This is a genomic window from uncultured Tateyamaria sp. (assembly GCF_947503415.1).
GTDB lineage: Bacteria > Pseudomonadota > Alphaproteobacteria > Rhodobacterales > Rhodobacteraceae > Tateyamaria.
This window is the reverse complement of sequence record NZ_CANNDS010000002.1, coordinates 779,572-837,242: the sequence shown is the minus strand read 5'-3', so window position 1 is coordinate 837,242 and position 57,671 is coordinate 779,572. Positions and strand designations below refer to the sequence as shown.

Annotated in this window: 49 protein-coding genes and 1 pseudogene (3 of these 50 cut by a window edge); 43 read left to right on the top strand and 7 right to left on the bottom strand. The window is 58.4% G+C overall.

Going from position 1 to position 57,671, the window contains the following annotated elements:
• From Q1A32_RS15290 to Q1A32_RS15265, 6 genes are all read left to right on the top strand, one after another.
• Positions 1-274, top strand: the 3' portion of a protein-coding gene (locus Q1A32_RS15290; RefSeq protein WP_299654938.1) for an aldehyde dehydrogenase family protein. 1,109 nt of this gene lie to the left of the window's left edge; 274 of the gene's 1,383 nt are visible here — the last part of the coding sequence; its start codon lies off the left edge, out of view; its stop codon occupies positions 272-274.
• Positions 265-1,410, top strand: coding sequence for an iron-containing alcohol dehydrogenase (locus Q1A32_RS15285; RefSeq protein WP_299654935.1), 1,146 nt, complete (start codon positions 265-267; stop codon positions 1,408-1,410). The genes Q1A32_RS15290 and Q1A32_RS15285 overlap by 10 nt, the downstream gene beginning before the upstream one ends.
• Before the next feature lie 93 nt (positions 1,411-1,503).
• The gene (locus tag Q1A32_RS15280; protein ID WP_299654932.1) at positions 1,504-2,565 is read left to right on the top strand and encodes an extracellular solute-binding protein; all 1,062 of its coding nucleotides are present in this window, start codon (positions 1,504-1,506) and stop codon (positions 2,563-2,565) included.
• A 59-nt stretch (positions 2,566-2,624) separates the two neighbouring features.
• Entirely contained in the window at positions 2,625-3,728 is a 1,104-nt protein-coding gene (locus Q1A32_RS15275) for an ABC transporter ATP-binding protein (protein ID WP_299654929.1), read from the top strand.
• Between the two features lie 2 nt (positions 3,729-3,730).
• The gene (locus tag Q1A32_RS15270) at positions 3,731-4,597 is read left to right on the top strand and encodes an ABC transporter permease (protein ID WP_299654926.1); all 867 of its coding nucleotides are present in this window, start codon (positions 3,731-3,733) and stop codon (positions 4,595-4,597) included.
• Positions 4,594-5,448, top strand: a complete 855-nt coding sequence (locus tag Q1A32_RS15265) for an ABC transporter permease (protein WP_299654923.1) — start codon at positions 4,594-4,596, stop codon at positions 5,446-5,448. The genes Q1A32_RS15270 and Q1A32_RS15265 overlap by 4 nt, the downstream gene beginning before the upstream one ends.
• A 275-nt stretch (positions 5,449-5,723) precedes the next feature.
• Here the strand turns inward: Q1A32_RS15265 and Q1A32_RS15260 are convergent, their stop codons facing one another.
• On the bottom strand, positions 5,724-6,620 hold the full coding sequence (locus Q1A32_RS15260) for a LysR family transcriptional regulator (RefSeq protein ID WP_299654920.1): 897 nt from the start codon (positions 6,618-6,620) through the stop codon (positions 5,724-5,726).
• Between the two features lie 93 nt (positions 6,621-6,713).
• Here Q1A32_RS15260 and Q1A32_RS15255 point away from each other — a divergent pair, with 93 nt between their 5' ends.
• The 4 genes from Q1A32_RS15255 to Q1A32_RS15240 all read left to right on the top strand — a co-directional run bounded on the left by Q1A32_RS15255 (position 6,714) and on the right by Q1A32_RS15240 (position 9,920).
• The gene (locus Q1A32_RS15255) at positions 6,714-7,877 is read left to right on the top strand and encodes a muconate/chloromuconate family cycloisomerase (RefSeq protein ID WP_299654917.1); all 1,164 of its coding nucleotides are present in this window, start codon (positions 6,714-6,716) and stop codon (positions 7,875-7,877) included.
• A gap of 12 nt (positions 7,878-7,889) precedes the next feature.
• Positions 7,890-8,174, top strand: a complete 285-nt coding sequence (gene catC / locus Q1A32_RS15250; protein WP_299654914.1) for a muconolactone Delta-isomerase — start codon at positions 7,890-7,892, stop codon at positions 8,172-8,174.
• 17 nt (positions 8,175-8,191) lie between these two features.
• Complete coding sequence (catA, locus tag Q1A32_RS15245) at positions 8,192-9,127, top strand: catechol 1,2-dioxygenase (protein WP_299654911.1); 936 nt, start codon at positions 8,192-8,194, stop codon at positions 9,125-9,127.
• Between the two features lie 613 nt (positions 9,128-9,740).
• Positions 9,741-9,920: an alpha/beta fold hydrolase gene (locus Q1A32_RS15240; RefSeq protein WP_299654908.1), complete on the top strand. Its 180-nt coding sequence runs from the start codon at positions 9,741-9,743 to the stop codon at positions 9,918-9,920.
• 611 nt (positions 9,921-10,531) lie between these two features.
• On the opposite strand, the gene Q1A32_RS15235 is transcribed toward Q1A32_RS15240, so the two are convergent.
• Entirely contained in the window at positions 10,532-11,080 is a 549-nt protein-coding gene (locus Q1A32_RS15235) for a YHS domain-containing (seleno)protein (protein WP_299654905.1), read from the bottom strand.
• A 202-nt stretch (positions 11,081-11,282) separates the two neighbouring features.
• Between Q1A32_RS15235 and Q1A32_RS15230 the strand changes: the two genes are divergently transcribed.
• Both Q1A32_RS15230 and Q1A32_RS15225 read left to right on the top strand, forming a co-directional pair.
• A complete protein-coding gene (locus Q1A32_RS15230; RefSeq protein ID WP_299654902.1) occupies positions 11,283-12,167 on the top strand; it encodes a LysR family transcriptional regulator in 885 nt (294 codons plus the stop codon).
• Positions 12,168-12,364: 197 nt separating this feature from the next.
• Positions 12,365-13,210 carry a M15 family metallopeptidase gene (locus Q1A32_RS15225; protein ID WP_299654899.1) on the top strand — a complete coding sequence of 282 codons (846 nt, stop codon included), beginning with the start codon at positions 12,365-12,367 and terminating at the stop codon, positions 13,208-13,210.
• 63 nt (positions 13,211-13,273) lie between these two features.
• Here the strand turns inward: Q1A32_RS15225 and Q1A32_RS15220 are convergent, their stop codons facing one another.
• On the bottom strand, positions 13,274-13,933 hold the full coding sequence (locus tag Q1A32_RS15220) for a hypothetical protein (protein WP_299654896.1): 660 nt from the start codon (positions 13,931-13,933) through the stop codon (positions 13,274-13,276).
• A 362-nt stretch (positions 13,934-14,295) separates the two neighbouring features.
• Between Q1A32_RS15220 and Q1A32_RS15215 the strand changes: the two genes are divergently transcribed.
• The 31 genes and pseudogenes from Q1A32_RS15215 to Q1A32_RS15065 all read left to right on the top strand — a co-directional run bounded on the left by Q1A32_RS15215 (position 14,296) and on the right by Q1A32_RS15065 (position 53,941).
• Positions 14,296-14,895 carry an RNA polymerase sigma factor gene (locus Q1A32_RS15215; RefSeq protein ID WP_299654893.1) on the top strand — a complete coding sequence of 200 codons (600 nt, stop codon included), beginning with the start codon at positions 14,296-14,298 and terminating at the stop codon, positions 14,893-14,895.
• Positions 14,882-15,532 (top strand): zf-HC2 domain-containing protein, encoded by a 651-nt coding sequence (locus tag Q1A32_RS15210; protein WP_299654890.1) that lies wholly within the window; start codon positions 14,882-14,884, stop codon positions 15,530-15,532. The genes Q1A32_RS15215 and Q1A32_RS15210 overlap by 14 nt, the downstream gene beginning before the upstream one ends.
• Positions 15,529-16,686 (top strand): S8 family serine peptidase, encoded by a 1,158-nt coding sequence (locus Q1A32_RS15205; protein WP_299654888.1) that lies wholly within the window; start codon positions 15,529-15,531, stop codon positions 16,684-16,686. Before Q1A32_RS15210 ends, Q1A32_RS15205 begins: the two co-directional genes overlap by 4 nt.
• Complete coding sequence (locus Q1A32_RS15200) at positions 16,683-17,690, top strand: peptidoglycan-binding protein (RefSeq protein WP_299654885.1); 1,008 nt, start codon at positions 16,683-16,685, stop codon at positions 17,688-17,690. Before Q1A32_RS15205 ends, Q1A32_RS15200 begins: the two co-directional genes overlap by 4 nt.
• A gap of 53 nt (positions 17,691-17,743) precedes the next feature.
• Positions 17,744-18,616, top strand: a complete 873-nt coding sequence (locus Q1A32_RS15195; protein ID WP_299654882.1) for a DUF3365 domain-containing protein — start codon at positions 17,744-17,746, stop codon at positions 18,614-18,616.
• Entirely contained in the window at positions 18,609-19,952 is a 1,344-nt protein-coding gene (locus tag Q1A32_RS15190; RefSeq protein ID WP_299654879.1) for a serine/threonine-protein kinase, read from the top strand. The genes Q1A32_RS15195 and Q1A32_RS15190 overlap by 8 nt, the downstream gene beginning before the upstream one ends.
• The gene (gene tssA / locus Q1A32_RS15185; RefSeq protein ID WP_299654876.1) at positions 19,945-20,979 is read left to right on the top strand and encodes a type VI secretion system protein TssA; all 1,035 of its coding nucleotides are present in this window, start codon (positions 19,945-19,947) and stop codon (positions 20,977-20,979) included. Before Q1A32_RS15190 ends, tssA begins: the two co-directional genes overlap by 8 nt.
• Positions 20,980-21,031: 52 nt before the next feature.
• On the top strand, positions 21,032-21,538 hold the full coding sequence (gene tssB, locus Q1A32_RS15180) for a type VI secretion system contractile sheath small subunit (RefSeq protein WP_299611613.1): 507 nt from the start codon (positions 21,032-21,034) through the stop codon (positions 21,536-21,538).
• Between the two features lie 3 nt (positions 21,539-21,541).
• Positions 21,542-23,035, top strand: a complete 1,494-nt coding sequence (tssC, locus tag Q1A32_RS15175) for a type VI secretion system contractile sheath large subunit (RefSeq protein ID WP_299654873.1) — start codon at positions 21,542-21,544, stop codon at positions 23,033-23,035.
• A gap of 44 nt (positions 23,036-23,079) precedes the next feature.
• The gene (locus Q1A32_RS15170; protein ID WP_299611615.1) at positions 23,080-23,616 is read left to right on the top strand and encodes a type VI secretion system tube protein Hcp; all 537 of its coding nucleotides are present in this window, start codon (positions 23,080-23,082) and stop codon (positions 23,614-23,616) included.
• 75 nt (positions 23,617-23,691) lie between these two features.
• A complete protein-coding gene (locus tag Q1A32_RS15165) occupies positions 23,692-24,525 on the top strand; it encodes a type VI secretion system accessory protein TagJ (protein WP_299654871.1) in 834 nt (277 codons plus the stop codon).
• On the top strand, positions 24,518-25,015 hold the full coding sequence (gene tssE, locus Q1A32_RS15160; RefSeq protein WP_299614798.1) for a type VI secretion system baseplate subunit TssE: 498 nt from the start codon (positions 24,518-24,520) through the stop codon (positions 25,013-25,015). Before Q1A32_RS15165 ends, tssE begins: the two co-directional genes overlap by 8 nt.
• Before the next feature lie 4 nt (positions 25,016-25,019).
• Positions 25,020-26,894: a type VI secretion system baseplate subunit TssF gene (tssF, locus tag Q1A32_RS15155; RefSeq protein WP_299654869.1), complete on the top strand. Its 1,875-nt coding sequence runs from the start codon at positions 25,020-25,022 to the stop codon at positions 26,892-26,894.
• Positions 26,858-27,874: a type VI secretion system baseplate subunit TssG gene (tssG, locus tag Q1A32_RS15150; RefSeq protein WP_299654867.1), complete on the top strand. Its 1,017-nt coding sequence runs from the start codon at positions 26,858-26,860 to the stop codon at positions 27,872-27,874. Before tssF ends, tssG begins: the two co-directional genes overlap by 37 nt.
• A 24-nt stretch (positions 27,875-27,898) precedes the next feature.
• Positions 27,899-30,544 carry a type VI secretion system ATPase TssH gene (tssH, locus tag Q1A32_RS15145; protein WP_299654865.1) on the top strand — a complete coding sequence of 882 codons (2,646 nt, stop codon included), beginning with the start codon at positions 27,899-27,901 and terminating at the stop codon, positions 30,542-30,544.
• A 103-nt stretch (positions 30,545-30,647) separates the two neighbouring features.
• Positions 30,648-31,115: pseudogene (gene tssB, locus Q1A32_RS15140) on the top strand (type VI secretion system contractile sheath small subunit); the annotation flags it as partial.
• Between the two features lie 51 nt (positions 31,116-31,166).
• Positions 31,167-33,656, top strand: coding sequence for a type VI secretion system contractile sheath large subunit (locus tag Q1A32_RS15135; protein WP_366141240.1), 2,490 nt, complete (start codon positions 31,167-31,169; stop codon positions 33,654-33,656).
• Positions 33,657-33,709: 53 nt separating this feature from the next.
• Positions 33,710-35,710 (top strand): type VI secretion system Vgr family protein, encoded by a 2,001-nt coding sequence (locus Q1A32_RS15130; protein WP_299654863.1) that lies wholly within the window; start codon positions 33,710-33,712, stop codon positions 35,708-35,710.
• An 11-nt stretch (positions 35,711-35,721) separates the two neighbouring features.
• Complete coding sequence (locus tag Q1A32_RS15125) at positions 35,722-36,387, top strand: hypothetical protein (RefSeq protein WP_299654860.1); 666 nt, start codon at positions 35,722-35,724, stop codon at positions 36,385-36,387.
• 2 nt (positions 36,388-36,389) lie between these two features.
• Positions 36,390-36,680, top strand: coding sequence for a PAAR domain-containing protein (locus tag Q1A32_RS15120; protein ID WP_299654857.1), 291 nt, complete (start codon positions 36,390-36,392; stop codon positions 36,678-36,680).
• Positions 36,681-36,685: 5 nt separating this feature from the next.
• Positions 36,686-37,978 (top strand): type VI secretion system-associated FHA domain protein TagH, encoded by a 1,293-nt coding sequence (tagH, locus tag Q1A32_RS15115; protein WP_299654854.1) that lies wholly within the window; start codon positions 36,686-36,688, stop codon positions 37,976-37,978.
• 11 nt (positions 37,979-37,989) lie between these two features.
• Positions 37,990-38,427 (top strand): type VI secretion system lipoprotein TssJ, encoded by a 438-nt coding sequence (tssJ, locus tag Q1A32_RS15110; protein WP_299654851.1) that lies wholly within the window; start codon positions 37,990-37,992, stop codon positions 38,425-38,427.
• Between the two features lie 23 nt (positions 38,428-38,450).
• Positions 38,451-39,785 (top strand): type VI secretion system baseplate subunit TssK, encoded by a 1,335-nt coding sequence (gene tssK, locus Q1A32_RS15105; protein WP_299654848.1) that lies wholly within the window; start codon positions 38,451-38,453, stop codon positions 39,783-39,785.
• Between the two features lie 27 nt (positions 39,786-39,812).
• Positions 39,813-41,189 carry a type VI secretion system protein TssL, long form gene (gene tssL, locus Q1A32_RS15100; protein ID WP_299654845.1) on the top strand — a complete coding sequence of 459 codons (1,377 nt, stop codon included), beginning with the start codon at positions 39,813-39,815 and terminating at the stop codon, positions 41,187-41,189.
• Positions 41,190-41,193: 4 nt separating this feature from the next.
• On the top strand, positions 41,194-44,784 hold the full coding sequence (tssM, locus tag Q1A32_RS15095) for a type VI secretion system membrane subunit TssM (protein WP_299654842.1): 3,591 nt from the start codon (positions 41,194-41,196) through the stop codon (positions 44,782-44,784).
• 14 nt (positions 44,785-44,798) lie between these two features.
• Complete coding sequence (tagF, locus tag Q1A32_RS15090) at positions 44,799-45,404, top strand: type VI secretion system-associated protein TagF (protein ID WP_299654839.1); 606 nt, start codon at positions 44,799-44,801, stop codon at positions 45,402-45,404.
• A 1-nt stretch (position 45,405) separates the two neighbouring features.
• Positions 45,406-46,131 carry a PP2C family serine/threonine-protein phosphatase gene (locus Q1A32_RS15085; protein ID WP_299654836.1) on the top strand — a complete coding sequence of 242 codons (726 nt, stop codon included), beginning with the start codon at positions 45,406-45,408 and terminating at the stop codon, positions 46,129-46,131.
• A gap of 45 nt (positions 46,132-46,176) precedes the next feature.
• The gene (locus tag Q1A32_RS15080; RefSeq protein WP_299654833.1) at positions 46,177-47,181 is read left to right on the top strand and encodes a hypothetical protein; all 1,005 of its coding nucleotides are present in this window, start codon (positions 46,177-46,179) and stop codon (positions 47,179-47,181) included.
• A 699-nt stretch (positions 47,182-47,880) separates the two neighbouring features.
• Positions 47,881-49,446 carry an alpha/beta hydrolase gene (locus Q1A32_RS15075; protein ID WP_299654829.1) on the top strand — a complete coding sequence of 522 codons (1,566 nt, stop codon included), beginning with the start codon at positions 47,881-47,883 and terminating at the stop codon, positions 49,444-49,446.
• Between the two features lie 872 nt (positions 49,447-50,318).
• Entirely contained in the window at positions 50,319-51,995 is a 1,677-nt protein-coding gene (locus tag Q1A32_RS15070) for an ABC transporter ATP-binding protein (protein ID WP_299654826.1), read from the top strand.
• Positions 51,996-52,270: 275 nt separating this feature from the next.
• Positions 52,271-53,941, top strand: coding sequence for an FAD-dependent oxidoreductase (locus Q1A32_RS15065; protein ID WP_299654824.1), 1,671 nt, complete (start codon positions 52,271-52,273; stop codon positions 53,939-53,941).
• A 426-nt stretch (positions 53,942-54,367) separates the two neighbouring features.
• Here Q1A32_RS15065 and Q1A32_RS15060 read toward each other — a convergent pair whose 3' ends face one another.
• On the bottom strand, positions 54,368-54,931 hold the full coding sequence (locus tag Q1A32_RS15060) for a membrane integrity-associated transporter subunit PqiC (protein ID WP_299654821.1): 564 nt from the start codon (positions 54,929-54,931) through the stop codon (positions 54,368-54,370).
• A 3-nt stretch (positions 54,932-54,934) separates the two neighbouring features.
• Positions 54,935-57,040 (bottom strand): intermembrane transport protein PqiB, encoded by a 2,106-nt coding sequence (locus tag Q1A32_RS15055; RefSeq protein ID WP_299654818.1) that lies wholly within the window; start codon positions 57,038-57,040, stop codon positions 54,935-54,937.
• Positions 57,030-57,671 carry the 3' portion of a paraquat-inducible protein A gene (locus Q1A32_RS15050; RefSeq protein ID WP_299654815.1) on the bottom strand. It continues 21 nt past the right edge of the window, so 642 of the gene's 663 nt are visible here — the last part of the coding sequence; its start codon lies beyond the right edge, outside the window — the gene reads right to left on this strand; the stop codon is at positions 57,030-57,032. The genes Q1A32_RS15055 and Q1A32_RS15050 overlap by 11 nt, the downstream gene beginning before the upstream one ends.
• Positions 57,647-57,671, bottom strand: partial view of a paraquat-inducible protein A gene (locus Q1A32_RS15045; RefSeq protein WP_366141234.1) — the end only. It continues 458 nt past the right edge of the window; 25 of the gene's 483 nt are visible here — the last part of the coding sequence; its start codon lies beyond the right edge, outside the window — the gene reads right to left on this strand; its stop codon occupies positions 57,647-57,649. Before Q1A32_RS15045 ends, Q1A32_RS15050 begins: the two co-directional genes overlap by 46 nt.

Genomic DNA, 57,671 nt, shown 5'->3' with positions numbered 1-57,671 from the left:
AGACGACGCGCAGGCCATCGCCTTGATGAACGACAGTGACTTTGGCCTGACTGCATCCGTCTGGACGCAGGACGTAAGCCGCGCCGAGGCAATTGCCGATCAGATCGAAACTGGAACGGTATTCATGAACCGCGCCGACTACCTTGATCCGGGCCTGTGCTGGACGGGTTGCAAAGACACCGGGCGCGGGGGTGGGCTGTCGTCGATCGGCTATCACAACCTGACACGCCCCAAATCCTATCACCTGAAGAAGGCCCGAGTTCCATGTCGCTGACTGCAAATTGGTCTTATCCCACTGCCATCCGTTTCGGCGCTGGACGCATTTCCGAAATTGCGGACGCATGCACAGCGGCGGGCATATCCAAACCACTCCTCATCACCGACCGTGGTCTGGCTGACATGGACATCACCACCAAAACGCTCGACCTGCTGGATGCGGCTGGTCTGGGCCGCGCAATCTTTGCCGACGTGGACCCCAATCCGAACGAGAAGAACGCCGAAGCGGGCGTGCGCGCTTTCAAGGACGGCGGCCACGATGGGGTCGTGGCATTCGGCGGCGGGTCAGGCCTTGATCTCGGTAAGCTTGTTGCGTTTCTGTCTGGTCAAACGCGCCCGCTTTGGGATTTCGAGGACATTGGCGACTGGTGGACCCGCGCCGACGCGGACGCCATCGCGCCCATCGTGGCGGTGCCGACAACAGCAGGCACAGGATCCGAAGTCGGGCGCGCCAGCGTCATCACCAATTCCGAAACCGAAGAGAAGAAAATCATCTTCCACCCCAAGTTCTTGCCTTCAGTCGTGATCTGCGACCCGGAACTGACCATGGGCATGCCCAAGTTCATCACCGCGGGCACCGGTCTGGATGCCTTTGCCCACTGTGTGGAAGCATTCTCCTCTCCGCACTACCACCCCATGTCGCAAGGCATGGCGCTGGAAGGGATGCGGTTGGTCAAGGACTACCTGCCGCGCGCCTACAATGACGGCACCGACCTTGAAGCACGCGCGCATATGATGTCCGCGGCGGCCATGGGTGCCACGGCCTTCCAAAAGGGGCTGGGCGCTATCCACGCGCTGTCCCACCCCATCGGCGCGATCTATCACACGCATCACGGCACGACGAACGCGGTATGCATGCCCGCCGTCTTGCAGTTCAACAAATCCGCCATCTCGGACCGCTTTGACATGGCAGCCAACTACTTGGGCATTGCAGGCGGATTTGACGGGTTCTGTGCCTTTGTCGATGATCTGAACGCGCGCATGGGCATTCCCAAGACGCTGACCGATCTGGGTATTGCAGATCTTGATTTTGACCGGGTGGTCGCAGGCGCGCTGAGCGATCCTAGCACTGGCGGCAACCCTATTGAAATGACCGCCGAAAACACGAGGGAGCTTCTTTTGAAGATTGCCTAGCGGCGCGATTTGCCGCCAGAGGCTCTGACTTAAATTCGTAACAAATCACTGGTCTCATAGCGTCAGTGGACACATTCAACAGGGAGAAAGATCATGAACACAACAATTACCACATCTCTATTTTTCGCAACGGCTCTGACAGCGCCGATTGCCCAAGCCGACACGTTACGCCTGCTTACATGGGGTGGTTACGCACCGGAGGAGGTCATCGCGAAATTCGAGGCCGAGACCGGCCACACCGTCGAAGTCACGACCTCCAACAACGAAGAGATGATCGCCAAGCTGCGCGCTACCAATGGCGGTGGGTTCGATCTGGCGCAGCCAAGCCAGGACCGGATCACCAGCGCGCAGGAAGAGTTCGGGATCTACAAGCCCATCGATATGTCAAAGGTGAACGCCGAGCTGTTCATCCCGTCGATGCTGGATGCCACTGCGGGCAACACGACCTTTGACGGCGAGGTTTACGGCCTGCCGCATGTCTGGGGCACCAGCGGGCTTGTGGTAAACACCGCACAAGCGGGTGATGTGCAGGATTACACCGACCTTTGCGACGCGTCCGTCGCTGGCAAGGTGTCCTATCGCCTCAAGCGTCCAACGCTGATCGGTTTCGCTTATTCCATGGGGCTGGACCCATTTGCTGCCTACAATGACACGGCCAAGTACCAGGACATCCTGAACCAGGTCGAAGCCAAGCTGACCGACTGCAAACCCAACGTGAAAACCTATTGGGGTGGCGGGGACGAGATCAAGAACCTGCTGCGCTCGGGCGAGGTTGTGGCGTCAATGGCATGGGACACCGGTGGCTGGCAGTTGAACGCCGACAATCCCGACATCACTTTTGTCGCGCCCGCATCCGGTGCGTTGGGCTGGATCGACACCTTCGTTCTGCCGGCACGTGGGCGTGCGGATGACGCGGCCTATGACTGGATCAACTTTGTCATGCGGCCCGACATCGCCGCGATGATCACCAACACCGCGGGCAATTTCACCGCCGCCGTGGACGGTGACGCCGGTGTCAGCGCTGATCTGAAAGCGCGTTACCAAGGCAGCTTTGATCAGTCCGCTATCGACAACATCAAGTGGTATCCGCCCGTTCCTGCCGGGCTCGAAACGCTTGAAGGGGCCACGCTGGACCGCATCAATGCGGCGAACTGAGCCCAAAAGCATGATGAAGAGGGCGCCTCGACGCGCCCTTTTCTACTCTGCGAGGGTGTATGACTGACACGAAACCTGACCTTGTATGTCGCGACCTGACAAAGGACTTCGACAGCTTTCGCGCCGTCGATCAAGTCAGTTTCGACGTGTCGAAGGGGTCGTTTTTTTCCATTCTCGGGCCGTCCGGCTGTGGCAAGACCACATTGTTGCGTATGATTGCAGGCTTCCAATCGCCAACCAGCGGTGACTTGCAGATCAAAGGGAAATCGATGATCGGCGTGCCGCCCAACAAGCGTCCCGTCTCGATGGTGTTTCAACACCTCGCGCTGTTTCCGACAATGAACATCGGGGATAATGTCGGGTTTGGACTGCGTCAACGCGGCGTCGCGCGCACTGAGATCGCCCGCCGGGTGGACGAGGTTCTGGACCGTGTTGGTCTGCCGGGCGTGGCTGCACGCCGCATCAATCAGCTTTCAGGGGGGCAAAAACAACGCGTGGCCATCGCGCGGTGCATGGTGCTGGAGCCGGATGTATTGTTGCTGGATGAGCCTCTGGGTGCGTTGGACCTGAAGCTGCGCGAGCACATGAAGGTGGAATTGAAGTCGCTTCAGGCTGCCTTCGACACGACCTTTGTCTACATCACGCACGACCAGTCCGAGGCCCTCGTGATGAGCGACAATATCGCGGTGATGAACCACGGGCGCTTTGAACAGATCGGCCCCCCGCACGAGATTTACCACAAGCCGGATACCGCTTTTGTGGCGGGCTTTGTCGGAGACGCGAACAAAATCGATGCCAAGGTTGCCTCCGTAAACGGTGCAATGGTGACACTGACATCCGCCGGTGCCGAGATGAGCGTCGAAGCACCCGGCTCTGAGCTTATCGCGGGCCAAGAGGCGCAAGTCTTCTTACGGCCCGAAGCGGTGGAACTGACAAAGTCCGATCATGGGGCAGGCGAAGGCGACAATGTCAGCGCGTGCACCGTAGATGCGGTTCTGTTCAATGGCGCGAACAGTTCCGTGATTGTGCGCGACCAAGCGGGGCACTTGTTGAATGTCGCGATGCCGCAGACTGGCAGCTTTTCTGGTTTGCAGGTGGGCGATGCGGTGTTCACCCGCTGGCATCCGAACCAGGCCCGCTGTTATCCGGCGGCAACGGCCTGACGATGCGCTCGGATACATCAAAGCTGGGTTTTTACCTTCTGCTCGCTCCTATTCTGCTGTGGCTCGTTGTACTGATCATCCTGCCGCATATCGGTCTGTTCATGGTGTCGATCAGCGAAAAGATCGGCCCGCGCGAATTTGAAACCGGGTTTGGAAACTACGCCACATTCTTTGGCGAACCTCTTTACTGGCGCACATTTGCCCGCACAGCCATCATGTCGATTTTGGCGACGGCGCTGACACTGATCCTTGGTTTTCCCATCGCTTATTACATCGCCAAGCTGACCCGGGGACGCACGAAAACCACCCTGTTTCTGATGTGCATGATCCCGTTCTGGGTGTCCGAGCTGGTACGCACGTTCGGCTGGATGATCCTGCTGCGCGAAACGGGCGTGATCTCGAATGCGCTGCAATCGCTAGGCCTTGTCAGCGGCCCGGTTGAGCTTCTCTATAATGATGCGGCGATCATGGTGGGGCTGGTCTACACCTCGATCCTGTTCATGGTCGTGCCGTTGGTCACCACGCTGGACAGCCTAGACGATAGCCTGATCGAGGCGGGATACGATCTAGGGGGTACCAGCACGTCGATCATGCGCGAGATTGTCATACCCCACGCCATGCCCGGTATCGTGTCGGGATGCATCGTTGTGTTCATGCTATCACTTGGAAATTATCTCACCCCGATCCTGTTGGGTGGGAAAGACAGCCTGTGGTTCACCGGCATGATCTATACGCAATTCATAACCCGCTTTAATTGGGAGCTGGGATCTGCCTTGGGCTTCTTGCTGCTGGCGCTGTCGTCGGCCATCGTGTTCCTTGGTCTCAAGCTGTCCAAACAGTCCCTGTCAGACACCATGGGGCGCACATGATCCCCACAGTGCCCCAACCTGCGTTCACCAAGTGGTGCTACCGCGCTTATGTGACGGTGTTCTTTGTTTATCTGGCGTTGCCCTTGACTGTGGTTTGCGTCTTTGCCTTCAACAACAGCGTCTTTCCGTCACCGCCGTGGAACGGGTTCACATTTGCATGGTTCTTCGGGACCGAAGCGCCATTCATCGGGGTCTTCAACGAACGGTCCATCCTGCGCGCCATAGGTACTTCGACCTTCGTGGCGCTATGGGTATCCGGACTTGCCGTCGCGGTCGGCACTTGCAACGCGTTCCTTTTTGTACGGCATGACTTCAGGGGCAAGGCGCTGCTTTACATGCTGATGCTTTTGCCGCTGATCATACCGGGCGTCATCCTTGGGATTTCGATACTGGTCTTTTCCAGTGCGATTGCGAATACATTGGAAGACGCGACCGGGCTCTGGTTCGACGGACTGAGGCCCGGCTTGATCCTTGTTATCCTCGGCCAGTTTTCGTTTATCACAACCTTCGCAACCCTCGTCATCTCGGCGCGATTGCAAAAGTTTGACCCCAGCCTCGAAGAAGCGGCGCTCAACCTCGGTGCAACTCGATTGGGGGCGATCCGCCAGATCACCCTTCCTTTTCTCATGCCCGCAATATTGGCATCTGCCATTGTGTCGATCTTGATGAGCTTCGAGAATTTCAACACCACGCTGATGCTTGTGGGGTCGGATTCACCGTTGACGATCACCATGTTTGACAAGCTTAAACAGGGATCCACGCCGGTATTGAACGCGGTTTCATTGTTGTTGATCGTCGTGTCGGCCCTGCTTGGCCTGCTTTCGTTGTTCTTTCCGAAAACCAAGAGTTAGTGCGGATCTCAGTTCTGAGAAACTCGCCTCTGTTGGTTGGGAAGCCTGTCTAGGTGAACAATACTGATGCCCAAGCCTTGTGGTTCTTACGGTTGTGTCCCGCTGCGCGGTAGTGACCATCATGGTGCTGAATAGCGATGTGATGGTTCCAACTGCCGTTTCTTAAAATGTTGAGACCAAAAGCCTTTGCGCGCGTATCTGCTGCATCGAATTCGGCACAAGATCGAGCGGCGGGACCTTGCGTCGGCCAGAAACGCGCGCCAATTTCTTCAATCTTAAGTCGACGACGGTTCTGGCGTCGCTCGAAACAACTGATCAAGCAGTGTTTGCGCCGCGTCTGGGACCACACCCTCCCTGTATGTGGCGATGATCGGTGAGACGGCGCAGGCGTCTTGTATCGGGCGAAATACGATGTCGTTGCGCGCCGTCTGTTCAACGCTTATTGGCACAATGGCCAATCCCATACCGCTTGCCGTCAGACCCAATGCCGTTTGCAGGTCTTTGACTTCAACCCTTACAGACGGCTGTTTCCCGACCTGTTCGAAAATGCCCAGAACCTGGTCCGCGAAACTGGGTCGGGGGCGCTGTGGATACAGAATGAGATCGTGTTCTGCGCACTGCGCCAAGCTGACGCTCAGGCGGTTGGACAACGGGTGGTGCGTTGGACACGCCACGACCAAGGGTTCCTCGATGACAGTGGCACGCACCAGACCGGGCGCGTCGCTGAAGTTCAGGCGCCCAAGGCCGATGTCTATTCGTCGGTCGCGCAGGGCGTCGCGTTGCTCCAGTGTTGTCAGCTCACGCAGACCGATCTCGACATCCGGGTGCGCCTGCACAACCGCCTTTATGGCCGATGGCAACGGACCATTCAGGATCGAACCGACGAAGCCAATGCCGAGGTAGCTTCTTTTTCCCGCCGCGATGCGCGCCACACCAGCCTCAATTTCAGTGACGCGACGCAATACCTGACGGGCCTGTTCCTCGACAAAGTGCCCGGCAGAGGTCAGCTGCAGCGGACGCGTGCGCACAAACAACGGTGTGCCAAGCCGCGCCTCCAGCGTGGCCAATCTGCGGCTAAGCGGTGGTTGCGCCATGTTCAGCTTGTCGGCCGCCTTGGTGAAGCTGAGCGTGTCGGCCAAGGCCACAACGCATTCGAGATCGCGAAACTCCATACTATACCTATATGGCATACTATATGACGAAACCAGTCTTGGACCGTCTCTTTTCCGTTTCGCATACTCATTGCGAACAAAAGGTCCTATCCCATGCGTATCAAGAATTTCGAAACATTCCTGATCGATCTGCCTGCGATCCGCCCCCATCGTCTTGCCAATCAGGTGGTGACAACACAGACGCTCGTGATCCTTCGATTGACCACGTCTGACGGCGTTGTGGGTGTAGGCGAAGCGACCACCATCGGTGGTCTGTCCTATGGTGTCGAAGCGCCTGAAGCGATCAAAGCCGCGCTCGATGTTTACATCCGACCCTTGATTGTTGGTCTTGATTTGCCGCCTGCCGTTTTGCGCAAAAAGGTGGCGCTGCAGATCATGGGCAATAGTCTTGCCAAATCCGCGCTGGACACGGCCGTTTTGGATATCGAAAGCAAAATACTGAACGTTCCAGCGCACCTACTACTTGGTGGTGCCATACGTGACCGACTGGAAGTGATTTGGGGCTTGGCGACTGGCAACGCGGCGCGGGATATTGAAGAGGCGGAAGAAATGCTGGCCTCTGGTCGTCATCGCCACTTCAAGATCAAGGTGGGCGCTGCATCCGTACATGATGACGTAGCGCGTGTGGCGAAGATCGCTTCAGCCTTGGGGGATCGCGCCAGCTTGCGTATTGACGCAAACCGCTCATGGACCGAGATTGAGGCGCGCGACGCCATTGTACGGCTTGCGGATGCAGGCGTTTCACTCGTCGAGCAACCAGTGGACACGGACCCGGACGGCAGCGCTTTACGCCGTTTGACTGCATGGTCACCGATCCCGATCATGGCGGATGAAAGCGTCGCGAGCGCCAAGGAAGCCCTGGCTCTGACCCGACACAAGGCCTGCGATCTGTTCGCCCTCAAGATAGGCAAGTTCGGTGGTCCGTCGCAGGTTCGGGACGTAGCAGCCATCGCTTCTGCCGGGGGCATCGGTGTTTACGGTGGTACGCTGCTGGAAGGCACAATTGGCACGTTGGCGGCGGCGCATGCATTTGCCGCGCTGCCAGACCCGTTCCCGTTTCATACGGAGCTCTTTGGACCATTGCTGCTGAAGGATGACATCACGACGGCAAGCCCGGCTTACGAGGGCTTTGACCTTGTGCTACCGACTGACGCCGGCTTGGGCGTGACGATTGATGGCGACAAGTTGGATTTCTACCGACGCGACCGCACAACCCGCCAACACCGTGTCGCGACTCCGGTCGCCACCATGTCCTGAGGGGGAGCGACGATGCTGTTTCATGTCCGTATGACCGTCAATCTTCCTCACGACATGCCCGAAACCGCGCGGGTAGATATCCTGGCCCGCGAAAAGGCGTATGCGCAGGACTTACAGCGCGCAGGTACGTGGCGCGCGCTATGGCGCGTCGTTGGCAAATACGAGAACATTTCGATCTTTGATGTCGAAAGCCCCGCACATCTGCACGATATACTCAGCGCTCTGCCCTTGTTTCCGTACATGGAGATCACGGTTGAGGCGCTTTGCACCCATCCATCTGCCCTCGAACATGATTGAAACGGAGGAAACTCATCATGCAACCTGAGCACCTGACCAACCTGATCGAAAAGGTCACAAGCCCCAGCGACGGGCGGAAGGCGAACCCGCGTGTGTCCGAAGTTGTCGGTCGCATCGTCAAGGATCTGTTCCACACGATCGAGGATCTCGATGTCACGCCCGAGGAGTTCTGGAGCGCGATGGACTATCTGCGTGACGTGGGCACGAACAATGAATTTGGTCTGCTGGCGCCGGGCCTCGGTTTCGAACACCTGCTTGATCTGCGGATGGACGAGGCGGAACACGCGGCCGGTCTGGACGGTGCGACACCGCGCACAATAGAGGGTCCACTCTTTGTCCCCGGCGCGCCAAAGTCGAAGGGTGAAGCGCGGCTGGATGACGGCAGCGATGAGGAGGGGGACTTTGTGTTCATGTCCGGGCGTATTCTGTCGACCGATGGCACCCCCATTGAAGGGGCCGTTGTCGATGTCTGGCATGCCAACACGCGTGGGCTGTATTCAATCTTTGACAGTGATCAGACGCCCTACAACCTGAGGCGCAAGATCGAAACGGGCTCCGATGGCCGCTATGCCTTCCGGTCGATCCTGCCGTCAGGGTATGCGTGCCCGCCAAACGGCCCGACCCAGCAATTGCTGGATCAATTGGGACGGCACGGGAACCGACCTGCCCATATCCACATCATGGTTGAGGCCCCGGATCATCGCACCCTGACCACGCAGATCAATCTTGACGGCGATGAATACCTCCATGACGATTTCGCCTTTGCCACGCGCGAGGAATTGGTGGCCGTGACTGTTCTTCACGATGATCCCGCTGACATCGAGGCACGTGGCCTGACCGCGCCTTTCTATACAATCGACTTCGACTTTACTTTGAACACCAGTTCCGAGGCGGTTGATTTTGACCGTGTCGATCGCGCACGGGTAGAGGCGCAGATGGTCGCGGTGGCCTGATGTCCGTGCGTCTTGTCACAACGGCCTACGCTGTCACCGGTTTGCTGGTATGAACAGCCGACAATCGTGCGGTGCCCATCACCTCAACCGAGCAATCCACAGGGCACGATGATTGGTTCGAACGGAGTGGGACGGTTGTGGATTTGCAGGTGTGTAAAAGTGACGAGACGCGATCGTCTGATCCCAAAGCGTTTGAAACGGCAAATTCTATGATCTTTATCTGCGCAGTCCAAACTGCCTTGGTGCGAGATTTGTCCGCCCAAGCGCGGCATCTTCAATTGAAATGGTCGTAAACGGTGCGATGCCCGCTGATGAATGTTCGTTGCACATCCACCTTGCTGTGCCGCGCAGGGTTCTCTTTCCATCAACCGCCAGCGCATTGCAAAAACGTGCCGCCTGAAGGCCACCGATATGCTGTTTGCCCTTACTGGTTTGGCATATCGCCTTGACGGACCGTGTGGGGTGATTGGATCGTTCTGTTCAATTCGTCGGGGACTGATCACAGGATGCGGGACGACGTGGTGCCTTATCTGACACAGGCAGGATATCGTATGTGCGGCGCTATGACATGCGCGGGTAAGTTCTATCAGCGCTGACGGTGTCCTGTATTCCTATGAGCGATCTGACAAATGACATAGGTGATCTGCTGGAACATCTGGGGGTCGGACGAGCGCATCTGGTTGGTCTGTCACTTGGCGGGATGACGTTCCAGCACCTTGCGGCGCGCCGGAACCAGCTAGTGATTGACAGTCCGACGCTCATTGCTACCTCCGCGTATGTCCCGCCGCCGTAGTAGACCTTGTTCGCGCGATCGCACCGTTCTGCAAAACGCCACTCAAAGCATGCAGGATCAAGCGGTCAAATAGCGGGTAAATCTATCTAAACACACCGGCTTTGGGGACCGCAGGCCGTGGTTTTTCTAGGAGTTGTAATCGCCGCACATTGTTCGACGCGAATGTGATGCGACCCTGCCGGTCCGACAAGAGGAACGGGTTGTAAGTTATCTGTCGGCGGCGACATCAGCGGCGTGGTCCAATGAGCTCGCAACTTGAACCACTCGTTGCCTGCGTTCGTCTCAACACCGAACCATGCCAATCGTCCAATTGTGTCGCGCCGCTCGATATGGATCGGCGGTGAGTTGGCAAGCCTGATCCAATCAGCCGAAATGTCATGCTGATCACCACGCTTGGCGCATCGTTCCGTTTCAGCGGGTCGGATGTTTTAACGACCGCGGAATGAGCCGTGGTGGGTTTCGTGGCGTTTGGTTCTTTCGAACGTATCCATGCAATGAACGCGGCTTGGCCAAATATTTGATAAGCAATGCTTTAGCCACCAAATGATGCCAGAACGGACCCATTGCCTTGGTCCGCCTGGCTCATTTGTACTGTCAGCCGACTTTGACGATCAGAGTTCGGGCAACTCTTGGGGATGAGAGATACCCACAGTTTCAAAATGGTCTGCGTGCCGTGGAAAGCGCGTGGTGCCGTCCAAAAGGCCGGCAAAAACTGTTGGCCAATTGTCTTCTGCGCGTACCTGTTTGGCCGTCACTTCCGAAAAGAAGTTGTGCTTGGTGCTGTTGGCCCAGAACAGGTGCAGCGACCCGTCAATCACAGCCCAACCGTTCACAAAATCAACATCGGCGGCATAGCCTTTGGACACTGCATTGGCGCACCAGCCGTTGTATTTGGGCTCATACTTTGCGGGATCAGCTGCGAATTTGTCGCGATTTTCTGCAGTGGCGAAAAGCCATGTGGCACCTCGGTATTCGTGGCTGAATTCCGCGGCGCCCTTTGCCGCCTTGCTTGCATCGAAATAAGAAATCACGTCGAAACCATCCATCGCGACGCCGTCAATTGCGTTCAGTTTTTCTTCGGCATGTGCAGGGCCGATCACAAGGCTTACGTAAATGATCCCGGCGGCCATGATCTGCAAGAGTTTCGAAAGAACGGACATAATTGCGTCTCCTTGTATGTGTTGTGTCGGGTGCGTCGTTTCCTGAAAACCATCTCGAAAACTGATCAAGCCGGTCATCGAAAGCGTAACAATGCGGCGCACGGCCCGGAAATATAAGTTGCGACTTCGTGCATAGACAAAAGGTATACCCAAGGCGCAAGCGGGGTGATTAGTCTGAGGCAATCAAACGTCAGTGGGGCAAATGCAGCTTTATCAGATCCGCTATTTTCTTGCGATTTGCCAAACGGGCAGTGTGACCCACGCCGCGCGTATTTGTAATGTTTCGCAGCCCTCCATGAGCCGGGGCATCAAGAAGCTGGAAGAAGAATTGGGCGAGGGTTTACTGGTCAGAGACGCGTCTGGTGCTCGACTGACCCCCTTCGGCGAAGAGATGCAGCCTTACTTCGAAAACATGCTCGCTTTGGAAGCAGAGCTTATGGAGCACGCGAAAACCAGGCAGGTTGATCGCGGCGCGCGACTGACGATCGGTGTAATGTGCACATTGGGCACACGATTGATCCAACCCTATCTGACCAAGCTTGTGGCTATGGCTGGCCACACATCTGTCGAGATCATCGATGCATCGGGTGCCGAACTCTACAAGCGCATGGAGGACGGAGAACTGGACCTGTGCCTGTCTGGATACTTTCACATACCACAGATAGCAGATGCGTATCCGCTGTATGATGAACGCTATGTGATTTCCTTCGCGAAAGGCCATCGGTTCGAGGGAACACAAACCGTGTCGATTACGGACTTGCACCAAGAACCGTATGTTCGTCGTCTGGAATGTGAATTGCGGACAACGCTGGGTGATATGTTGCCAGTCATACCGGAACCGGAGGTCGATGTGCGCTATGAAAGCCTGCACGAAAACATGGTGCAGATGATGGTTCTCACAGGCCTTGGGTGTTCTGTCCATCCAGAGACGATGCCGGTGATCGATGGCATCTACCAACGCCCCTTTTCGGAGGCAGAGATGGCACGCAAGGTTCAGCTTCTGGTCCACAAACACAGTCCAAGCCGCGCGCTCATCCGGCGCATCTTGCGTATGACCGAACAGCACTTTGGAGTGGGTGTTGATTAAGTATCGCAACAGAACTGTTTTTTGCAGGGACGTAAATTGAAGCGCGATACAAATGGTTTTTGTGCCGTATGAAGTCGGCTAATCGGTCGAGGAATTCCAGTCACAATGCTCAGCGAACCCGAACCTTTTCACCAGTAAGCCGTACCTACCAACAAGCATCGTCCATGCCGGGTGTTTGCTGGCTGTGGAGTTGACCGATGACCCATCGATGGAAGATCGCTGTTGCCGGATCGGTGGCTGCATTGACTGTTCTGGCGGCTCCAATTGTCTGGCAGATTTCAGGTACTCCACGCGATTTGATCATAGAAACAACGCCAGTTGCGGCGCTTCAAGCCGAGACGCGAGCGCTTCGACGAGAGCTTGAAGAATTGCGCGCGCGTGTCGATGGGTTGGATTCTCGAACTTCCATCGGAATTACGGCGTTGCAGCGGCCAGCGCTACCGGACGTCCCTGATCTGCCATCCAAGCCGTCAGAACCCAAAGTCGACGAGCTACGCCAGAACTTTGCGCAGGTCGTGCTGATCGCTGATCGGCGGTCTGCAAACGATGGGCTGTCGCTGGCGACACCAGGTTTCCTGCGACGGACCTTTGGTCTGCCACGCAACGATCTGAACGACCAGTGCCAAAGCCTGACCAACCCACGCCTGCGGGACTTGATGTCGTCCGAACCGGTGGGGCCGATCCGCGCGCAAATGCTTGCGCCAGCGCTTGCCTCTTTGCGCCAGGTCTTTGCTGAGGTTGAGGAGTTTGAGCCCGAACTTTATAAACGGATCGCGTCGTCCGGGTCGCTGTGTGTGCGATTGATACGCGGATCGGCCGCATCTGCATCGGCACATGCTTACGGTTTGGCCGTGGATCTGAACATCGATGGACAGCTCGACAATTTCGCTGATGGGCGCACCCAATTGGGTTTGATCCTGTTGGCGGACTTCTTCAAACGGGCAGGGTGGATATGGGGCGCCGGCTTTTCCCGGGAAGATTCCATGCACTTCGAGGTAAGCCGTCAGAAAATCGAGGAATGGATGCGTCAGGGGCTTTTGTAACTGCCCTGTAGCGGTAGATAAATGGACTGGCTTGATCAAAGGTCGGCCCATTTGATGTTCAACTCACACTGAAATGCGAACCTTTTCCAGTTCTTTGATCACTGTCGCGGTTTTTGGATACGCCACGGCGTGACGTGGGTTCTTGCCCTTCATCTCTTTGTCCATCTTGACCTTGATCGCGAGATCCACACAGGATTTCGCCAAGCCGGCCTTGCCCAACATCAGATTGACTTTGGCATCGGCCAGATGCTGACCGGCGGTTGGGGGATATTTCAACTTGGATGCCAGGGATGAGCCATCGACCTGAATGCCCACGTAGTTCTCGTAGCTGGAGGATTTTTTCCAGTTCGGAATGGCCTGATTGGTCATGTAGTTTTCGACGTATTCCTGCGCCTTATTGAATGCTTCCATGACACCGGGGCTTCGCGTTCCGGCATAGTGCGCGCCTTCGCGTGACAGCTGTTCGCCGCTCTCCTGTGCCGTTTCCACCTCTTCTTGCACTGATTGAATGTAGGCCTTTTGCGCTTTCTTGCGGAACGCATCGAGGCCGGGCAATTTCACCTTCGGCTTTTTGGACATGTACAGATCATAGATGTCAGCGGGCTTTGGCCTGGCTGTCACGAAGTCGATGAAATTCTCCATCTTCTGCTGCTTCATGTAAGAAGCAAAGAAGATCATCTTGGACTTGTCGTTCATGAATTTTGTGAGTTTGGGGTTCGGCATGCGCGTGCTCCATTAGATAAGATTTGCATCTTTCGGTGAGTCCGGCGCGATGCGGAAAAGGTTCAGGTCTGCTTGTAGCCAGGCGGACCGTAAACCGGCCACATGTGCGAATGGCGGTATGGTCGCGATTGGACATTGCCCGCCGAACGGCTGAGGCAACAAAAAAGCCTTCAATCCACGCGCGAATGCAATTTCCACGATTTTTCTAACGGTTTGTCTACCGCCTCAACCAACGGTTCCACCATAGCTTGAACCGGCGGCAGCTATTGGCGGGATCAAGGGCGCCCGAAAAAATTCTCATCAGTCGTGAACCATTCGGCGCTGGCCGGGGACTAACGATTACATTTAGGGAAATGAGCTTCATGTGGACGTTGAAATCTATAAAGACCCCTGCAAAACCGCGCGCGGCGATGAGCGATGATGCGCTGATCGCTGCTGTGGCCCAAGGTGACGTCACAGCGTTCGAGCAGGTTCATAAAAAGTACTTCCCTAAGCTGATGCATTTCGCTCGTCGGATCACCGGCAGCGCCGAGGCGGCCGAAGAGGTGGCCAACGACGTGTTGATGACTGTCTGGCGCACGGCTGATCGGTTCGAAGGCCGTTCAAAGCCGTCGACATGGATATTCGGCATTGCCTACCGTGTTGCCATGAAACAGCGCACTAAGTTGCAGCGGCGAGCAGGTGATGTGGAATTGGACGAGGGAATGATTGCCTCCAAAGATGACACAGCTGAGGCGGTTATCCGTGGCACTGATCTGAAGAATGCGCTGGATCAACTGAAACCAGAGCTTCGCGCCGTGGTCGAACTGACCTATTATAATGGTTATCTGTATACCGAGATCGCTGAAATCCTCGACTGTCCGGTGGGCACGGTCAAGACGCGCATGATGACCGCCAGGCGGCGGCTGCGCGGTATCCTATCTGATGAAGAACAAACAGGCGGAGAACATGCAGTTGCGTGACAATAGTATAAACGGTCCGCAAAACGACCATGACGAAGTGTGGGATCTGATCCCATGGTACGTGAACGGCACTTTGCCCGAACCGGACATTCAAATGCTCGAGGCTCACGCCAAGACGTGCGTTGCCTGTTCGGAAGAGATCGGACGACAGACCGTGCTGGCACAGAAAGTGGCCAAGACCGACCCTTTTGATGTGCCCTTGCAGCGCAGTTGGGACACCTTGCGCGCACAGGTCGAAGCCGATGTGCGTGCGCGGACGCCAGTTGCGCCCAAACGTGGTTGGCTGGAGGCGATGCAAGGGCGCGGCAAGGGCCTGATGGGCGGGCTGGCCGTCGCATGTCTTGCGCTGGCATTGGTCGCGATTCAGTTCGGCGGCCCCGGGCAGGATGATTTCGTCACACTCACAAGCGAGCCTGCAATTGATGCGCCGACCATCCGGTTTCAAGCTGCACCAGATTTGACCCTCGAACAGGTGACCGAGCTTCTGGCCCCGCTGGGTGTGTTGGACGTGACCGGGCCGTCGGCTGCTGGAATTTACTCGGCCACATTGGCTGAAGATGCGGATCTGGAGGCCGTGTCGGCGTCGATGATGGCGCAAGCGCAGATCATCTTTGCCACACCAGAGACAGGCCAATGATCCGGTTTCTTGCGCTCTTTGCGACGTTGGGTCTGATCGTGGGCGCACTGCCACGGACCGCCTCGGCGCAAGACTGGCGGCTGGCGGACGCAAATACCCTTGCCCCTGCCACCTTTCTTATCCTGACGATACCGCAGGATGAGCCGCAGGCCCTGGCTGCCCTCGCAGATACGTTGGAGGCAGACTTTGGCGTATTGTTGGCTGCGGAATGGCCGCTTAACGCGTTGGCCGTGCACTGTTTTGTCTTTGACGCTCGCAATGTGTCCGACGTGGACGGGCTGATCGACGCGATGGAAACCGATGCTCGCATTCGCACAGTGCAACGCGTTCGTAGCTTTAGCCTGACAGAAGTGTTCCATACCGATCCACTTTTGCCGTTGCAGTGGTCACTTCGATCTCTGCACGTTTTACCCATCCACGCCTTGTCGTTGGGAGAAGGGGTGCGGGTCGGCATTGTCGACAGCGCCATTGACGGAGGTCACCCCGATTTGGCCAACAGGATGGCCGATTTGCGTGACTTCGTTGCCGTCGAACCCGCCCCGTTGGCTGAGGCGCATGGAACGGCGGTCGCTGGCGTTATCGGTGCGGCGGCCACGAATGAAGGGATCGTCGGCGTAGCCCCCTCTGCGGAAATGGTGGGCTTGCGTGCTTGCTGGCAGCAGGACGGAGCGCCGGGTGTGTGCAACAGCTTTTCGCTCGCGCGCGCGATCAACTTTGCCATTCTCAATGAGGTGGACGTCCTCAATCTGAGTGTTGGTGGACCGGAAGACCCTCTTTTGACCGAGTTGATTGAGGCGGCATTGGATGCCGGGATCGTGGTGGTCGCAGCCTCAGGGGAAGGTGAAGAGCTGGTGTATCCCGCTGCGTTGGATGGTGTCATCGCCGCTGGGCAGGTGGCGGGACGCAGTGTGCCCGCCCCGATGATTGATGTTTTGACGACGGCCCCCGGGGCGGCGCACCGCTATGTGTCGGGATCGTCCATCGCCACGGCGCATGTATCGGGCGTGGTGGCATTGATGTTGGCGAAGGACCCGACCCTGACGCCCGCTGCAATATCCGAACGGCTCCAAGAAGCGATCCGCGAGGTTGAGGCGCAACCGATGCTGAACGCCTGTACCGCGATCCTGGGCCCGAATGAGGCGTGTGCGCTATGAAACGATTCAGCGTAAATTGCTCCGGGCAGCTTGCCTCTATCCGCCGTGCGCTCTGCGCCACGGTTTTTGCATGTGTGACTGGGGCACCTGTCCACGCGCAGGATGACGTGCGGATCGTGGGGATGGTTGTCTCGTCAGGCGTGGATGCAGGACGGTCTGATAGCGCCTTGCGCAGTCTCAATGGGTTGAATGCGGAAGTTCTGCAGGCGACGGCACCAAGCAATGCCGAACTGCGAGCGATGATGCGACGTTTCTCGCAGGAAGCGGCGCAAGCGGATGCTGCTCTGGTGTTTTTGGACATGGCGGCGGTGCGCTTTGAAGATCGTATTTTCCTGCTGCCGGATGGCGCAGTTCTGAACCGGTCGACCGACATATTCACCGAAGCCGTGCCATTGCGCGCCTTCGCGCGAATGACCGTGTTGGCCGAGCGGGGCGGGGCGGTCATCTTGTCATCTGAAGCGCCATCCGATCTGCCCGAAGGGATGGTGCATGCCGATACTGCGTCTGCCCCACTTGTAGGGTCCAGCGAGATACTTGTGGTGCCTGCGCAAGATGCAAACGGCGTGCTTGATGTTCTGAGCGAAAGCACCGACCAAGCCCCCAGCGTGGATCTGCGCGCCATTCTTGAGTTGATGGCACTGTCACCGGAGGCGTCACTTTCTGCATTGCCAACTGACCCGATCGTGTTGCGCGCGCCGCCGGTTGTCGAGCCTGTGCCCGTGGAGCCCGTTACCGTTTCGGTGCCCGAACTTGTTGAGGACGCGGAAGCCGAGAGTCCAGCGTCCGAGGCCGAACTTGCAATTCTGGAGCAGTCATTGTCGCCACCCGTCAAGCGGGACCTTCAGCGCGCATTGCGCGCCTCGGGACATTACCGCGGCCTGATCGACGGGATCATCGGGGTTCAGACCCGTGAGGCGATCAAGGGTTTCCAGGTTGCGCGCTCAGAGACCGATACCGGCCTGCTTACCCCAACACAGCTTTTGGAACTTTTGGCACGGCAATGAACCTTGCGCCCTTTTGAGCGCACTCACCAAAGAGACAACAATGGTGAGTGCACATGGGGCTTCGGTTCAAATACAATCTGGTTCTGATCTCGGCCAGCCTGCTAGGTGTCGCAGCGGCCGTTGGCATCAGCTATACGCTGGTGCAGGACAGCGCCTTGCAGGATGTGGAGCGCGAGGCGCAATTGATGCGCGCCAATGCGACCGCAGTTCGCAACTACACCCTTGCGCATATCGAACCGCTGCTGACCGACGATGGTGACATCCTCTTTCAACCCGAAGCGGTGACATCCTTTGCAGCCCGAACGGTTTTCCAAGCCGTCACGGCTGAGTTTCCACAATACAACTACAAAGAGGCGGCGCTGAATCCGACGAACCCTGCGGATCTGCCCACTCCGGCAGAGGCCGAGGTCATTGCGCAGTTTCGCGAAAATCCCGACCTGACGCAGCTTTCTGCACGGATCGAAACCGACGCAGGGCAGCTGTTGATGATGGCTGCGCCCATCACGATCAAGAACCCGGGATGCCTCAATTGTCATTCCAGCCCCGATGTGGCGCCGCCTGCGATGGTGGACCTTTACGGATCCGTCAATGGGTTTGGCTGGCAAATGGGCGAAACCGTGGGTGCACAGATCATAACCGTGCCTCTGTCGCTGATTGCCGAACGGGTAAAGGAAACCGCAGTCATGGTCACCGTTGCCTTGGGGGCCGCTTTCACACTTGTGTTTGTGGTGACCAACATCCTTCTCAGCCGGGTGGTCATCCGCCCTGTGTCTTACCTGACCAGGATGGCAGAACGCGTCAGCATGGGCGACTTCTCGGTGCCGGAGTACAGCCGTAATTCGGGTGATGAAATCAGCTCGCTCGCGCAATCATTCAACCGGATGCGGCGCAGTCTCGATCGCGCGATGGCGATGCTCGATGACTGATCACACCATCATAGCGCCGCAGGGTCCGCAAAGGATCGGCAAATACCACCTCCGCGCCAAGCTGGGCGAGGGGGCGATGGGTGTGGTCTTTGATGCCCACGACCGGGATATAGATCGCTCCGTCGCGATCAAGACAGTACACAAGCACCTGATCGAAGCCACGGGTGAAGAAGACTGGCTGGGCCGCTTTTCCCGCGAAGCGCAGGCGGCGGGCAGGGTGCTGCACCCCAATCTGGTCACGATCTTTGATTATCTGGAACAGGACGGGTTGCCCTATCTGGTGATGGAACGGCTGGAGGCCAAGACCCTCGAAGACCGCATGGCCGAACCTCAGTCTTTGACCCTGACAGAGGTGGCCGCAATCTTTGGCCAAATACTGGATGGCCTCAGCGCCATTCACGGCGCTTCGATTGTCCACCGTGACATGAAACCGGCAAATATCATGCTTACAGCCAGTGGCGGCGTGAAGCTGACCGACTTCGGGATTGCTCGCTTTACCAAGATGGACCGCACCGGGGCCGGAATGATCGGCACGCCCACGTATATGGCGCCAGAGCAGTTTTCGGGTGATGATGTGGATTCCAGATCTGATGTCTATGCCACCGGGGTCATTCTCTACGAGCTACTGACCGGCCGACAACCCTATCGCGGCGGCGGGATCACTGCGGTGATGATGGCGAACAAGGGTGAAAGCGTCCCTGCACCCTCAAACCTGACGCCCGACTTGCCTGCTGCGCTCGATATGGTGGTGATGACCGCCATCTGCCCCGACCCAAAGGGTCGATACAACAGCGCTGCAGAGATGCGCGACGCGCTGTTGGCGGCGGTAAGCACGCACGGCGCCACGCTGACCGCGCCCCCCGAGGCCGGCGCGACACGCTCGGCCGAGACGATGATCGGGCGGTTGTCCTTGTTGACCATGCAACGGCTCGAAGAAAGCCTGGTGACCAGCATCGGACCCATCGGCAAACTGCTGGCCCGTCGTGCGGCCGAAACCGCTTTCACGCAAGAGGACCTGCTCAAACAGATCCTTGGCGAAGTCAGCGATCCCGCTGAACGCGACGCATTGCACCAGACCCTTGCCAGCCTGATGACAGCTGACCCGGGACGTGCGCAAAGCGGGCTAGGAGAGGACGATCTGCGGTCCATCATCGCGGCCTTGACGCCGCATCTGGGGCCGATTGCGGGAACTTTGGTCCGCCGCCAAGCCGCGCGTTCCACGTCGTTGCCACAGCTGCTGGACACCATGACCGAAGTGATCCCCGACGCAAACGACAGGGCGGCATTTCTCAAGGCCGCACAAAACCAAATTGCAAAAGGAGCCCGTCATGCTTGACCTCAAGAGGCTGATGCAGCCGATCCGTGATGATGCACCCGGCGGTGACGATCTGGAATATGATGACGCTTTCATCGCTCTGGAGATGGCCAGCAAGCCATCCGAAGAGCGGGTCATCGGCGACAATGTGATCCCTGCCGAAGATCCTGACTACGACGACGTGGCGGTCCAAGCTGCTGCCTTGCTCGAGCGCACTCAAGACCTCCGCGTTGCGGCGATCCTTGCCAATGCGCAGGCGCGCATTTCCGGTTTGTCCGGGGTTCGTGATTTGCTGCGTTACGTCGAAGGATGCCTGCAAACCCATTGGGACAGTGTGCATCCGCAATTGGACGAAGACGACGGTGACCCCACCATGCGGGTCAATGCGGTGCTCGCATTTGCCAGCCGCGATGGTTTGTTGCGGTCGCTGCGACACGCACCATTGGTCGACAGTCGGGCTTTCGGCACTTTTTCCCTGAGAGACATGGAGGTTGCCAGCGGTGACGCCTTGCCCTTGGCCAATGCGACAAAGGTGGTGGATACACAGTCCATCTCAGCCGCTTTTCAGGACGCAGATCAAGAGGATGTCGCACAGACGCTCACAGCGGCGACCGAAGCGCTGGAGGCTGTCCGCGCGATCGGTGGTGTTTTTGACGAAAAAGTGGGTGCGGCGGGGCCGGACCTTGACCCGTTGGAGAAGATGCTGGGCGACATCTGTCGACGGCTTGGCGCTTTTGTAGACGCCGGTGCCGCATCGGAAGAGCCATCGCAGGTGAGCGTCGACCCGGCTTCGGCACCGCAAGGGAGTGTCAGCAACAATGCCGCCATTGCGACGCCTCAGGATGTCAAAGCAGCCTTGGACCGGATCATGGCCTACTACGCGCGGTTCGAGCCCTCCAGCCCGCTGCCCATTCTTCTGGCCCGTGCCAAGCGCCTCGTCTCAGCCGATTTCGTGACGATCATGAAGGATATGGCGCCTGAAGGCGTGGGAAATGTCGCTTTGATCGGTGGATTTGAACCCGATGAGGGGGATGAGGGCACTTACTGACGAGACTGAGCCCCTGACGGGCGATTTCAGCCGAAAAAGATTGGAGAACAGCATGGCCAGCAGCCAGAAATTCATCGCCCGCAACCGGGCGCCCCGGGTCCAGATCGAATATGATGTGGAGCTTTACGGCGCGGAAAAGACGATCCAGCTGCCCTTCGTGATGGGCGTGATGGCCGATCTGTCAGGCAAGTCCGAAGATCCTTTGCCCGCCGTGGCAGACCGCAAGTTTCTGGAAATCGACGTGGACAATTTTGACGACCGGATGAAGTCGATCAAACCGCGCGCGGCCTTCTCGGTGCCCAACACGCTGACCGGAGAGGGAAACATCGCCGTCGAGCTGACATTCGAGCGGATGGAAGATTTTTCGCCTGCCGCCATCGCCAGCAAGGTGGAGCCGTTGAAAAAATTGCTCGAAGCGCGAACCCATTTGTCGAACCTCGGCACTTACATGGATGGAAAGACCGGCGCGGAAGACTTGATGGCCAAGATCATCAACGACCCCGCATTGCTCAAGGCGCTGACTTCGACGCCTGCCGCGACTTCTCAGGATGAGGAATAGGCCATGACAGACGCAACAGAGACCACCGCAGAGGCAAAAACCCAGACGATTTTTGCGTCGTCCGAATTTGCCGAACTTCTGCAAAAGGAATTCCGCCCCAAATCCGAGCAGGCAAAAACCGCCGTCGAAGAGGCCGTGAAAACCCTTGCCCAGCAGGTGTTGGAGAACGAAGCGCTGGTGTCTGATGACGCATTGCGGTCGATTGATGCGCTCGTCGCCGAGATTGACATGAAGCTGACCCAGCAGATCAATCACATCCTCCATCACGAGGAGTACCAGAAGCTGGAGAGCTCTTGGCGCGGTCTGCATTTCCTCGTCAACAATACCGAGACCGACGAGATGCTGAAGATCCGGTTCATGGATTTGTCCAAAAAGGACCTGTCCAAGACCTTGCGGAAATTCAAGGGTACCGCCTGGGATCAATCTCCGATCTTCAAGAAGATCTATGAAGAGGAATACGGTCAGTTTGGTGGCGAACCCTATGCCTGCCTTGTTGGCGATTACCATTTTGATCACAGCCCGCGGGATGTTGAGATCCTGGGAGAGATGTCCAAGATCGCAGCATCTGCCCACGCCCCGTTCCTAGCCGGTGCTGATCCCACGCTTTTGCAGATGGATGGCTGGGACGAGCTGGCCAATCCGCGCGATCTGACCAAGATTTTCCAGACGCCGGAATATGCGGGTTGGCGATCCCTGCGCGAGAGCGAGGACGCACGCTATCTCGGACTTGCTATGCCCCGGTTCCTCGGCCGCCATCCCTATGGTGCCAAAACCGATCCGGTCGAAGAGTTCGCGTTTGAAGAAGACACCGAAGGTGCCCATTCGAACAAGTATTGCTGGGTGAACGCGTCCTACGCGATGGCGCGCAACATAAACCGGTCGTTCAAGGAATACGGTTGGTGTTCGCGGATCCGCGGCGTGGAATCCGGCGGCACGGTGGACGGTTTGCCGACCCATACGTTCCCGTCTGACGACGGCGGCGTCGATATGAAATGCCCAACCGAGATCGCCATTTCCGACCGGCGTGAGGCCGAGTTGGGCAATAACGGCCTGATGCCACTGATCCACCGCAAGAACACCGATACCGCCGCCTTTATCGGGGCGCAGTCCTTGCAAAAACCAACCGAGTACGACGACAGCAATGCGACGGCCAACGCCAATCTTGCGGCCCGGCTGCCCTACCTCTTCGCTACTTGCCGGTTTGCGCATTACCTCAAATGTATCGTGCGCGACAAGGTCGGCTCCTTTGCCAGCCGCACTGACATGGAGCAGTGGCTGCAGGACTGGATCAGCAAATACATCGACTACAACGAAGAGACGTCGACCGAGGAAGTGAAGTCGCGCAAACCGCTCGCTGCGGCGGAGGTTGTTGTCGAAGAGGTCGAGGGCAACCCCGGCTACTACGAAAGCAAGTTCTTCTTGCGCCCTCACTATCAGCTGGAAGGCCTTTCGGTGTCGCTGCGACTGGTGTCGAGACTGCCTTCCGAAGTCGAATAACCTCACACAATCAGAAACTTAATTAACGAAGAAAGGACCTTACAATGGCGTTTGACTCATATCTCCGCTTTCCCAAGAACAACATCATCCGAGGGGAAACGCTTGACGAAGAAATGGCCAAGGAAGGCGCATTTCAGATCACGCAATTCAGCTTTGGCGCCGAAAACAGCTCGGTTATCGACTCGCAGTCAGGCGGCGGTGGTGTCGGCAAGACCGACTTTCAGGACTTCACCTTCGACAAGCTGACCGACACGGCATCTGCTGGCCTTTACCGCGCCTGTGCGACGGGTGATCACCTTGATGAGGCCATTATGGAGTGCCGCCGTCAGGGGGCAGGCAGCAACGCAGGCGGCAAGCACTTCTTCATCGTGCGTTTCAAGACCGTCATCGTGAAGTCAATGAGCTGGTCCGGGTCTGGCGACGAGCTGACTGAAAGCATCACGCTGGCCTACGGCGCAAAGCAGATCGAATACCGCCGCCAAGGCAAGGACGGCAAGATGATCAAGCCGTCCAGTGGTCAGGGCGAGGCCGAGTGGAGCAAGGTTCTCAACAAAGAGAAATACGCGGTCCAAAAAGCATAGGCCGAAGCCCAGGTTCCGGGCGCTCTATCCCCCCGACGCCCGGAACCGTTATTCCCATTTATTGAGGCTTGAACCATGTCTGCCGAAACCCTGATAAAAACCGGCGACCTGCCTGAAGCGCTTCTTGCGCTGCAAGCCGAGGTGCGGGCCAATCCATCCGATGCGCGCCTCCGGGTGTTCCTTTTTCAGCTTTTGTGTATCGAAGGGGACTGGTCCCGGGCTGTTCAACAACTCAAGACGTCGGCGAGCCTCGATCCAGCCGCTCTTCCCATGGCTCAGATGTACCGCGAGGCGATTGTCTGCGAGGTCTATCGCGAAAAGGTTTTGCGTGGGCAGACGCCACCACCCTTTGACGAAGATGCGCCGTCGTGGCTTTCGGTATTGTGGGACGCCCTGAAGAAGGAAATCGACGGTGATGCAGAGGGCGCTGAACTGTTGCGCGCCATGGCCCTGCGGGCCGCCCCAGCCGTCGCCGGACGCGCGGATGGTACCGATTTCGACTGGATCGCTGACGCTGATCCGCGCTTTGGTCCGGTGCTGGAACTTATCGTGGACGGGAAATACCTGTGGCTGCCATTTGCGGCGATACGCCAACTGACGGTTCATCCCCCCAGTGATCTGCGCGATCTTGTCTGGACACCTGTCACGCTGACGCTGCTGGACGGCACAGAGGCTATTGGGCTGGTGCCGACACGCTACCCCGGCACGCATGAAACAGGAACGCCTGCACAAAAGCTGGCCCGCGCGACCGACTGGACTGAACGGGACGGCGGCACGCCTTTGGGTTTGGGTCAAAGGATGTTTTGCACAGATGAGGATGACATCGCCCTGATGAACCTGCGCGATGTCACCTTCCACGTTGCTGAAGCCTCGGCGCCCCCATCCCTGAAAGAGGCCAGCCATGGCTGATCGCGCCAGACTTGAGCGTTTGCAACCGGCTCTGCTTGACCGTCTGGTCGACGAAGCGCCGGACCAACGGACCGAGACCAACGCAGCGTGGGTCATAGACATCAACCGGTTGCGCGACATCATTCAGCGCGATCTGCACTGGTTGCTCAATACCACAAACCTCCAGGCCAGCGCTGACCTTGAACCCTTTCCGGAAACCGTGTGCTCGGTCTTGAACTTTGGCATTGTCGACGTGTCTGGCATCACAGTTACCAATTCTCGCGCGACCGAGATCCAGCAGGCAATCCGCGTGGCAATTGAACGGTTCGAACCGCGTCTTCTGCCCAATACGCTTGAGGTGGCGATCCACGAACGAAAGGACGTGCGCGCCGGATTGATTTCATTCGATATCCGGGCCGAGTTGTGGGCGGAACCTGTGCCGCTCGATCTTTACCTGCGGACGCAGCTTGATGTGACGACGGGCGAAGTATCCGTCCGCAGTCAGGGATAGCGCCATGGATAAGGGGCTCTTGAAACACTACGAGCAGGAACTGAGCTTTGTTCGGGAGATGGGGGACGAATTCGCGTCCGCCTACCCGAAGATTGCCGGACGGCTTGGGATGGGCCAGCTGGAGGTAATGGACCCGTATGTCGAGCGGCTGATGGAGGGGTTCGCCTTCATGGCGGCACGGGTCCAATTGGAGCTGGAAAAGCAAAACGCCAACCTGACACAAAGCCTGCTCGAAACAGTGTATCCCCACTATCTGGCACCCATCCCATCGATGATGATCGCCCGACTGGAACCTGATCCGGGACAAGGCAATCTGGCGGCAGGCGTCACGGTTCCGCGCGGCACAGAGTTGCGCGGACGGGTGCGCGACACAGCCCAAAGCGGTGTCATCTACACCACCTCTCAGGACGTCACGCTGTGGCCGCTGGAAATTAGCGAGGTCGAGTACCTTGATGCGCGCGGCGATCTGGTTGCGGCAGGCGTGGGGCGTCATTCCCCCGCAAAAGCGGCACTGCGTCTTCGTTTGCGCCGCACTGATGGTGCACCCTTGGCCGAATTGCCCTTGGAATGTCTGCGTGTCTTCCTCACCGGTGCAGGGGCAGAGCCTTGGCGGCTATATGAGGCGATCATGGGACAGGGGATCGGTCTGGCAGGTCGGTCAACGGACCGCCGTGCGGATTGGAATGAATACCTGGGCGTAGACATCTCTGCGTGCGGATTTGACCCCGAAGAAGCGCTGCTTCCAACGCCCGGTGCCTCCTTTGACGGCTACCGGTTGCTGCAAGAATATTTTGCCATGCCGCAGCGGTTCTTTTTCACCGAGTTCGGCGGGCTGCGTCCGGCCATAGAGAGAACAACCAGCTCCGATCTGGATTTGTATATCTTGTTGCGCGAAGGCCAACCCGAACTTGCGTCCACAACCCCGGCCAATTTCGACCTGCACGCGGTGCCCGCAATCAACCTTTTTCGCAAGCGTTGTGACCGGGTGCATGTCGCGGATACGCAGGTTGAACACCTCGTCACCGTGGACAGGACGGCCCCCATGGATTTCGAGGTATATCAGCTTGAAACGGTGACGGGCATCGGAGGTGATCGGGAGCAGGATGTGCAGTTTCGCCCGTTCTACAGTGCCGAGGATTTCACGCCATCCGGTGATGCACACACCGCGTACTTCAGTCAGCGCCGCCGCCTGCGTCAACGGTCTGAGCGTCAGAAACTGACGGGATCACGGACGTCTTATCTGGGGTCCGAGTTGTACCTGACCCTCACGGACCGGACCCAAGCGCCATATCCGCGCGCGGTCAAACAGTTGGCGATCACGGCGCTTTGCACCAACCGAGATCTTCCTTTGCTGACGCCTGTGGGGGTGGGGGAGACGGATTTCACGCTTCCGGAGGGTGGCCCGGTCAAACGGGTGCGCGCGATCATACCGCCCACGCGGCCCCGGTCGAGCCTTGCAGAGGGCAAACAGGCTTGGCAGCTTATTTCGCACCTTAGCTTGAATTATCTGTCCCTCGTTGATGCCGATCGCGGCACCGGGGCGGCGGCCCTGCGAGAGATTGTCGGGCTATACGCAGCTTTGGGCGAACCTGCTCTGGCCAAACAGATCGAAGGTCTGTCGACCGTCTCGTCCCGTCCGATTGTACGGCGGCTTGCAGACGGTGTGCTCACCAGCGCGGTGAGGGGATTGGAGATCAGGGTCGGTTTTGACGAAAGCTTTTTCGAGGGGACCGGCTGTTACCTGTTGGGCGCGGTGCTCGAAACCTTTTTCGCCAAATACGTCAGCCTGAACAGCTTTACGGAAACATGTATTCATTCATCACAGCGCGGGGATATCGCCAGATGGCCAGCCAAGAGCGGACGGCGGGTCCTGATCTGACGCGCCTTGCCGCGCTGAACGAGAACCCCGAGACATTCAACTTTTTTCGAGCGTTGCGCTTGATCGAAGCAGTGCATCAGGACAGCCCGCGCCTCGGCACATCGCGCCGGCCGTCTGAAGACCCCGTTCGTTTGGCGCAGGCGGCAGACCTGGCGTTCGCGCCTTCGACCATCAAATCTTTTGCCAAAGGTGAGAACGGCGTGCCAACGCTGACGCAACTTGCCTTTGGCCTTTTTGGACCCAATGGTCCGCTACCGCTGCACATGACCGAGTTTGCCCGCGACCGGCAACGCAACATGGATGATCCCACCATGGTGGCGTTTGCAGATATGTTTCATCACCGGATGCTGTCGCTGCTTTATCGGGCCTGGGCCAGCGGCCAGCCAACGGCCTCTTTTGATCGACCGGGCGATGATGGTTTTGGCCGAAAGGTCGGTGCGCTGGCCGGGTTCGCAGGAGACGCGCTGGACGGGCGCGACGCGATGCCCGACGTTGCAAAAAAGCACTTCGCAGGACTGTTGGCGGCCAGCCCCCGCAGTGAGGCGGGCCTGACAGCCATCATCACACAGTTATTTGACACACCGGTCGAGGTCGAAAGTTTTGTAGGCAGCTGGTTGCATCTGGAACCATGCGACCGTGGACAGCTTGGCAGCGCTGCCCTTGGCGGTGGCGCCAGCTTGGGCGAAAAGACGTGGTCCCGGTCCGCCAGCTTCCTTCTGCGCATCGGTCCCATGTCGCTGGCAGAATACCAGCGGCTGTTCCCCGGAACCCCCGGCTTCAAGCGACTGGCCGCAATTGTCCGAACCTATGTTGGTGATACGCTGGAATGGACTGCCAACCTGATCCTGCGCGCCGAAGAGGTGCCACCTGCAGTCCTTGGGCAGGCGGCCACACTGGGGCGGACCAGCTGGATCGGGCAACGTCAGGCCCGTGACGCGGATGAATTGACCCTCTCTCAACCTTGCCAACACCCTCTTTGACGGCCCCAGAAGAAAGCAATGCAAATGTCCGAGATCAGCCGTGTCGCCTTGTTTGGAAAGCTCAACACGAGCGCGTTCCAGGCCATCGAGAGCGCAACCGTTTTTTGCAAGATGCGCGGGAACCCGTATGTGGAATTGGCCCATTTCATCCACCAAATTCTGAACGGTCATGACAGCGACCTGCACCGGATCATCCACTATTTTGATCTGGATGAGAGCCGGATTGCGACGGAACTGCAGCGTGCATTGGATGCTTTGCCGCGCGGCGCGACGGCCATCTCAGACTTGTCGCCACACTTGGAGGAGGCCGTAGAGCGCGCGTGGGTCCAAGCATCCCTTGCCTACGGGGTATCGCGGGTGCGCACAGGACATCTGTTGCTGGCGATCTTGTCTACACCGGGCTTGAAGAACGTCTTGCGTCTGATCTCCACCGAATTGGAAGGTTTGGACGCACAGGCCCTTTCGCATGACTTTGATGCGGCGGTGGAGGGTTCACCAGAAGCCGAATTACCTGCGCAGGACGGATCGCGCTTAGGTTCAGAACCGGGGGAGGCGTCGTCTGCAATGGCCGCGTCAGGCCAGGATGGGTCGGCTTTGGCGCAATTTTGCACCGATCTGACGGAACGCGCGCGCGAGGGGCAGATTGATCCCATCGTTGGCCGGGACCCTGAAATTCGCGAAATTATCGATGTGCTGATCCGCCGCCGCCAGAACAACCCGATCCTGACGGGTGAAGCGGGGGTCGGAAAAACGGCAGTGGTCGAGGGGCTGGCACTGCGCATCGTGCGCGGTGACGTGCCGCCATCGCTGTCCGCGGCGCGACTGTTGTCATTGGATATCGGACTGTTGCAGGCAGGTGCGTCGATGAAGGGTGAGTTCGAAAACCGTCTGCGCGGTGTCATTGACGAGGTGCAGGCCAGCGCGGTCCCGATCATCTTGTTTGTGGATGAAACCCATACACTGGTAGGCGCGGGTGGGGCTGCAGGTACCGGCGACGCTGCCAACCTGCTCAAGCCCGCGCTTGCGCGTGGGACGCTGCGCACTATCGGCGCCACGACTTGGGCTGAGTACAAAAAGCACATCGAAAAAGACCCGGCTTTGACACGCAGGTTCCAAGTGGTCCAAGTGGCAGAGCCCGACGAAACAACCGCTCTTTTGATGATGCGCGGTGTGTCCGAAACGCTTGAGCGACACCATAATGTGCAAATCCTCGACGAGGCGCTAGAGGCCAGCGTGCGTCTTTCGGCGCGTTACATTCCAGCACGGCAATTGCCGGACAAGTCGGTCAGTGTGCTCGACACGGCCTGTGCACGTGTGGGCATCAGTCTGCACGCGACACCGGCACCCGTGGATGATTGCCGACGACGGATCGCGGGCTTGCAAACCGAGTTGGAGATCATCAACCGGGACGAAGCCGCAGGGGCGCAGATTGGCACGCGGCGCAGCACCGCCCAAGAGGGGCTAGAGGTGGAAACCGCTCGGCTGGTCACCCTGACAGAGCAATGGGAGGCGGAAAAGGCACTGGTCATTCAGATCATGGATCTTCGCGCTCAGGTGCAATCTGCAGAAACGTCTGACAGTGCCGAAGCCGCATTGAAAACCTTGCGCTCTACGCAAGCCGCGCTTGAAGCACTGCAGGGTGAGACGCCGATGATGTTGCCCATCGTGGATGCCGCCGCCATCGGGTCAGTCGTCGCCGATTGGACCGGCATCCCGGTGGGCAGAATGGTGCGGGACGAGATGCGCACCGTCCTGAACCTCGCAGAGCACCTTTCGCAACGGGTTATCGGTCAGGACCATGCCATGGAGATGATCGCCAAACGTGTGAAATCCTCGCGCGCTGGGCTGGACAACCCGTCGAAACCCATCGGGGTCTTCATGCTGGCCGGGACATCCGGGGTCGGCAAGACCGAAACGGCGCTGGCGATTGCCGAGACGCTATACGGTGGCGAACAGAACGTCATCACGATCAACATGAGCGAATATCAGGAGGCGCACACGGTCAGCAGCCTGAAAGGCGCGCCGCCCGGCTATGTCGGGTACGGCGAAGGAGGCGTACTGACCGAGGCCGTGCGCCGAAAACCCTATTCCGTTGTCTTGCTGGATGAGGTTGAAAAGGCGCACCCAGATGTTCACGAGATCTTTTTTCAGGTGTTTGACAAGGGGGTGATGGAGGACGGTGAAGGTCGCAGGATCGACTTTCGCAATACCCTGATCCTGATGACATCGAATGTCGGATCAGACGTTATCATGGACCTGTGTGCCGATCCTGATCTGATGCCTGAGCCTGAGGGCATAGCCAAGGCGTTGCGCGCGCCGTTGCTCGAGGTGTTTCCACCCGCCCTTCTGGGCAGGATCGTCACCATTCCCTACTATCCGCTAAACCCGGACATGATCGGCCAGATCACGCGGTTGCAATTGGACCGGATCGGCGCCCGTGTTCAGGCGGCCTACGACGTGCCGTTTTGCTATTCGGATGCGGTCGTCGATACGATTGTCTCGCGTTGTCGCGAAGTTGAAAGCGGTGGTCGGATGATCGACGCCATCGTTACCAACACGATGCTTCCCGCTCTGTCGAGCGAGGTGCTGACCCGCCAACTTGACGGCGGACACGTCTCCAAAATGGCCATTGATGTTGCGGATGGCCAATTCTCCTACGCATTCGACTAGGTTTGGAGTTGCGCCCGGAATTGCGGTTTTTCTGTTCGGGTGCTGAACCTTGAGCCGTGCGGCCGGCACTTACTGACTGAACGTCTGTAAGGAAGCCTGTCCGATGTCCAAAAGCAGCCAGAAATTCATCGCCCGCAATCGCGCGCCCCGCGTCCAGATCGAATATGATGTGGAGCTTTACGGCGCAGAAAAGACGATCCAGCTGCCGTTCGTGATGGGCGTGATGGCAGATCTGTCGGGCAAGTCCGAAGACCCTTTGCCCGCTGTGGCAGATCGAAAGTTTCTGGAAATCGACGTGGACAATTTTGACGACCGGATGAAGTCGATCAAACCGCGCGCGGCTTTTTCAGTGCCTAACACTCTGACTGGAGAGGGCAACATCGCTGTCGATCTGACATTCGACAAGATGGACGATTTTTCACCTGCCGCAGTGGCCCGCAACGTGGCGCCGCTGAACCAACTGCTTGAAGCGCGTACCCAGCTTGAGCATCTGCGCACCTATATGGATGGCAAATCCGAAGCCGAAGACCTGATTGCGCGGCTGATCAACGATCCGGAAACCGTTGCAGCACTGGCGGGCTCCGGCGCGGTGGCAAACCAGACCGATGCGGCGCTGGATACCATGCGGAACGCGGCAAGCATTACACAGCAGGAAGTTGTCGATGACACCGATGCAGTGCTCTCGGCTTTGGCGGCACTGGACCCCGACGAAACAAGCGCGCCCGATCCGGAAGATGCAATCGACTCTGCGTTGGCCGATCTTGCAGCTTCAGGTAACCGCGACGAGACGGACATTAGTCGCTCGACAGAGGCCGTGCTAGAAATTGATGAAGGGCCGTCGACGCCTGACTTCGAGGAGCAAGTGGTTGACGACAGTGTGGTCGATCTTGACCTGATCGAGGACAACTCGGACGACGGCGCATTGGACGCAAACGAAGATGATATAGACGCCGCCGATGCGACTGCGACGTCAGATGACATAGCCATCGAAGAAGGCATTCAAGATGATGTAGATGCCGTTGAACTAACCGTGGAAGCGGCTGAACTTACGGATAATTCTGATGCTCAATCCAACGAGATGCATTCTGAGGATGTCCAGGACGTATCGGATGAGCAGTTGGATGTTCCTGATGATTTGGACGCGGGAGATCTTGCCGACGGTTCCATAGAAGATCTGGATCTGTCTCCGGAAGAAACGACCGACGAACCTGACGAAGAATCGATAGAGTCGGACCTGCAGGAAGACGCAGATCCCGCCGAACAGGCGGAGCCTTCCCCCCACGGCAGCCTTGATCTGCCCAAGCCCGAGGATCGCGAAGCAAACCGGTCTACGTTCCGCGTCGCAATCCTTGGGGATTTCACCGGTCGGGCCAGCAAGGGCGCGCTGGAAATTGGGGCGGACCTCGCCCGTCGCAAGCCCATCAAATTCGACGTCGATACGCTCGAAGATGTGATCAAGCGGTTCGCGACCACGCTTGTTTTGCCAATTGGGCTGGACGGGGCGGGCGTTGAAGTCACCTTGTCGGAGCTCGACGACCTTCACCCCGACAATCTCTATGAGAACGTTCCGCTATTTGACGAACTGTCCAACTTGCGCAGACGGCTGGTCGCTGGAAACAGCACCCAGGATATTGCGCAGTTGCAGGAATGGGCCACCCTTTTCGGCGATGCAAAAGCGGCCAACCGAACCCGTGCGCGCGGTGCCACCGTGCCCGCCGACCTGAAGTTGAGCGCGTTCCAATCTCTGATCGGCGACAACTCTGGCGCTTTGCGCGCAGCCTCGCCTGCCGAAGATCTGATCGGCCGTATCGTCGGCCCTTATGTGCAGGCCGCACCCGACCCCGATCAACCAGCGATGCTGGCGGCTGTCGATGCAGCCCTGTCTGGCGCGATGAGCGCAATTCTGCACCATCCGGATTTTCAGGCCGTTGAAAGCACATGGCGTTCGCTGGAGCTTTTGGCCCGCCGGATCACAACCGGTGCGGGGCTTGAAATCGTGCTGTATGACATCTCGGCAGAGGAGTGGGCGGCCGATCTCGCATCGGAAGAAGACCTTGCGCGAACTGGCCTCTTTCAGATGCTGGCCGAAGAGCCGCGGCTGGACGATGCGCAAGGGCCATTGTCTGCGATTTTCGGGCTCTACACGTTGGAAGAGACACCGCCCCATGCGGATTTGATGGCTCGTATGGCCAAGATCAGCGACTGGATGAATGCACCCTTCCTGACCGCGATTTCCGACAGCTTCCTCGAAACACCCAAGCACGAACGCCATCCACTGGTGGCGCAATCCTGGGATGGCCTGCGGGCATTGCCAGAGGCATCATATGTCGGATTGGCCGCGCCCCGTTTCCTGCTGCGCCTGCCTTACGGTGCGCGAACCGAGCCAGTGGATCCGTTCGATTTCGAGGAATTCACTCTTCGCGATGGATTGAAGGGCATGCTGTGGGCCAATCCGGTGGTCCTGTCGGCCTTGCTGCTATGTGAGACGGTGAACCAGAAAGGCAAGGCAATGAAGCTGGGCGATGTAATGTCGGTGGGCGATCTGCCGCTGCATTACATCACAGACCAACACGGCGATCAGATCGCCCTCCCGTGCACCAGTCGGTTGCTGAACACGCGTACAATGGCTGAGGTTGTGGCCCGTGGGTACATCCCGCTCTTGTCGATCAAGGGTCGGACCGAGGTGCGGCAAGGGTCGTTTCAAGGTCTGGGCGCCGGCCTCTTGGCGGGTCCCTGGGGGCAAAGCGCAGGGGCAGGGACAGGGCTCGGTGGGCTCAAATCCACCCTCGATTTCACACGCGAAGCCACGGCAAACCCCGGAGATACGGACGACTTCGGACCTTCCCGCCCCGGCGGCGCGGGTGAGGATTACGACGACCAGTTTTCGGACGACGATGACGATGATCTCGGCTTTGGCAGCGATGATGACGATGACGACGATGATCTGGACGGCTTTGATTTAGGCGGGGACGACGATGCCGCCGATGATGATGAGGACGGCGACGACCTTGACGCATTGCTTGCTGGATTTGGCGACGACGACGATCAAGACGGGGACGATGACGACGACGAAGTGGATCCCGAGCTGGCCGCCTTGATGGAGGATTTGTGATGGGCATGTGCCGCAACACCCACGCGTGCGCGCCCAGCCGGGAGGTATGTTGAATGTCCAAGGATATCCTTTTGGAAAACCGGCCAGCGACGCTGATCTTGCCCAATCGCATCAAAGGCTATCTTGTGCGCGCGCAGGTCGACGAAGCCCTGAGCGAAATCCCCCACATGACCGTCGAATTCATGTCCACGGACCTCGACCTTGATCTGCAAAAGCTGGTGGGTGAGCGGATGCGCATCGACCTGGATGCGCCCAAAAAGAAAACACGTTATTTTCAAGCGCGCTGCGTGTCGGCTGAATTCCTTGGCGCATCAGGCAGCCAAGGCTACTTCCGGGCGGAGTTGCGTCCATGGGTGTGGTTTTTGACCCAAACGAACAACTGCCGGATTTTCCAAGACAAGACCGTGATCGAGATCATCAAGGATGTCTTCGGCGCACACGGTTTTTCGGACTTCAAGGACAAGACAAAGCACCGCTTCGAAAAACGGACCTATTGCGTGCAATACCGTGAAAGCGATTTCGACTTCATCTCGCGATTGATGGAGGAGGAGGGCATTTACTACTTTCACCAATACGACCAGACTCGCGAAACCCTGATCCTTGCCGACGACGCCAGCAGTCATGAACCGCTCATCGACCACGGACAGCTGAACTACTATGTGCGCGCCGCCGATATGTTCCGGGATGAGGATCACATCTACGAATGGCGCGGGTCTGAGCAGATACGCCCGGGAAAGGTGTCGCTGCAGAGCTACGATTTTGAAAAGCCCAAGACCGACCTGTCTTCGGTCAAGTCATTGCCGAAGGGGCGCAGCGCGCACAATGGCTATGAAATCTATGATTACCCGGGCCGTCACGTCAGTGCCGGAACGGGCGAACATCAGGCGCGGGTCAAAGTCGAAGGGTTCGCTGCGCAAACCCACCGGGCGCGGGCCGTGGGCAGCGTTCGGCAGATGCTTGTGGGGGCAACATTCAAGCTGAACAAGCACCCCCGCAAAGCCGAGAACAACGATTACCTGGTCGTTCGCGCGCAACATCAAATACAGATCGATGTGATCATTGAAGATCGAGATATCGTGGATGCGATCCTGGGTCCCGTGCTGGATTTTGATGCCGGCACCAATCCAGACCTTTACCGCTGCAGCATCGAGGTCCAGCCCGCTCGTGAGCCATACCGTGCTCCTGCGCGCACGCCCCGTCCGGAGAACCCCGGAGTGCAGACAGCCGTGGTGGTTGGCAAGGCCGGGGAGGAGGTGTGGACTGACAAATTCGGTCGGGTGAAAATCCAGTTCCATTGGGACCGCGACGGCAAGCAGGATGAGACGTCATCTTGCTGGGTCAGGTCGACTGTGCCCTGGAGCGGCAAGGGATGGGGCATGATGGCCATTCCACGCGTCGGGCAGGAAGTCGTCGTTCAGTTCGAACAGGGTGATCCCGACCGACCAATTATCACCGGCATGGTCTATAATGGCGACACAAAGTCCCCGTTCCCACTGCCCGGCAATGCCACGCAGATGGGCATCAAGACAGACAGTTCCAAGGGCGGAAACGGCTTTAGCGAGCTGGTGTTTGAGGACAAGAAAGGCGCGGAGTTCGTGCGTCTGCAATCCGAGCGCGACTTCAAGCAGATCATCAAGAATAACGCCGAGATCGAGGTTGGTCTTGGCCACAAGGACAAGGGCTTTCTCAAGCAGACCATCCACGGCGACAAGACCGAAACGATTGGCGGCACGCACAGTCTGGACGTGGCCAAGAGCGCCGAGATGGATGTGGGCACAGCGCTGACGGTGACGGCGAAATCCAAGATCACTTTGAAATGCGGCGGTGCGCAGATCGAGATGACGCCTACCGGTATCACGATCTCGGCGCCGCAGGTCGAGGTGAAGGCGTCGGCCACCGCCAAGATAAACGCTGGTGGTCAGCTGGCGCTTGAGGGCAAGGGACAAGCGTCGCTCAGTGGCAAGGGGATGCTCAAGCTCGAAGGTGGCGGCATGACCCAGTTGAAGTCCTCCGGTATTTTGATGGTCAAGGGCAGCTTGACCATGATCAACTAGAGGTGGTCGCGATGTCCCATCCATCACCAGCTGGTCTTTCATTTGACGACTTGCACAAACTGCCGCCCGGCCCCGCAGCCCGCGTCCTCACAAAGCACAGTGTAACGTTGCAGACCGAACTGGATGCACCGGCAAGCGCGTCGGCATCCGAGGTTCTTGCGGAACTTCACAACAAGTCCGCGCTCCTCGATATGCTGCAAATTCTGGCGCACACCCTTCCACCGCGCGAGGCGACCTGGTGGTCCTGCCTTGCCGCACGCGAGATGGGCGCCCAAACCTCTGCTGTCGGCGCCGCTGAGCAATGGGTGCGGCAGCCAGGTTTCGACACGCGGCTTGCCGCACGCGAGGCGTTGGATGCCGCGAAACAAGATGACGATACGGTGTTTTGTGCCATGGCCGCGTGTTTTGCCGATGGCACAATGGGGCCGGGGGAGTTCGATGATCACGCGGCCCCAAATGGCGCCGTGGGTGCCGCGGTCTACAGCATGCTTTTGATCGCGCTTTACGCGGACGAAGCCACTGTAGCCGAGCGCAGTGCACTCTTTCTCGAGCGTGGGCTGAATATTGCACGCGGTGGGAACGGTAAAATCGAACCAAATTCGGACAAGGCGGCACTTACCAAAGGAACCGCCAGTACATCAGGTGCTGGCACAGCCGCCAACCCGAACGAGGTATAGCCATGACATTGCCCGCCGCCCGAGTTGCAGACATGCACGTCTGCCCGATGGTGACCGGTGTTGTGCCGCATGTTGGCGGTCCCGTTGTCACACCGACGCCAACCGTCTTGATCGGCATGATGCCAGCGGCGACTGCCACGGCGATGGCGGTCTGTGTTGGCCCGCCGGACATCGTGGCCAAAGGGTCGATGACCGTACTCACCGGCAAGAAACCACAGGCCCGTATGGGGGATACGTGTGCTCATGGCGGCGCAATCGTGATGGGTTGCTTGACCGTGCTGATCGGAGGCTGAAGGCGATGTCACTCTCCTTGAAAGCACATCATGCCGGTTCGTCAACAAATGCGCCGATCGAGGTGACGATGGCGGGCGATACGATCACTGTAGGGCGGGGCGACGACAACGACCTCGTGCTGCCTGATCCGGATCGTCACCTTTCAAAAAGGCACTGCGTCGTCGAACGGAGTGGCGAGAGCTTTGTTGTCACGGATATGTCGACCAACGGCACGTTCCTCAATTATCAGGAGGACCGGCTTGAAGCCACGCCTACACCATTGAGTTCTGGTGACGTGATCCTTTTGGGCGAATTCGAACTTGTCGTCAATATCAACGAAGAGGTTTGCGACGCGGACAACCCTTCGCGCGACTTGCCGGATTCATTACCTGCCGCGGCACCGTCCGGTCAAACTCCTTTGGCGGGGATCGATGATGAAGACAGCGCGTTCCTTGACGCCCTGTTGAGTGGGCCTGTCGATGCAGCGCAATCCATGAGCAGCGATCCGTTTGATGCGCATCCTCAAATCGGGGCCAGCGCACCGGATCACACGCCCGCCGAGCGAGATCACTTTGTCGCGCCACGCGCACTGAACACCGTCATACCTGACGACTGGGAAGACGGGTTGGTAGTTCCACCTGCGGAGGAAACGCCTGCGCAAGAACCTGAACAAATGCCCATTCCTGAGGCTTCACCTGCTCCAACTCCGGTGCCTGCCAGTCAACCGCAAGGCGCGGAAGCTGATGCGGCTGTGCAGGCCTTCGTTGCGGGCCTCGGCGTCACAGACCTGAGTATCCCGCCAGAACGGGCCGAAGAAGTGATGGGCCGTATGGGACGGGTCATGGCCACGATGATCGCTGGAATGCGCGACATCATGATGACCCGGGCGGCTCTCAAAAGTGAGATGCGGGTCGCACGGACAATGATCGGGGCTGACCAGAACAATCCGCTGAAATTCTCTGTCAGCGTGGAGCAGGCTATCGAAGCGATGCTGAAACCTGCCGGGCGCGGATATCAGGATCCACAAAGTGCGGCCGCTGAGGTTCTGCGCGACATCAAGGCCCATGAGATTGCGACGATGACTGGCATGCAGGCGGCTCTATCGGGTCTTTTGGCGCAGCTTGGGCCGAACGAAGTCTCCGCAAAGATTGAAAACGCCTCTGGTTTTGGGGGATTGCGCGGCAACCGGAAAGCGCAGTGCTGGGATGCCTATGTGCGCCATCATGAACGGTTGGCCCGCCAGACCGAGGACGATTTTCAGTCGACGTTCGGCAAGGAATTTTCCCGCGCCTACGAACAACAGATCACCAAACTTTGAAGGGACAAGACATGTTCAACCGCATTGCATTTCTGGTCTGCGCGATGGCGCTTTCGATCCTAGCGGGCTGCGCTGAGCAAGGTCCTGCGCCGACCACCGTGACCTTATCCATCACCGGGGCTGCCGACATGAATGGCGGGGCACCGGCGCAGGTCAAGGTCTACTACCTCAATGATACGGAGCGCTTCCGATCGTCCGACTTCTTTGCGGTTTTTGAACAACCCGAAGCGACGCTCGGTGCCGATCTGGTGTCCGTGAGCCCGTTCAGCCTCGCACCCGGACGCACCGTGGCCGACACCAAAAGCTTTGCCACCCCGCCCGCCGCAATCGGCGTTGTCGCGGCGTTTCGCGATATCAACGGCGCGTTTCTGGCAGTCCGCACGCTCGTTCCGAACGCGCCGAACCCGGTTCAGGTGACGTTGACCGGTAATCGCGTCGTTATCCGCTGACGCGCCCCGAAGGAGCCCACCGCATGTCTTGGCAAAACAAAGTCATCTGGCAAGAAGGCCTGTTCCTCCAGCCGCACCATTTCCAACAGCAGGATCGCTACCTGGAAGCATTGGTGTCCGGTCTGGCAGGTTCTGTCGCGCCCTATGCCTGGGGCGTGCGGGAACTGGTCCTTGATGCCGAGTTGTTGCGATTGGGCAAGATCGCTGTGACTTCGGCCTCCGGCTTGACCCCGGATGGTGTTGCGTTTCGCATCCCGGAGGTGGACGCGCATCCCGCCGCGCTCGACGTGCCGGAAACGGTAAAGAATGCCGTTGTCTTTTTGACTGTGCCGACACGGCGGCAAGGCGCAAACGAGGTGGATCTGACAGAGGACCCGGCCGCGCGCTCGCGGTATGTGCCAAGTGAGATTGAAATCACCGACAGTACAGGTCGGGACCGTCGCCCTGTGGACCTTGCCGTTGGCAAGTTGCGGATGATGCTTGCGCTGGATGTGGACGAGTTGACAGACCGGCTGGCCATTCCGATTGCCCGTATCGTCGAGGTGCGCGCTGACGGTGAGATCGTGTTGGACAAAGGGTTCATGGCGTCCTGCCTTGATGCCCGCGCCGCACCACCGCTGCATGACTTTTTGCAGGAACTTGAAGGGCTGATCAGCCACAGGGCGCATGCGTTGTCTGGTCGCCTCAGCCAAACCGGTGCTGCCAAGGGCGTGGCTGAAATTTCTGACTTCCTTCTGTTGATAGCAATCAACGCGGCGTTGCCTCAGATCCGCCATTTGCTGAGCATCGAAAACGCCCATCCCGCTCAGATCTACCAGCAGCTTGTGGGTCTTGCCGGTCAGTTGGCGACTTTCATGACTGCTGACAAGATCGCACCGGAATTCCCCATCTACCGCCACGCCGATTTGACCGCTGTGTTTCAGCCTGTGATCCGGGCGCTCCGCGAGAACCTGAGCATGGTTCTGGAGCAAAACGCCGTTGCGATCCCGCTTCAGGCACGGAACTACGGCGTGTCCGTGGCGATGGTCGAGGACAAGTCCCTTCTGACAAGCGCCAGCTTCGTGCTGGCTGCCAGGGCCAATGTGCCGCCTGAAAGCGTGCGCAGGCACTTTCCATCGCAAGCCAAATTGGGGCCGGTCGAGGATATCCGTCAGTTGGTCAACTCGGCCCTGCCGGGCGTTGATCTGCGCGCCTTGCCCGTCGCGCCGCGCCAAGTGCCCTACCACGCGGGCGTCGTCTATTTCGAGCTGGATCGTGCGAACCCGTATTGGAAGCAAATGCGCGCCTCGGGTGGGTTGGCGATCCACGTGGCGGGCGAATTCCCGGATCTTGAGATGGAGCTGTGGGCGATCCGCTGATGCCGGACACGCGCAGGAGAGATAACAATGACCCAGGACGACCCTTTCGCAGAAGCCACCGACACCGACAAAACGGTGATCCGTCTCAATCCGGGTGGCCGACGTCCTGAACCCGCGCCGCTGCCACCACAGGCGGCGCCTATGCAACACGTTGAAACCAGTACGGCACCTGTGGTGACCACACCCAATCCGAAAGCTGCTTTGACGCCGGATGTTGTTGCCGGGTTCAATGCGCTTTGCGCCGCTGCCTCGCCTCTGTTTCAATTGGTTGGCCGCATTCGCAACCGCGCACAACATGCCGACGCGGCTCAGCTGCGCGAGAGTGTCGTGTCCCAAATTCGAGCCTTTGAGACCCGTGCATCCGTCGCGGGCGTGCCGGGTCAGATCGTCAAGGTGGCACGCTATGCGATCTGCGCCACGGTCGATGACGTTGTGCTGAACACGCCGTGGGGCGGCAACAGCATCTGGGCGCAGCAAAGCATGGTGGGCACATTTCACAAGGAGACCCACGGCGGCGAGCGGTTTTACGACCTGCTGGATCGATTGCAGGCTGATCCTGGCAGCAATCGGGATTTGCTCGAATTTCTCTACATGTGCCTCAGCCTCGGGTTCGAGGGGCGCCTGCGTGTCGCGTCACGCGGCGTGGAAAAGCACCTTGCCGTGCGCGACGGACTGGCGCGCACCATTCGGGCGCAGCGGGGCAGGGCGGAACCTGATCTTTCGCCACATTGGCAGGGGTTGAAGGTGGCGCATCGCGTACTGTCGATCTGGATGCCGGTGTGGTTGCTGGCGGGGCTGACGACGGCGCTGACCGCCCTGGCATTCTTTGTCCTGTCCTTTCTGCTGAGCCTGGACACCGAACGCGTGCGTGGTCAGATCCTTGCACTTGATCTTGGCGGGCCGATCACTCTTGCACGACCGGCACCACCACCACCCCCGGCGCCGCTTCCACCTCCTGATCAGGTCAATGACCTAGATCGCATCAGCACCTTTCTGGCCCCCGAAATTGCGCAGGAGCTGGTGACCGTCACGCGCGAAGGCAACACGGTTTTGGTGCGCATTAATGGTCAGGGGATGTTTGGATCAGGTTCCGACGTGTTGCGTGAAGACATTGGTCCACTGATCGACCGGGTCGCCGCGGCACTTGAGCCTGAGACCGGTCGGATCATTGTTGCGGGCCATTCCGACAATGTCCCCATCAGCACCGCGCGCTTTCCTTCGAACTTGGCGCTGTCTCTCGCCCGGGCGGAATCCGTGATGGACAAGATCGTCACCACACTAAGCGATCCGAACCGGATCACCGCTGAAGGTCGCGCAGATAACGACCCAATCGCCACGAACGACACTCCGGACGGGCGCGCGCAGAACCGGCGTATCGACGTCATCCTTATAGAGGCAGGCTAAAGCCATGATCCGCAGATTTTTCAAACACGCCGCACTGTCTCCGATTGGTATCGTGGTCTTTACTGCTGCGTTGTTGTTGGGACCCTTGTGGTATCTCGGGCCGCTATTGGAGATTGCAGGTGTGCGTCCGTTCGATACGATCCTCGATCGGGTGGCGGCGACGTTTTCGATCTTGGCCGCCGCAACGATCTTCGTTCTGATCATTCTGCTTGTTCGGCGGTCGCGTGACACCCAGATGTCCGAGGAAATGGCCAAGCAGGTCGCCGAGGATACTGCGGAAGACGATGCCGTACACTCCGAACTGAACGAGATTGGCACCCGGCTCAAAACCGCGCTGCAAACGCTTCGCAAAAGCAGGACCGGTGGCTGGCTCGGCAAGGGTCATCTGTACCAATTGCCGTGGTACATCATGATCGGGCCGCCCGGTGCGGGCAAAACCACCGCGATTGTAAATTCCGGCCTCAAGTTCCCGCTGGCTGACACAATCGGCAAAGAAGCCGTTGGCGGTGTCGGTGGGACCCGGAATTGCGATTGGTGGTTCACCAATGATGCCGTCCTGCTGGACACCGCCGGCCGGTATACGACGCAGGACAGCAATGCGACTTCGGACGGTCGTGCCTGGACTGGATTTCTGGAGATGCTCAAGAAATACCGCAGCCGCCAGCCGATCAACGGAGCGCTGGTTGCAATCAGCCTGTCCGATTTGTCGGAAATGGATGACGTTACCGCCGCGAGCCATGCACAGGCAATCCGGATCAGGTTGCAAGAACTACGCGACAGGCTTGGCGTCAGCTTCCCCGTGTATGTCGTTCTAACGAAGGCCGATCTTGTCGCGGGTTTTCAAGAATTTTTTGACGGGCTGGGCAGCAAAGAACGAGAGCAGGTGTGGGGCATTACTTTCCCGCTTGAAGCTGACAATGGCGTGGCCACACCCGTGACAGATAACTTTCGATCAGAATTCGATGGGCTGGTCGCACGCCTTAGCGATCACAGCCTTGAACGGATGCAAACCGAGACGGACTTTCAGCGCCGTGCCCTCATCGCGGGCTTCCCAACCCAAATGGCCAGCTTGCGCGAAGCGGCAGAGCGGTTCTTGGGAGAGATTTTTCAGGAAAGCCGCTACAGTGATCCGCTGCTTTTGCGTGGCGTCTATTTCACCTCGGGCACACAGGAAGGCATGCCCATCGACAGGTTGATGGCGGGGATGGCACGCAATTTCGGGATAGGGCGGCAAGCCATCGGCACCGGTCAGGGGCAAGGGCGCAGCTTCTTTCTCACCCGGCTTATGACGGACGTGATCTTTGGGGAGGCGGGGCTCGTTTCGCGCGATGATGCGGTTGAACGGCGCACGCGCTGGGCAACGCGTGGCGCTATTGCGACAGGTGTTACAGCCTTTGCATTGGTCACCGGTGTGCTCGTGAATAGCTTTGTCGGCAACCGAGGGCTGATTGCGCAGACGAGTGCAAAGATTTCAACCTTCCAAGTGTTGGCCGCGAACATTCCCCAAAGTCCCATTGCCGATCAGGATCTGGTGCCAATCGTGCCCGGTCTCAACATTTTGCGTGACTTGCCCGGCAATCCTGCGGCCACTGATCCTGAACCACCGCGTGCGCTGACCTACGGGCTGTATCAGGGCGATGTGATCGGTACGGAAACGGCGCAGAATTACCGCGCGGCCCTCAACACCCTGATGCTGCCGCGTCTGCTGGTGCGGCTTGAGGACGTGATGCAGTCGAACCTCAACGATAGCGCTGTTCTGTTCGAGGCGCTCAAAACATACATGATGCTGGGTCTCCAGGTTCCAATGGACTCAGACCATGTCGCGGCATGGTGGGCCGAAGATTGGGAAACTCTCTTTGTCGGGCAGCCGGAATTTCAGAACGACCTGCAAGGGCACCTCAACGAATTGCTTGGGCAGCCCATGCAAGAGATCGCGTTGAATGGCCCGTTGGTCGCGCAGGTGCAGGCTATCCTGTCTGAAACGCCAATTTCAGAACGGGTCTACGTGAGCATCGTCACGTCTCCGCAAGCGCAGGCTTTGGCGCCGTTTCGGATCACTGAATTCGGTGGGCCTGCCGCGTCTCGAGTGCTGGTGCGTCCGTCGGGCCGGCCGCTCAGCAGTGGGATTGATGGCGTGTATACGCGCGAGGGTTTTTACAACTTCTTCCTGCCTCAAATTCTCGTTGCTGCAGAGCGTATTCAACGAGACAGTCTGATCCTTGGTCCCGGTGGGCAGATTGAAGACAGCCCGCAGGCGCTTGCGTTGATCAGCCGGGATGTCTTGGCTCTCTATGAGACGGATTTCGTTGCCCGCTATGACGATCTGTTGGCGGATATTGATATCCTGCCGATGTCCAATCTTGGGCAAGCCACGGATGTGATCAACATTCTGTCCGGCCCCGTGTCGCCCTTGCGCAACTTGCTTGAGGGCGTGACCGAGCAAACCCGCCTGACTGTGTTGCCGTCCGTCGATGCGGTGACCGGCGTGGCTGCGGCTCAGGCACAGGAATTTGCGGTTGATGAATTGGTCGGAAGCATCAGCGTTGATGCAGAGGACTTTTTCAACGCGGTGCGCGGCACGCTTGACCAGATACCGGATGCCGACCCCGTCCCACCGGGTCAATTCGTCGAAGACCGGTTTCAGGAAATCCACCGTCTGACTGATCGTTCCGAAGGTCCGTCCGAACTGGACCGGGTTATCCAGCTGATGACGGATGTCTATGACGAGTTGAACCGCCTGTCGCTTGGTCAGAATCTTGGCACGGCGCTGCTTGGCAATAGTGAAAACGCGCCAGCCCGCCTGCAAGCGGAGATTGGACGGATGCCCGCCCCCATGGAACGTTGGGCGACCCAAGTGGTGCAATCGTCCGCAGGGGCGGCGATAGGTGGGGCACGGTCCGAAATCAATACAAAGTGGCAGTCCGAGGTTTTGCCGTTCTGCACTCGCGCGCTCAACGGTCGATACCCGTTCGACAGACAAGCGCAAGCGGATGTTACCTTGCAGGACTTCGGTCGTCTCTTTGGCCCCAGCGGTCTAATGGAAACTTTCTTTGACGAAAACCTGGCCCGCTTTGTCGACACCTCGCAGGACCCTTGGCAAATCCGCCGCGTCAACGGAATTGATGTGGGTGTCTCGAACGCAGTTGTGCAGCAATTCCAGCGCGCAGACGACATCAAGAACAGCTTCTTCGTGGCCCCGGGTCTGCCTGATGTGACGATGGAGATCACACCGTCGGCGCTTGATCCGAACGTGGAACGGGTGACGTTGGAGTCGGGCGGCCAAACCGTGAGTTACGCCCACGGTCCGCCTCAAGCCAGTGCGCTGCGGTGGCCCGGTGAGCAGGGCACGCGGACCCGCGTGGCGTTCACACCCGTACGGACGGATGTGCGCAATGACATCTCGCTCGATGGGCCTTGGGCACTGTTTCGATTGTTGGACGCGGCGGAAGTGAGGCGCACCAATGTCAGTGATCGCAGCCGCATCGTGTTTAATGTGGGTGGGCGGATTGCGATCTTTCAGATGCGCGCGGGGTCGGCGTTGAACCCCTTCACGCTTGACGCGCTCAACACGTTCAGCTGTCCGACATCGTTGTGATGCAGGGCGCAGACATGACATTTGGCTATTACGGTAAGTTGCCCTTTGCCGGAGATTTCCTGCGCCACGGACTGTCCGCCGCTTTCGTGTCGGGATGGGATACCTGGATGCAGCAGACACTGATTGCCGCCAGTGAGACGATGAGTGATGCGCATTGGCGAGGGGCGTATCTGTGTGCGCCGATCTGGCGTTTCAGCATTGCGCCGGGGATCTTCGCGCCGCACGGGGCGGCGGGTATCTTGATGCCCAGTCTCGACCGGGTCGGGCGACGGTTTCCGTTTTGCATCGCGACGGCAACGGATTTGCCGCCTGTGGCTGCCTATGTTGCCCTGCAAATGGTCGCGGAACAGCTTGAGGCGATCGCGCTTGAGATGATCGAAGCAAATGGTGGGATTGCCGTGCTCGACGCGCGCCTCGCTCAGCTGCCAGCTCTCAATTCCTTGCCCCACACCGCCGGGCTTGGCCAAGGTGTCGGTTCGCTTTGGATTGCGACAATCATGGATCAAGCCCGCGTCATGGTGGCACCGCAGGTGCCGATACGTCCCGCTGAGGCGGCAGCTCTTTTCGATACCGATGCGCCCTATTGGGCAAACGCTCAACTGACCCATTCGGAGGCCTGATATGTCCCCCATCAAAACGTCCTCTCAGCGGTACAGCGCCAAGACGCACATGGGGCTTGTCAGGCCGGTCAACGAAGATGCCATTCTGGCGCTACCGAGCCTCGGACTATGGGCGATTGCAGACGGGATGGGCGGCCATCAGGGCGGCGATTTTGCAAGTCAGACGGTTATCGACGCGTTGTCCTCTCTTCCAGAGGACCTGCCACCAGCTTCCTTGCCTGGCCGCATTCGAGATGCTTTGCATCAGGCACACCGGGACATTCAGGCCGAGGCCGCACGCCGGGGCAGTGCCATCATTGGCACGACCGTTGTGCTGCTTGTTGTGTCGGGTGATCATTTTCTGTGCCTTTGGGCTGGCGACAGCCGCCTGTACCGGTTACGTGGCGGGATGCTGGAGATGATCAGCGAGGATCATTCCGTCGTTGGTGAATTGGTCGCAGCCGGGCAATTGACGTGGGACCAGGCTGAACACCATGCCCAGAACAATCAGATCACCCATGCTATTGGCGTGGGTTCCGTGCCCGGGATCGAAAAACGCCGCGGCGCGATAGTTCCGGGCGACAGGTTCCTGCTCTGCTCTGACGGGCTGACGAAGTACGCCAACGAAGCAATGCTGAAACGGATCATGCAGGATGCCCCGCTGGACACCTTGGCAGACGAGCTGATGCGCGTCGCACTCGCCGGTGGGGGCGCCGACAACATTTCCGTCATCGCGGTAGAAGTCTGAACGGAGGATCCAACAATGGTCTGCTTTTGCAAACAACCAGCTGCCATGATCCCTTCGGTCATACGCCCCAGTTTTTCAATGGCTTTGCCGCAAGTTCCGCTGCAAATGCAACTGGCCGTGGCCCTGCCTGCGATCACGCCCGAGAACCGGCTCGATATGCAGCTCGGTGCCTATCTGAGCAACCTGAACCTGCCCACGTTGTCGATGCCGAATGCCGGGCTTTTCCAGATTGCGCCGATGCTGGCGCTTGTGGCCGGAACCTTTCCATTGATGGATCTGCCTGCACTGGAATTGTCACTGCAACAGATGGGCGACACGATGATGACGCATGTCTGGCCGCATCTCGGTTGGTTGACCTCACTCAAGATCGGTCCGCTTCTGAACTTTGCCCTTGCCGCACGCATGGTGCTGGACCTCCGCGCGCTTGGCATCGATCCGTTTGATATGTCGTACACCATGCCACCGGTCAGCTATCCGGGGCACCATTTTCGGATGTCCATGCCAATGCCGCAGTTGAGTATGGCGCGCATAATGCTTGGTTTGCCCAGCCTCCTGTCCCTGACCGAGACATTTCAGCTGCCGACCTTGGGGGACGACGGGTCCTTTCCGGGAATGATGAGCGCACTTCACGGACTGGCCAGTGTTCGGCCCCCGCAATTGGGACTTTCGTTTCCGCAACTCAGCAAGCTTGCTCTTGTTTTGAATTCGCTGGCAACGATCAAGATGGCCTTCGGCGATCTGGGGTTGTCGGGGGCAGGGCTGGCACCCATCCGTGCGATGATGCGGTTCTGGGGTGCACTGCCCTTTCCGATGCCGCCTATGCCTGCGCTTGCGTTAAATGCGCAACTGGACGCGTTGCCGTCGTTGGAGTCGATCCAACTGGGCGAGGGGCTTATGTCGCCATCAATTTTCGCTCCGATGATGGGGTTTACGATGCCACAAATCGGCTTCCTGCCTGTAGCCAATCTTATGCTGGGGCTGAGCGCGTCGCTGCAGCTTGTGCTGGATATGGATCCGCTTGATCCCTGCAGCCTTTGTCCCTTTTCTTGAGTCCGATGTTCGACAAAATATTGGACAGACGCGAAAAGGCGCCGCGATCGGATGCATGGGGCCTTTGCTGTCAGATGATGCGTGGTTCAAACCAGTTCATCGACATCCCTTTTTCCCCAAACGCTTGGCCCGGAGTGGACCTATCGCGTTTTGATGCCGCCCCTTTGACAGAGTTTTTGCAGCACAGGAGACTGACTATCGGACTGAAACGGACAGACGAACGCGGCAAGATGCTTTGCGCATAGCATCGACCAGTGGGCTGATGCCGGGCGTCACGTGCGGCCTAAATTCCAGCCTCGATGGGGTTGCATTCCGACTGTCATCACCTTCTTTATTAGTTTGCATTTGTCTAGAAATGCCTTGAGCAATGCGTAATCTTATGCAGCCATCGTAAGCTCCTTTGGTAACCGGTTTCTATAATTGTGATTTGCACAATTCGGCCAAACAGTTCTATTGCGTCGCGGGTTTTTTAGGCGACTGCGGCGCCATGGGCGTTGGTGCGATGCGCTGAGACTTGTAACAATTACACAAAGTCAGAATGCTGGTTTTCAAGAGAGTTGACACGCAAGAGGTAAGTGCGGTTCGCCAGGCCGCTTACATCGAACGCTCGGGGGAGGCTGATGAACGAGAGATATCTGTCAGACTGGAACCTCCACGATCCTACCCGCCCGGTCACTGTCTGCGCATGGGCGATGTCAAGTGTCTGAGCGCCTGCAAATCGACCTGATCAACGAAGTGTCCGTCAGGGTTGCAGAACACTCTGTTCCGCTGGTGTCGTCCCGCAAGACGGTGGCGCTTATGGCCTATCTGGCTTTGACGGGGCAACCGCACCGGCGCGAACATCTGTGCGAGCTGTTCTTTCCCGATACAAATGACCCCAAAGGCTCTCTGCGCTGGTCCCTGACCAAGCTGCGTCAAGCGCTGAATACGCATGATGCGTGCTTGCAAACGCCCGGCACGAACGTGTTGATCGAGACGGATTTGATCGAGTTGGACGTGCACTATGTCCAAGCGGTGCATGATGCGGCTGCGCCCTCGGGTGCGGACTTGCTACGCGCCGCTGAGCTGTTGTCTTTCAAGCCGCTTATGGGCTTGGAGCTTGCGCGCAACGACGACTATGGGCTTTGGCTGATGGGCGAACGGGAACAGCTCCACAGTCTACGACCCCGGATTTTTCAAACGTTGGTGACGACCGATGGTGTGAGTGATCAGGACGCAGTGAAATGGCTGCGCCGGTGGCTGCGCCTTGATCCGTATTCACACGAGGCGCCCCGCCTGCTTTCCCAAAAACTGATCGATCTGGGCCTTCAGGATGAGGCGGCAAAGGTGACACGTGACTATGCCGCGCTCATGGGCGATGACGCCGTCCGCGTTACCCGACGCGTTCCACCAGAACCTGTGCGGGCCCGCCAGTCCATCGGATTTTGCAATGCCTCAGACGGCGTCAAAATAGCCTACGCCACCGTTGGCAGTGGCCCACCGTTGGTGAAGGCGGCCAATTGGCTCAACCACTTGGAACTGGATTGGGAAAGCCCCATCTGGGCGGATATGTTCAGGGCGCTGGCCGCGGACCACACGTTTGTCCGGTATGATGAACGCGGCAATGGCCTGTCGGATTGGGATGTCCCTGAGATCAGCTTTCCCGCCTTCCTGGAAGACCTCGAAACGGTCGTGGACCACTTGGGTCTGACACGCTTCCCATTGTTAGGCTTGTCGCAGGGGTGCGCCGTTTCGATTGAGTATTCGGTGCGCCATCCTGAGAAAGTATCCGCCATGATCCTGATCGGGGGCTACGCAGCGGGTTGGCGCATCGGACTGTCGCCCGAGGAGTGTGAACAGCGAGAAGCCGTTCTGACGTTGACCCGGCATGGGTGGGGGACATCAAACCCCGCTTACCGTCACATCTTTTCGCAAACCTTCATGCCGAATGCAGATTCCGAACGCTTGGCCTGGTTTGACGATTTTCAGCGACGAACAACGTCGCCGCAAAACGCCGTGCGGTTTCAGGAAGCGTTCGGGGATATCGATATCCGTCAACTTCTGCCGGAAGTTCAGGTGCCCACGCTGGTTATCCATGCCCGAGACGATCAGCGCATCCCGCTGAGATGTGGCCGCGAATTGGCTGCAAACATCCCAAACGCGGAGTTGGTGACGCTTGAAAGTCAAAGCCACATCATTCTGGGTGACGAACCGGCTTGGCAGGTGTGCATGAACGAAATTTCGCGGTTCTTGGCCAAGCATGCCTCGGCTGACGGCCAGAATTAACGCGGAGCGGAGCCAGATACCAACGGGCCATTTCGGTCGAGCAGGTGCTAGTCGATGTTGCCATCGTTCGACCGATCAGGAGCGCAATGAGATTTGGTTTCGCTCCGAAGCCGATATTGCCAGGAAAAATCGAACGCTAATCTGGCAAACCAGAATTTGAAGCTTCCAGTATTCGGAATGTCGGAATGCCATGATGAGCTTTTTCTTCGCACACATCTTTCACTGCTACCGAACTACAAAAACATCGAAATGGTTTGTCAGCGTGTCTGCGCTCAGATCGAGCATATGACTGCAATCGCAGTCAGACCGAAAAAGGGTCGACCCGCCCCTGAAGGGTGCACAAGCTTCATCCTAGCCAACTGCGGTAGAGTACGAAAACCAAAGCCTTCGACGCGAAAGCGCATCGCCTGCTCGTGGACATTGTCCGGCGCGAAGGTTTTTAGGATGCCTCTTTTCTGAGCGGAGCTGAACGGCTGCTTCGGCAATCGCTGAGGCGACAATGGACGCTGACGGCGGCTTTACGCCAAAAACGACGCCCTGCTTGTGCGGCTGTTCTATACCGCTTGACTTGGCAGCTTTGCTGCCCGTACCACAAGGCAATGACGCCGTATTGCAAGGAGGGCGAATATGATCATGTTTAAACGCTTCCTCCCGGGCCGCTCACGTTTCGGAGCTCCCGTATCCTGAAAGTATCGGGCGATTGTCGCCCAGAACTTCAGTAGCAATCGTCCAACCTTCGGACATCTCTTCAATTGAATTCAGGGCGCGGCGTCATTGTCCGCGAACGCACCATGTCCCGCATTTTTGCAAACGGCGCCTTCGCGCGCGTTCTCAGTTTTGCCTTTCGTCTCTGGACGCGAAGGCGCGGTCTTGTGGCCGTGCTTTTGTTGCTTGTCCTGACCTCTACCGCCGCTGATATTTCGATCCCGGTTGTGACCGGGCGCTTGATCGCTGCAGTTTCCGAAGCAACTTCGCCCTGGGGCGCGTTTGCGATACTGCTTGGGCTCGGCGCGGTGTCCATTGCGGCAAAAGTCCTAAGCTACTTCGCAATCATCGCGTTGACTGTCCCGACGATGCGGGTGGCCGAAGCGGAGGCTTTTGCACATGTGCAGCGCCTGCCGGCTGATTGGCACGCGAATGCCTTTGCCGGATCGACGGTGCGGCAGATCACGCGCGGCACCTGGGCGCTTGATGATATGGCAGACGTGTTGTTGCTGGCGCTTTTGCCGTCAACGCTGGTGTTGCTGGGTACCATTGGCACGCTCACGGCCTTCCGGTGGGAGGTTGGCCTTGTCGCGGCTTTGGGTGCGCTGCTGTTTCTGGGGCTGTCCCTGACGCTTACGCTTTTCTGGGTTGCACCTGCCGCGCGGTTGTCGAATGCCCAAGACAGCCGGGTCTCCGGTGCGCTTGCCGATGCGATTACGTCGAACGCCGTGGTCAGAGCGCATGCAGGTGAGGCACGTGAAGACGACCGGTTGGGACGTGTTCTGTCCAAGTGGGCGCATCGCACCCGGCGAACATGGCGGCGCGGCACCTGGTCCGGATTGACCCAAGACCTGTCGCTTTGGTGTTTGCGGGCCGCCGTGCTGGGCGGTGCCTTGTTGGCCTTTGTCCGAGGCGTGGCTGGCGCGGGTGAGATCGCATACGTCGTTTCGGCCCTTGGGATGCTGGACGGTTACTTGCGGCAAATCGGCAGTCATGTGCGTCAACTCCAGAAATCCGTCAACGATGCAGAAGAACTCGTGGATTTGATGTCTACCACGGCAGAACAGGACGTCGTGCGGCGTCCCGCCGTCGCCTTGCCTCCACGCGCGGCAGCGTTGTCCTTCGATCACGTTGATTATGGGTATGATGGTGCGCAATCACCGCTTTTTACTGATCTGAACGTCGCAATACCTGCCGGTCAAAAAGTGGGGCTGGTTGGCCGTTCCGGCTCTGGCAAGACCACGTTTGTCAAACTGATCCAGAGGATCCACGAAGTGACGGATGGTGCCATAACGCTGGGCGGTGTCGACATCGCGCAGGTTCCATTGTCGGAGTTGCGTCGCAATATCGCGCTCGTTCCGCAGGAGCCTGTCCTGTTTCACCGCTCGCTTGCGGAGAACATCGCGTATGCACGTCCTAATGCCACGCTGGCGCAGGTGCGTGAGGCGGCGGAGCGGGCAGGTGCTGCTGACTTCATCGCGCAACTTCCCAAGGGCTATGGGACGGCAGTGGGTGAGCGTGGTGTGAAGCTTTCGGGCGGTGAACGTCAGCGGGTGGCAATCGCACGGGCGTTTCTATCGGACGCGCCGGTGCTTGTGATGGATGAGGCAACGTCGTCACTCGATTCCGAAGCTGAAGCGCGGGTCGCGGACGCTGCGGAGCGGCTGATGGAAGGGCGGACAACTCTGGTCATCGCGCACCGTTTGGCGACCGTTGAAAGGATGGACCGCATCCTCGTTTTCGACCGTGGCAGGATTGTGGAGGACGGCACACCTGCGGAATTGATGGCACGCGAGAACGGGCTCTACCGCGCGCTGCGCCAGCGGCAGACTCTGGCAGCTTAACATCGGTCGAAAAGGTGGGCGGCGCACTTGCGTCAACTGGTGCGCCGCCTCCGAACATTGGGAAATGCGACATAAGTGCATGCACGCAGGATTGGCGCGACAGGAATTGACCCTCAGCCATTGGCTACCAAGATGCCCATGCCCTGCGAGGAAGGTGTGAGGCGACGTGTCTTTGACGCAATGTCATGCCCGAGCAGGATCAGGTCGACAGGCGACTTGGAAATTTCTGGGGGCGCCGCATATGAAACAACAACATCGGAATGAGGGGGCGGGACGTGACAAAAAACCAGACAGCAGTTGAGGCAGCGCGCCAATCCGTCAATCCCAGCGACCCCTACGCGCGCGAAGAACAGACCTTTCCAGTGCTGAACGACGATCAGGTGTCCCGTCTCACCGGCTATGGCGCGGTCGAAGACTTGCCAAAAGGAACGTGGCTGTTTGAACGCGGTCAACGGGGCGTCGATTTTTTTCTGATCCTCAAAGGGTGCATTGAAATCACGGACAGCACGCCAAATGGCGAGGAAATGGTCATCACTACCCATGCGCGCCACCAGTTCACGGGTGAACTGGATCTTTTCAACCAACGCAAGATCCTTGTCGGGGGGCGCACTGGAGAAGACAGTCGTGTGGTGCGGTTGTCACGTGATCAGTTTCGCCGAATGTCGAGCACAGAGCAGGATATCGGCGAGATCATCATGCGCGCCTTCATCCTGCGGCGCACCGCCTTCATCGTTCATTCCGAGGCCGGGGTTACGCTGGTCGGCGCGAAAAATGATCGCGACGTGATCCGCATCAATCGCTTTCTGACGCGGAATGGATACCCCTTGTTGCAGCATGAGCCCGGATCCACTGAAGGCGACCGGATCATAGGTGAGCAGGGCGGCGATCTCCCCATCGTGTGTACGCCGGATGGGCATACCTATCACAATCCGGGAACGCCTGAACTTGCGGATGTACTGGGGCTTACCGAGGATTTGGTGGACGGTCACGTGCGCGATCTTGCGATTGTCGGCGCAGGTCCAGCGGGCTTGTCGGCCTGCGTTTATGGTGCGTCCGAAGCGCTGGAGACAATCGTGATCGAAGCGGAGGCGCCGGGCGGACAGGCGGGCACCAGTTCAAAGATCGAAAACTATCTTGGGTTTCCGACTGGCATTTCTGGCCAGGCATTGGCCGGGCGCGCTTGGATACAGGCTCAGAAATTCGGAGCGACGTTCGCCATTGCCCGAGGCGCGACCGGCATTGAAAAGGAAGAGGATGGCACATTCGCCATTGTCACCGAGGGCGACCAGGTCATTCGGTCCCGCACCGTGATCTTGGCGTGCGGGGCGACATACCGAACCCTCAACCTTGAAGGTTACGAGGCCTACGAGGGGCAGGGTATCCACTACGCCGCGACGGCGCTTGAAGCGCAGTTTTGTGCTGGGACCGACGTTGTGGTCGTTGGCGGCGGCAATTCGGCCGGACAAGCTGCGGTTTTTCTGTCGCATCACGCGTCTCACGTTCACGTCCTGATCCGCGGCGACGGGCTTGCGGACAGCATGTCAGACTATCTTGTGCGCCGGATTGATGAGTCCTTCCGCATCACCTTGCACACCCAGACCGAAGTGACGGCGCTGCGGGGGGAGCGCATGTTAGAACAGGTGATCTGGAAAAACCGACGGACCGGCGAAGAGAAAACGGTCGATGCGCCCAACATGTTTGTCATGATCGGGGCCAGCCCAAATACCGCTTGGTTGGACGATTGTGTCGAACTGGATGAAAAGGGCTTTGTCGTCACAGGCCGGGCCAGCGGCGATCATGCGGTCTCGCCTTTCGGCACGTCGGTACCGGGCATCTTTGCTGTAGGCGACGTGCGGTCAGGATCGGTCAAGCGGGTCGCCTCGGGTGTCGGCGAAGGGTCAGTTTGCATCAGTGATGTGCATAGGTTCTTGGGTGGGTTGGAATAGCGTCTGTGATACTGGACGGACCTTTGCGGCCTGCCTTGCGTATTGCGAACTGGGTTTGTTCTGAAAGAACGTACTGACTTTCTGGCTGTGGAACAGGGACAAGGTGCTATTCATTAGGCTGCTTTGAAGGTGCAGCAGGTCATCTAACGTTGCCATCGGCGAGCGTGTATCAGTTCACAAGTTCAAGCTTATGTAACGCTTGCACCGTCGAATATGGCGCACAATCGAGGCGCCATGGTAGGCAACATGGATGTCCAACGGCACTCGGTACAGCGGGCGCACCGTTGCGCAGTCATCCGTCATGCGCGGTGTGTTTATGACGTCCAAGATAGGTAGACGTAAGTCAGACGCGGTGACAGATTTTAGACACCGCGCGGCGTTTCCTATTGGCCGCCGAAATACGCATCACCAAACCAATGTTGCACACTATCGAAGGGCTGTTTGCGCAATGTCGAGCACCAGCATGTTTGCCAACTGCGCACGCGCTGCTGCCAGTGCGGCAAACCCCGCCTCAACATCGTATTGAATGGAAAACGCAAATTCGTGTGCATGTTCAACCCGGTCTTCGTCATCCGGAGCGACAAAGTACAATCCAGCCGCGCGGTATTCGCCATTGGCATCGGGGATAAGTTCCTCGAATCGAATGTCGACGGTTGCCTCCGGGCGGGATTGGTAAGGCCAAGGGTCTGGCGCCACGCGCGCGCCGCTGACTTCCCTGAGCGCGCGTGCCACGTCGAGGGTAATGGCGCGGACCGGGTCGTCTGCCCAGAGGGCTGATCCGCTTGAGCTGAGGCGCCCATCAAGGTCCGCGCTGGAGATTTCTTCGGTCGCGGCATATGTCGGCAGCGACACATCGCGTATCGAGACGGCCTTGTAAGCTATGCGCACGCGTTCGGGAGTGGGCTCGGAAGCCGCTTCAAATCGTGTAGGGGGTTCTGATCCGCAAGCGACCAGAAACAATAGTGCAGTGGCGGCGACCAGCCTAATCAATCTTTATCTCCCCAAGAGCAACGAATTCGGCTGCCGTTCGATGGTGCGTGATAGACTTGTAACCGCTTTTGCAGCGCGCGCCACCTCCGTCAGTGCCAGTCGCACCGTGCGATTGAACTCCGAGCTTTCGTCGTAACCGGCAAGGGTGTCTTCTGCTCTGTCCAAAGTGGTGTTCAGGCGATTTACAAGCTCGGGCAGCGATTGTGCAGCTTGTGCTGCGGTTTCGGCAGCGTTCTGTGTCGATGCGAGAGTGGCGTTCAGGTTTGCAACGGCACCGCCCTCGCGCAACTCCGACAACGCGAGGCGGATTTCATCGAGTGATGCGTTCAGTGTGGCAGGCAAGTCTTGCGTACCGTCGGTGTTCAAGAGCTCATCTGTAGAAGCCACAACTTGAGAAAGGCGCGTGACCAGGTCTTCCAATGGCAGTTGTTGCGCGGTTCTAGCCGTCGCGGTCAGGCTTTCGACCAGTTCAGGAACACCTTCGACACTATCCGAGATCGTTTCAGCGGCTGCGCCCGTTGCGTCGACGGTTGCCAATACCCGTTCAACCGTGTCCGCGCTTTGGAATGAGCGCAATATGCCGGCCAATTCCGCGATGGCTTGTTCCGCATCGCTGAGGATTGCAGCGATCCGTTCCGGAACGGCTTGCACATCAGCCGATGACGTCAACTGTATGACATCACCAAGCGCTTTCCTCACATCCTGCGGTATTTTTGCAAGGTCGCCGTCGTTGACCAACGCTGTGGTCGCATTCAGGAAATCAACAGCAGACTGCATCAATTCCTCGATGGGTAGATCATTGATACGCTGCAAGACGCCTTGCGCGGTTGCCCCTGCATCAGCAATCTGGCTGTCGGTTGTAGGTATCGCGGGAAGCGGGAGCGCCCCGAAATCTATGGTCTGTCGTTCGGCGCCATCCACCGTAACCAACTCGATGCGCAGGCCGCCCGTCAAAATAGAGGCCGTCGTTAGCCGGGCGCGCAGACCTGCCTCTACCTGTGCTGCAAAAAAGTCCATGATGACATCGTCGCTTGTCGTTGCGGACAATCCCAACGGTGCCGCTGCAACTTCCACCGAAACTTGAAGACGCACACGCTCGTCGCGGAACCGCAGCGGATCAACGAGCCCCGATACATTCGTTACTTCACCTATGGAAATGCCGTTCAAGTATACCGGCGACCCGACGGCGAGGCCCGTGGCATTGTCATCAAACACCATCGACAGATTTATGACGTTCCCACGGCGTTCGTCAAAAAGGGCAGTGCGCGCTTCCGGTTCCGATGCATATACGTCGAAGAGAGGCGTGCCGCTTGGTGGGACACCACCCGACACCAGCGTATCAAACGCGATACCGCCTGCGACCAGTGACGCCAGCGACGTGAAGTCCAGGTTCGCGCCGCCCGCGCCGATTGAAAAGCTGAAGCCAGATGTGTCCCAAAAGCGCGTCGTCGAAGAAATCAACCGGTCGTATGGCGCATAGATCACGGCAGGTGCATTGGCCTGTGCGGCGTTCGGTTGCAGTTCTGGCGAGCCGACGCGCCCAACTTCTATGCCCTTGTACGTTATGGCAGTCCCTTCGGCCAAAGTTGTACCGGGTTGAGCTCGTAGCGTTATCGTTGTGCCTTCTTCCCCCGGTCTCAAAAGAGGGGCGGTCGCCAAGCCAACGTGTTCCGCGGCAAATCCCATGGCGTTGGTGTCCCAGACACCTTCGATGAAAACCCCCGACAGAACAGTGTCCAGACCGGACACGCCGCGTGTCGATACCTGCGGGCGGACGACCCAAAATACAGCGTCTGCATCCACAAACGGTGCAATCTCTTTGTCCAATCGGACGGATACCTCGACCCGCCCGAGGTCCGGCGAAAATTCCACTTGTTCAACGCGACCAACAACGACGTCCCGATACCTGAGTTCGGTTTCGTTGGCTTTCACGCCGGATGCCTCTTCGAAGACGATGACAATCCGGGGGCCTTGGCTGGACCAGGTTTGCCAAGCGACACTTAGGGCAACAACCAAGCCAACGATGGGAACCAGCCAGACAACTGACATTCTCTGCAGGAACGGTCGACGTGCTGGCTTTACGTCGATCTCCGGAACCTCATTCGGCATCAACAGGGTCCTTTTGTGTTACGCTCTGGTCCCAGATCAGTCGGCTGTCGAATGCTTGAGCGGACAGCATTGTAAAGATGACGGAGAGTGCGAAAGTCAAACTGGCAACACCTGCGGTGATATTTGCTGCATTCCCGAGTTGAACCAATGACGCGAGGATAGCAACCACGAACACGTCGATCATCGACCACCGTCCAATGTACTCGACCACTTCGTACAGCATTTGCCGGTGGTGCCCGTCCAGCATGCGCGGCCGCGCAACTGTCAGGGCCAGATATGCGATCGCCAGGAATTTGCCGACGGGAATGGCGATGGATGCAATCAGGATCACCAGCGCAATTCCGATGGCACCGTGTTGAAATAGTTCAATTGCACCGCCGACGATTGTTGCGTCCTCCGTCGTGAACAAAGTGCGCGTGCGCAGCATCGGGTACACATTGGCCGGGACGTAGCACATCAGCCCGGCAACCCACCACGCCCAAACCTTTTGAAGACTGTGTGGGTCGCGCGACCTTAACGCCGCACCGCAACAGCCGCAGTGCTGCGTGTCGCCGGGCCATGCGCGCGCGCACCGTCGACAGCCCACAAGACCTGCGGATTTTGCGGTCAGGACTGCGACGGATTCAGGGCG

What these genes read in the sequence shown, in the direction of transcription:
- Q1A32_RS15285 (WP_299654935.1), top strand. Translation starts at nt 265, where the DNA reads ATGTCGCTGACTGCAAATTGGTCTTATCCCACTGCCATCCGTTTCGGC.
- Q1A32_RS15280 (WP_299654932.1), top strand. Translation starts at nt 1,504, where the DNA reads ATGAACACAACAATTACCACATCTCTATTTTTCGCAACGGCTCTGACA.
- Q1A32_RS15275 (WP_299654929.1), top strand. Translation starts at nt 2,625, where the DNA reads ATGACTGACACGAAACCTGACCTTGTATGTCGCGACCTGACAAAGGAC.
- Q1A32_RS15270 (WP_299654926.1), top strand. Translation starts at nt 3,731, where the DNA reads ATGCGCTCGGATACATCAAAGCTGGGTTTTTACCTTCTGCTCGCTCCT.
- Q1A32_RS15265 (WP_299654923.1), top strand. Translation starts at nt 4,594, where the DNA reads ATGATCCCCACAGTGCCCCAACCTGCGTTCACCAAGTGGTGCTACCGC.
- Q1A32_RS15260 (WP_299654920.1), bottom strand. Translation starts at nt 6,620, where the DNA reads ATGGAGTTTCGCGATCTCGAATGCGTTGTGGCCTTGGCCGACACGCTC.
- Q1A32_RS15255 (WP_299654917.1), top strand. Translation starts at nt 6,714, where the DNA reads ATGCGTATCAAGAATTTCGAAACATTCCTGATCGATCTGCCTGCGATC.
- catC (WP_299654914.1), top strand. Translation starts at nt 7,890, where the DNA reads ATGCTGTTTCATGTCCGTATGACCGTCAATCTTCCTCACGACATGCCC.
- catA (WP_299654911.1), top strand. Translation starts at nt 8,192, where the DNA reads ATGCAACCTGAGCACCTGACCAACCTGATCGAAAAGGTCACAAGCCCC.
- Q1A32_RS15240 (WP_299654908.1), top strand. Translation starts at nt 9,741, where the DNA reads ATGAGCGATCTGACAAATGACATAGGTGATCTGCTGGAACATCTGGGG.
- Q1A32_RS15235 (WP_299654905.1), bottom strand. Translation starts at nt 11,080, where the DNA reads ATGTCCGTTCTTTCGAAACTCTTGCAGATCATGGCCGCCGGGATCATT.
- Q1A32_RS15230 (WP_299654902.1), top strand. Translation starts at nt 11,283, where the DNA reads ATGCAGCTTTATCAGATCCGCTATTTTCTTGCGATTTGCCAAACGGGC.
- Q1A32_RS15225 (WP_299654899.1), top strand. Translation starts at nt 12,365, where the DNA reads ATGACCCATCGATGGAAGATCGCTGTTGCCGGATCGGTGGCTGCATTG.
- Q1A32_RS15220 (WP_299654896.1), bottom strand. Translation starts at nt 13,933, where the DNA reads ATGCCGAACCCCAAACTCACAAAATTCATGAACGACAAGTCCAAGATG.
- Q1A32_RS15215 (WP_299654893.1), top strand. Translation starts at nt 14,296, where the DNA reads ATGTGGACGTTGAAATCTATAAAGACCCCTGCAAAACCGCGCGCGGCG.
- Q1A32_RS15210 (WP_299654890.1), top strand. Translation starts at nt 14,882, where the DNA reads ATGCAGTTGCGTGACAATAGTATAAACGGTCCGCAAAACGACCATGAC.
- Q1A32_RS15205 (WP_299654888.1), top strand. Translation starts at nt 15,529, where the DNA reads ATGATCCGGTTTCTTGCGCTCTTTGCGACGTTGGGTCTGATCGTGGGC.
- Q1A32_RS15200 (WP_299654885.1), top strand. Translation starts at nt 16,683, where the DNA reads ATGAAACGATTCAGCGTAAATTGCTCCGGGCAGCTTGCCTCTATCCGC.
- Q1A32_RS15195 (WP_299654882.1), top strand. Translation starts at nt 17,744, where the DNA reads ATGGGGCTTCGGTTCAAATACAATCTGGTTCTGATCTCGGCCAGCCTG.
- Q1A32_RS15190 (WP_299654879.1), top strand. Translation starts at nt 18,609, where the DNA reads ATGACTGATCACACCATCATAGCGCCGCAGGGTCCGCAAAGGATCGGC.
- tssA (WP_299654876.1), top strand. Translation starts at nt 19,945, where the DNA reads ATGCTTGACCTCAAGAGGCTGATGCAGCCGATCCGTGATGATGCACCC.
- tssB (WP_299611613.1), top strand. Translation starts at nt 21,032, where the DNA reads ATGGCCAGCAGCCAGAAATTCATCGCCCGCAACCGGGCGCCCCGGGTC.
- tssC (WP_299654873.1), top strand. Translation starts at nt 21,542, where the DNA reads ATGACAGACGCAACAGAGACCACCGCAGAGGCAAAAACCCAGACGATT.
- Q1A32_RS15170 (WP_299611615.1), top strand. Translation starts at nt 23,080, where the DNA reads ATGGCGTTTGACTCATATCTCCGCTTTCCCAAGAACAACATCATCCGA.
- Q1A32_RS15165 (WP_299654871.1), top strand. Translation starts at nt 23,692, where the DNA reads ATGTCTGCCGAAACCCTGATAAAAACCGGCGACCTGCCTGAAGCGCTT.
- tssE (WP_299614798.1), top strand. Translation starts at nt 24,518, where the DNA reads ATGGCTGATCGCGCCAGACTTGAGCGTTTGCAACCGGCTCTGCTTGAC.
- tssF (WP_299654869.1), top strand. Translation starts at nt 25,020, where the DNA reads ATGGATAAGGGGCTCTTGAAACACTACGAGCAGGAACTGAGCTTTGTT.
- tssG (WP_299654867.1), top strand. Translation starts at nt 26,858, where the DNA reads ATGGCCAGCCAAGAGCGGACGGCGGGTCCTGATCTGACGCGCCTTGCC.
- tssH (WP_299654865.1), top strand. Translation starts at nt 27,899, where the DNA reads ATGTCCGAGATCAGCCGTGTCGCCTTGTTTGGAAAGCTCAACACGAGC.
- Q1A32_RS15135 (WP_366141240.1), top strand. Translation starts at nt 31,167, where the DNA reads ATGCGGAACGCGGCAAGCATTACACAGCAGGAAGTTGTCGATGACACC.
- Q1A32_RS15130 (WP_299654863.1), top strand. Translation starts at nt 33,710, where the DNA reads ATGTCCAAGGATATCCTTTTGGAAAACCGGCCAGCGACGCTGATCTTG.
- Q1A32_RS15125 (WP_299654860.1), top strand. Translation starts at nt 35,722, where the DNA reads ATGTCCCATCCATCACCAGCTGGTCTTTCATTTGACGACTTGCACAAA.
- Q1A32_RS15120 (WP_299654857.1), top strand. Translation starts at nt 36,390, where the DNA reads ATGACATTGCCCGCCGCCCGAGTTGCAGACATGCACGTCTGCCCGATG.
- tagH (WP_299654854.1), top strand. Translation starts at nt 36,686, where the DNA reads ATGTCACTCTCCTTGAAAGCACATCATGCCGGTTCGTCAACAAATGCG.
- tssJ (WP_299654851.1), top strand. Translation starts at nt 37,990, where the DNA reads ATGTTCAACCGCATTGCATTTCTGGTCTGCGCGATGGCGCTTTCGATC.
- tssK (WP_299654848.1), top strand. Translation starts at nt 38,451, where the DNA reads ATGTCTTGGCAAAACAAAGTCATCTGGCAAGAAGGCCTGTTCCTCCAG.
- tssL (WP_299654845.1), top strand. Translation starts at nt 39,813, where the DNA reads ATGACCCAGGACGACCCTTTCGCAGAAGCCACCGACACCGACAAAACG.
- tssM (WP_299654842.1), top strand. Translation starts at nt 41,194, where the DNA reads ATGATCCGCAGATTTTTCAAACACGCCGCACTGTCTCCGATTGGTATC.
- tagF (WP_299654839.1), top strand. Translation starts at nt 44,799, where the DNA reads ATGACATTTGGCTATTACGGTAAGTTGCCCTTTGCCGGAGATTTCCTG.
- Q1A32_RS15085 (WP_299654836.1), top strand. Translation starts at nt 45,406, where the DNA reads ATGTCCCCCATCAAAACGTCCTCTCAGCGGTACAGCGCCAAGACGCAC.
- Q1A32_RS15080 (WP_299654833.1), top strand. Translation starts at nt 46,177, where the DNA reads ATGATCCCTTCGGTCATACGCCCCAGTTTTTCAATGGCTTTGCCGCAA.
- Q1A32_RS15055 (WP_299654818.1), bottom strand. Translation starts at nt 57,040, where the DNA reads ATGCCGAATGAGGTTCCGGAGATCGACGTAAAGCCAGCACGTCGACCG.